The 44,194-nt window shown below is 59.3% G+C and carries 40 protein-coding genes and 1 riboswitch; of the genes, 19 read left to right on the forward strand and 21 right to left on the reverse strand.

All coding sequences use genetic code 11. The features are described 5' to 3' along the window. The coding region (locus KP703_RS12015) for a transposase (RefSeq protein ID WP_215755135.1) at nucleotides 1–181 on the reverse strand (181 nt) is incomplete at its 3' end. A gap of 266 nt (nucleotides 182–447) precedes the next feature. On the opposite strand from KP703_RS12015, the gene KP703_RS12020 reads away from it, so the two are divergent. Further along, on the forward strand, nucleotides 448–1,173 hold the full coding sequence (locus KP703_RS12020; RefSeq protein WP_215755115.1) for a hypothetical protein: 726 nt from the start codon (nucleotides 448–450) through the stop codon (nucleotides 1,171–1,173). Nucleotides 1,174–1,510: 337 nt separating this feature from the next. On the opposite strand, the gene KP703_RS12025 is transcribed toward KP703_RS12020, so the two are convergent. Then, nucleotides 1,511–2,983, reverse strand: a complete 1,473-nt coding sequence (locus KP703_RS12025) for an FAD-dependent monooxygenase (protein ID WP_215755116.1) — start codon at nucleotides 2,981–2,983, stop codon at nucleotides 1,511–1,513. 118 nt (nucleotides 2,984–3,101) lie between these two features. Continuing rightward, a complete protein-coding gene (locus KP703_RS12030) occupies nucleotides 3,102–3,599 on the reverse strand; it encodes a DUF523 domain-containing protein (protein ID WP_215755117.1) in 498 nt (165 codons plus the stop codon). 205 nt (nucleotides 3,600–3,804) lie between these two features. On the opposite strand from KP703_RS12030, the gene KP703_RS12035 reads away from it, so the two are divergent. Beyond that, nucleotides 3,805–4,629 (forward strand): mechanosensitive ion channel family protein, encoded by an 825-nt coding sequence (locus KP703_RS12035; RefSeq protein WP_197461360.1) that lies wholly within the window; start codon nucleotides 3,805–3,807, stop codon nucleotides 4,627–4,629. 120 nt (nucleotides 4,630–4,749) lie between these two features. Here KP703_RS12035 and KP703_RS12040 read toward each other — a convergent pair whose 3' ends face one another. The 11 genes from KP703_RS12040 to KP703_RS12090 all read right to left on the reverse strand — a co-directional run bounded on the left by KP703_RS12040 (nucleotide 4,750) and on the right by KP703_RS12090 (nucleotide 20,163). Beyond that, nucleotides 4,750–6,315 (reverse strand): cobyric acid synthase, encoded by a 1,566-nt coding sequence (locus KP703_RS12040; protein WP_215755136.1) that lies wholly within the window; start codon nucleotides 6,313–6,315, stop codon nucleotides 4,750–4,752. Between the two features lie 14 nt (nucleotides 6,316–6,329). Continuing rightward, nucleotides 6,330–6,956, reverse strand: a complete 627-nt coding sequence (gene cobO / locus KP703_RS12045) for a cob(I)yrinic acid a,c-diamide adenosyltransferase (protein WP_215755118.1) — start codon at nucleotides 6,954–6,956, stop codon at nucleotides 6,330–6,332. Next, nucleotides 6,953–7,642, reverse strand: coding sequence for a histidine phosphatase family protein (locus KP703_RS12050; RefSeq protein WP_215755119.1), 690 nt, complete (start codon nucleotides 7,640–7,642; stop codon nucleotides 6,953–6,955). Before KP703_RS12050 ends, cobO begins: the two co-directional genes overlap by 4 nt. Nucleotides 7,643–7,753: 111 nt before the next feature. Beyond that, nucleotides 7,754–9,205 (reverse strand): cobyrinate a,c-diamide synthase, encoded by a 1,452-nt coding sequence (locus KP703_RS12055; RefSeq protein WP_252354043.1) that lies wholly within the window; start codon nucleotides 9,203–9,205, stop codon nucleotides 7,754–7,756. Continuing rightward, complete coding sequence (gene cobN / locus KP703_RS12060; RefSeq protein WP_215755120.1) at nucleotides 9,202–12,738, reverse strand: cobaltochelatase subunit CobN; 3,537 nt, start codon at nucleotides 12,736–12,738, stop codon at nucleotides 9,202–9,204. Before cobN ends, KP703_RS12055 begins: the two co-directional genes overlap by 4 nt. 17 nt (nucleotides 12,739–12,755) lie before the next feature. Beyond that, a complete protein-coding gene (gene cobW / locus KP703_RS12065; RefSeq protein ID WP_215755121.1) occupies nucleotides 12,756–13,820 on the reverse strand; it encodes a cobalamin biosynthesis protein CobW in 1,065 nt (354 codons plus the stop codon). Then, nucleotides 13,817–14,239, reverse strand: a complete 423-nt coding sequence (locus KP703_RS12070) for a DUF1636 domain-containing protein (protein WP_062250201.1) — start codon at nucleotides 14,237–14,239, stop codon at nucleotides 13,817–13,819. The genes cobW and KP703_RS12070 overlap by 4 nt, the downstream gene beginning before the upstream one ends. Nucleotides 14,240–14,395: 156 nt before the next feature. Continuing rightward, nucleotides 14,396–14,657: riboswitch (cobalamin riboswitch) on the reverse strand. Between the two features lie 18 nt (nucleotides 14,658–14,675). Beyond that, the gene (locus KP703_RS12075; protein WP_062250103.1) at nucleotides 14,676–15,908 is read right to left on the reverse strand and encodes an MFS transporter; all 1,233 of its coding nucleotides are present in this window, start codon (nucleotides 15,906–15,908) and stop codon (nucleotides 14,676–14,678) included. A 371-nt stretch (nucleotides 15,909–16,279) separates the two neighbouring features. Continuing rightward, the gene (locus tag KP703_RS12080) at nucleotides 16,280–17,569 is read right to left on the reverse strand and encodes a cytochrome c (protein WP_062271488.1); all 1,290 of its coding nucleotides are present in this window, start codon (nucleotides 17,567–17,569) and stop codon (nucleotides 16,280–16,282) included. A gap of 301 nt (nucleotides 17,570–17,870) precedes the next feature. Further along, complete coding sequence (locus KP703_RS12085; protein ID WP_062250105.1) at nucleotides 17,871–19,508, reverse strand: GMC family oxidoreductase; 1,638 nt, start codon at nucleotides 19,506–19,508, stop codon at nucleotides 17,871–17,873. A 19-nt stretch (nucleotides 19,509–19,527) separates the two neighbouring features. Beyond that, nucleotides 19,528–20,163 carry a sorbitol dehydrogenase family protein gene (locus KP703_RS12090; protein WP_215755122.1) on the reverse strand — a complete coding sequence of 212 codons (636 nt, stop codon included), beginning with the start codon at nucleotides 20,161–20,163 and terminating at the stop codon, nucleotides 19,528–19,530. A gap of 489 nt (nucleotides 20,164–20,652) precedes the next feature. Between KP703_RS12090 and KP703_RS12095 the strand changes: the two genes are divergently transcribed. Together KP703_RS12095 and KP703_RS12100 are read left to right on the forward strand one after the other, a co-directional pair. Further along, entirely contained in the window at nucleotides 20,653–21,075 is a 423-nt protein-coding gene (locus KP703_RS12095) for a MarR family winged helix-turn-helix transcriptional regulator (RefSeq protein WP_215755138.1), read from the forward strand. Nucleotides 21,076–21,097: 22 nt separating this feature from the next. Next, nucleotides 21,098–23,326, forward strand: a complete 2,229-nt coding sequence (locus KP703_RS12100) for an FUSC family protein (protein ID WP_062142343.1) — start codon at nucleotides 21,098–21,100, stop codon at nucleotides 23,324–23,326. 99 nt (nucleotides 23,327–23,425) lie between these two features. Here KP703_RS12100 and KP703_RS12105 read toward each other — a convergent pair whose 3' ends face one another. Continuing rightward, nucleotides 23,426–24,511 (reverse strand): phosphatidylinositol-specific phospholipase C1-like protein, encoded by a 1,086-nt coding sequence (locus KP703_RS12105; protein WP_252354044.1) that lies wholly within the window; start codon nucleotides 24,509–24,511, stop codon nucleotides 23,426–23,428. A gap of 455 nt (nucleotides 24,512–24,966) precedes the next feature. Between KP703_RS12105 and KP703_RS12110 the strand changes: the two genes are divergently transcribed. Continuing rightward, complete coding sequence (locus KP703_RS12110) at nucleotides 24,967–27,309, forward strand: TonB-dependent receptor (protein WP_252354045.1); 2,343 nt, start codon at nucleotides 24,967–24,969, stop codon at nucleotides 27,307–27,309. Between the two features lie 58 nt (nucleotides 27,310–27,367). On the opposite strand, the gene KP703_RS12115 is transcribed toward KP703_RS12110, so the two are convergent. Next, on the reverse strand, nucleotides 27,368–28,411 hold the full coding sequence (locus tag KP703_RS12115; RefSeq protein WP_215755124.1) for a glycosyltransferase family 61 protein: 1,044 nt from the start codon (nucleotides 28,409–28,411) through the stop codon (nucleotides 27,368–27,370). A 211-nt stretch (nucleotides 28,412–28,622) separates the two neighbouring features. Between KP703_RS12115 and KP703_RS12120 the strand changes: the two genes are divergently transcribed. Next, nucleotides 28,623–29,072 carry a hypothetical protein gene (locus KP703_RS12120; RefSeq protein WP_062142350.1) on the forward strand — a complete coding sequence of 150 codons (450 nt, stop codon included), beginning with the start codon at nucleotides 28,623–28,625 and terminating at the stop codon, nucleotides 29,070–29,072. Between the two features lie 54 nt (nucleotides 29,073–29,126). Beyond that, nucleotides 29,127–30,290 carry an arabinose transporter gene (locus KP703_RS12125; protein ID WP_062142352.1) on the forward strand — a complete coding sequence of 388 codons (1,164 nt, stop codon included), beginning with the start codon at nucleotides 29,127–29,129 and terminating at the stop codon, nucleotides 30,288–30,290. Here the strand turns inward: KP703_RS12125 and KP703_RS12130 are convergent. Further along, nucleotides 30,278–31,300, reverse strand: coding sequence for an enoyl-CoA hydratase/isomerase family protein (locus tag KP703_RS12130; protein WP_215755125.1), 1,023 nt, complete (start codon nucleotides 31,298–31,300; stop codon nucleotides 30,278–30,280). The two genes, KP703_RS12125 and KP703_RS12130, sit on opposite strands and share 13 nt — an antisense overlap. A gap of 60 nt (nucleotides 31,301–31,360) precedes the next feature. Here KP703_RS12130 and KP703_RS12135 point away from each other — a divergent pair, with 60 nt between their 5' ends. Both KP703_RS12135 and KP703_RS15810 read left to right on the forward strand, forming a co-directional pair. Further along, nucleotides 31,361–31,855, forward strand: a complete 495-nt coding sequence (locus KP703_RS12135; RefSeq protein ID WP_062142388.1) for a flavin reductase — start codon at nucleotides 31,361–31,363, stop codon at nucleotides 31,853–31,855. Between the two features lie 19 nt (nucleotides 31,856–31,874). Continuing rightward, nucleotides 31,875–32,009 (forward strand): hypothetical protein, encoded by a 135-nt coding sequence (locus KP703_RS15810; protein ID WP_256441415.1) that lies wholly within the window; start codon nucleotides 31,875–31,877, stop codon nucleotides 32,007–32,009. A gap of 19 nt (nucleotides 32,010–32,028) precedes the next feature. Here the strand turns inward: KP703_RS15810 and KP703_RS12140 are convergent, their stop codons facing one another. From KP703_RS12140 to KP703_RS12150, 3 genes are read right to left on the reverse strand one after another with little or no spacing between them, the layout of a single operon-like run. After that, nucleotides 32,029–32,820 carry a metal ABC transporter permease gene (locus KP703_RS12140; protein ID WP_215755139.1) on the reverse strand — a complete coding sequence of 264 codons (792 nt, stop codon included), beginning with the start codon at nucleotides 32,818–32,820 and terminating at the stop codon, nucleotides 32,029–32,031. After that, nucleotides 32,813–33,739, reverse strand: a complete 927-nt coding sequence (locus tag KP703_RS12145; RefSeq protein WP_215755126.1) for a metal ABC transporter ATP-binding protein — start codon at nucleotides 33,737–33,739, stop codon at nucleotides 32,813–32,815. The genes KP703_RS12140 and KP703_RS12145 overlap by 8 nt, the downstream gene beginning before the upstream one ends. After that, nucleotides 33,736–34,614 (reverse strand): metal ABC transporter solute-binding protein, Zn/Mn family, encoded by an 879-nt coding sequence (locus tag KP703_RS12150; RefSeq protein WP_215755127.1) that lies wholly within the window; start codon nucleotides 34,612–34,614, stop codon nucleotides 33,736–33,738. Before KP703_RS12150 ends, KP703_RS12145 begins: the two co-directional genes overlap by 4 nt. Before the next feature lie 227 nt (nucleotides 34,615–34,841). Between KP703_RS12150 and KP703_RS12155 the strand changes: the two genes are divergently transcribed. From KP703_RS12155 to KP703_RS12165, 3 genes are read left to right on the forward strand one after another with little or no spacing between them, the layout of a single operon-like run. Then, complete coding sequence (locus tag KP703_RS12155) at nucleotides 34,842–35,405, forward strand: Fur family transcriptional regulator (RefSeq protein WP_062142358.1); 564 nt, start codon at nucleotides 34,842–34,844, stop codon at nucleotides 35,403–35,405. Further along, nucleotides 35,402–35,977, forward strand: coding sequence for a hypothetical protein (locus tag KP703_RS12160; protein WP_215755128.1), 576 nt, complete (start codon nucleotides 35,402–35,404; stop codon nucleotides 35,975–35,977). The genes KP703_RS12155 and KP703_RS12160 overlap by 4 nt, the downstream gene beginning before the upstream one ends. A gap of 21 nt (nucleotides 35,978–35,998) precedes the next feature. Then, complete coding sequence (locus tag KP703_RS12165) at nucleotides 35,999–37,036, forward strand: asparaginase (RefSeq protein ID WP_215755129.1); 1,038 nt, start codon at nucleotides 35,999–36,001, stop codon at nucleotides 37,034–37,036. Between the two features lie 422 nt (nucleotides 37,037–37,458). Here KP703_RS12165 and KP703_RS12170 read toward each other — a convergent pair whose 3' ends face one another. Next, a complete protein-coding gene (locus KP703_RS12170; protein ID WP_215755130.1) occupies nucleotides 37,459–38,187 on the reverse strand; it encodes a histone in 729 nt (242 codons plus the stop codon). Between the two features lie 323 nt (nucleotides 38,188–38,510). Between KP703_RS12170 and mtnA the strand changes: the two genes are divergently transcribed. The 7 genes from mtnA to KP703_RS12205 all read left to right on the forward strand — a co-directional run. Beyond that, the gene (gene mtnA / locus KP703_RS12175; RefSeq protein WP_215755131.1) at nucleotides 38,511–39,605 is read left to right on the forward strand and encodes an S-methyl-5-thioribose-1-phosphate isomerase; all 1,095 of its coding nucleotides are present in this window, start codon (nucleotides 38,511–38,513) and stop codon (nucleotides 39,603–39,605) included. Nucleotides 39,606–39,785: 180 nt separating this feature from the next. Continuing rightward, entirely contained in the window at nucleotides 39,786–40,280 is a 495-nt protein-coding gene (gene ybaK / locus KP703_RS12180) for a Cys-tRNA(Pro) deacylase (protein WP_086653359.1), read from the forward strand. A 149-nt stretch (nucleotides 40,281–40,429) separates the two neighbouring features. Next, nucleotides 40,430–41,350, forward strand: a complete 921-nt coding sequence (locus KP703_RS12185) for a DUF2272 domain-containing protein (protein ID WP_215755140.1) — start codon at nucleotides 40,430–40,432, stop codon at nucleotides 41,348–41,350. Nucleotides 41,351–41,455: 105 nt separating this feature from the next. Continuing rightward, a complete protein-coding gene (locus KP703_RS12190) occupies nucleotides 41,456–42,493 on the forward strand; it encodes a cysteine synthase A (protein WP_215755132.1) in 1,038 nt (345 codons plus the stop codon). 27 nt (nucleotides 42,494–42,520) lie between these two features. Further along, entirely contained in the window at nucleotides 42,521–43,105 is a 585-nt protein-coding gene (locus KP703_RS12195) for a DUF3574 domain-containing protein (protein ID WP_215755133.1), read from the forward strand. Between the two features lie 40 nt (nucleotides 43,106–43,145). Then, complete coding sequence (locus tag KP703_RS12200) at nucleotides 43,146–43,967, forward strand: hypothetical protein (protein WP_215755134.1); 822 nt, start codon at nucleotides 43,146–43,148, stop codon at nucleotides 43,965–43,967. A gap of 54 nt (nucleotides 43,968–44,021) precedes the next feature. Further along, the coding region (locus KP703_RS12205) for a transposase (RefSeq protein ID WP_045543078.1) at nucleotides 44,022–44,194 on the forward strand (173 nt) is incomplete at its 3' end.

Genomic DNA, 44,194 nt, shown 5'->3' on the forward strand with positions numbered 1-44,194 from the left:
AAAGCAAAGCCTTCATCTGACTGATCATCGAAGCATCCATGCCGCCATATTTCGCGCGCCACCGGTAAAACGTGGCGTTGCTAATCCCATGCTCCCGGCACAGGTCAGGAACCGGGACACCGCCCTCAGCCTGGCGGATCACACCCATGATCTGGGCGTCAGTAAAGCGATCACTCTTCATCAGAATCTCCTCAATTCTTACGCTGAGAAAATTCTCATTCAAAAGTCACTCTTTTTATGGGGGGATTACCATTGCACCTTAACACGCATGGATCAATCAGTAATTTTCACGATGTTTTTAGTAATGTCCCCGTCTTGCCTCCTGCGCGATAACTACTTTGACATCCGATCATCCAGCCAAGATATTTCAGAGACAGGACAAGGCAAAAGTGGCAGAATAAGACTGCCGCTAAATCGTTACCACTCCACAATCACGATGAGATGATAATGAGCCATACTGATTTTATTATATGTCAATATGATCAAAAATTTTTAACCCGCGGAGACGGTAAGGATTTTGATTGGCTTCAAACAGCTCAAAATAATTATAATGATGCATTTAAAATAACAACTGAATTCATCAAAGATATTGAAGACAACGCGTTTAGCATCTCAATGGAGTACTCAAAAATTCCACCTTTTACGGGAAACAGCCTATTGTGGATGATTATTATACCTGTTCTTACTTTTGTCTTAAGCGTTCAAATTTATGATTGGGGAAACTTAAAATCGGATGTTGGTAATTATACTGTATGGATATTACTCACTACGCTGGTATGTGTTTCTTTAGAATATTTCTTCTACCAATTTTCAACCCCACCAGCGGGTAACGTAAATGTAATTAACAGACTCCAAAATCAATGGAAATACATTATTGAAAATGAATTAACACAAGAAGAAGCGAAAAAACAAATAGATTTATTTATTTTATACGAAAGAAGCATACACTGCAGAAAACTGATGAAAACTCCATTTAAAATTGTATTTCAAAAATATACCCCTATTGGTATTATGCTTCTATTAACCCTTTCAATAGTTGTAATGTCCTCTCATATTCTTCATGATAAAAATATTGTTGATATGAATGAAGAAAAAAAAGCATTAGTTTGCACGGCAAAAAATTGGAAGTCTGAAATACCTCAACTGATATGTCAGAAGACAATTCCAAAATAACGTGGGAATATCCAAAAAACTGTTGATTGAAATTTTGATAATACGATTTTTTCGAGAAACTGACGATGATCAATAGTTCTACTTTATGACTTTTATTTTGCGTTGAACGTAAAGGGGGAGTTGCACTACCTTGGATTGCTATGCGGGGGCACGAATCCTCTCGAACCAAAGGATGCGACGCAAGTTGTAAACAACTTGCTTCTTTTATTACATTTACAAAATGCTTTTACGAACCTAACGGATATGTCACCAGCTTCCTTTCGAAGCTTGCAAACGTAAGGTTGAATGACCGACATGAGGGCAGATGCCTCGCGTCCGGTTTCATGGCCGGATATCCTCATTTGCGTTGATGTTGCGCTGCTATTTTGTTCAGGGTCTGATTGATTACCGTCCAGTTCCCACGTTTTGCGACGGCAACGACATAGCCATCCGGGCGTACCAGCCAGATACCGTTTTCATCTGGTGGCTTGCATATTTCATGCATTAGTAAGGATGTATGACGCGCGATCATGGCCCTCGCTTCGGCACTGCCTCTGGCAACAAGTATAAAGTGGGGAAGATCGCCCTGCCCGGAACTCCGGCGAGCAATAAGTCTCTGCCCCGGTTGGGGGCCGCGCAGCCCTCGGGCTGAACCTACGTTGAGAGGGCTGTCAGGATAGTCGATCAAAATCCCGGAAAGCCGATTAGCAGCGGCACGACGCATCACCGGAAGGCGGAAGGCCTGCTTTACAAGAAAGTTACGCACTCTTTGCGCCAGATGATGTTTGAGCAGAACAATCCGGGTCATACGGCTCGAATCTGACAATATCTGCCGCGCCACAGCACTGCGTTCGACACTGTAGCTGTCAAGCAGGGACGGACCGGCTTCCTCCCGTTCGACAAGGACGAGCTTCCAGGCGAGATTGAAGGCATCCTGCATGCCCATGTTCATGCCCTGACCGCCCGCAGGACTATGGATATGGGCAGCATCGCCAGCCAGAAACACACGGCCCGTGCGATAATCCCTCACCTTGCGCTCATTAACGCCGAAGTCCGACAGCCACACCGGATCGGACAGAATAAGGCCGCCCGGCCCCCGCAAATCGACAAGTCTCTGCATTTCTCCAAGATCCGGCATATGCAATGGAACCGAGCCCAGATCGGCGATAATGCGGTAACGGCCCCCCGATATCGGAAAGAACATGACTGCACCGTCCGGGTGCCAGAAAATCGCCGGTTCGTCAGGGGGGATCGCAAGCCCCGCCACATGCACATCCGCAATGACAAACCCCGTTGAGAGTGTGTCTCCCTCAAATGCCAGACCCAGTTTTCTGCGAACAAAAGAATGTGCACCATCGCATCCGATGAACCACGCAGCGTCCAGCGTCTCGATCCTGCCGCCCGCATGCAGGAGTGTGCATGAAACACCGTTATCCCCGTTAACAAAGTCCGTCAGTTCGGTCTCGCGTTCCACAAGGTGACCAAAAGTCCGGAGGTGGTCTTCCAGCAGCCGCTCGGTTTCCGATTGCGGAATCATCAGCAGGTAATTGAAGGAAGAGACAATCGTCCCAAACGGGATACGAGCAAGCGTCCTGTGACCCGCGTGAATGCTGACAGCGTTTGCACGGAGCCCGGCGGCTATAAAGGCGTCTGCACAGCCTGCGGCTTCAAGGAGTTCCAGTGTTCGGGGCCACACGGCCAGAGCGCGGGACTGGGTGGTGCGGGTCGGCAACCTGTCGATAACTCTGACAGGTATCCCATACCGGGCCAATTCGGCAGCCATAGTCAGGCCGACAGGCCCCGCTCCGACAACAAGAACAGGCTTCGACATGGTTTTTGTCCGAAAGAAAAGACCTGTCCGGCCATACGGACGGGTGCCAGCACGTTAACGCCAGATGCATCCTGAGTGTTCCTGCCTGCTCCGATAGAATGACGGGATACAGGCGCAATCAGGCAGCCGGAACCATTAATGTCTGAAGTGTATCAATCTCCGTCTCCGCAAACACCTGCACGCCGTGGGCGCGGAGGAAGGCTGTGGTGATGCCGGTGCCGGGGTGTTTTTGGCCCTGAAAGGTGCCGTCGTAGATGTGGGTGCTGCCGCAGGAGGGGCTGGCGTCGGTCAGGATGGCAAATTTGCAGTCGTGTTCCTGTGCCAGGGCCAGTGCGATTTTGGCACCGGTGATGAACTGGTCTGTCACATCCGCGCCGGTTGCATCCTGCACGCGGGCGGTGTTGGCCAGCACGTCGGGGCCGGACTGGCCGTGGGTGATTTCAGCCGGGGGGCGTGGGGTGCTGAAGCCTGCGGCGACTTCCGGGCAGATGATAACAAGTTGCCCCGCCTTCTGCCATGCGCTCAAAGCGGGATGTAAAACGGGCTTTGCGGAGCCGTTATAACGGACGGGGCGGCCAAGCAGGCAGGCGCTGATCAGAATTTTAGGGAGTGTCACGGGCCGTCCTTCCTGCGTGCTGCGGATGCCCTTTGTTTTAGGGCAGAAACGGATGTGGTGTTACCCTGTTTCATGCGCTTTTTGTCCCCTTTATTGCAGGCCGCGCGGTCACAATTCCCCCCATGGTCTTGAAATTGCCCAGAATACCCTGGACTAAAGGGGTAAGTGCGCGGATGCGTACGCGTGACAAACAGACACTTCAGGGATGGTTATGGAACATCAGGTTAATTCATTATGGAGCCAGCTTAATGCCTGGCTGCCGACAGTATTAAGCTACACCGGGCAGGTTATTCTGGCTCTTATTGTGCTTCTGGTTGGCTGGAAGATTATCAACATGGTCATCCGCGCCATGGGCCGGATGATGGCGGCAAGCCATATTGAACCGACGTTGCAGGGCTTTCTGCTGAGCGTTGCGGGCCTGCTGATGAAGGCTCTGCTGCTGATCAGCGTGGCCTCCATGGTGGGGATTGCCACAACATCGTTCGTCGCCGTTCTGGGTGCGGCTGGTCTGGCCGTGGGCATGGCGTTGCAGGGAAGCCTTGCGAACTTTGCCGGTGGCGTGCTGATCCTGCTGTTCCGCCCCTTCAAGGTGGGGGATTCCATTGTGGCCGGTGGCAGCGCAGGCACCGTGGAATCTATCGAAATGTTCCGCACTGTTCTGCGGGATGCCAAAAACGATCTGATTTACGTGCCCAATGGCACGCTTTCCAACAACATTGTGGTCAACAGCTCTCAGTCTGACATGTTGCAGGCCTCTGTTACGCTGCTGATTGACTATAACGACGATATCGACAAAGCCCGCGCCCTGCTGCTTGGTGCTGTGCAAAATGATGAGCTGGTTCTGAAAAACCCCGGTCCGTCCGTCGGTTTCCTGCCGCAGCCTGCCAATATTGCTGTGACACTCAGCTTCTGGTGTGCGCCGGGTAACGTCACCCCGCTGACGGGTAAATATTCTGAAACGGCCATTCAGGTTCTCAAACAGAATGGCTACCGTCTGGGCACCACCACCCGCGCGGCTCCGGCTAACTGAACGCGGGATACAGGCAGGTCTGAGCGCCAGACATCGGCAAACGGGCCTGTTATCCCTTAGCGTTTTGAGCGCGGTCTTCTTTTTTACAGAAAAGGCCGCATTTTTTTATGTCGTCAAACCTTAGGAAAAACAGCTCTCTTTGGGCGTAAGCGTTTTGTAGTCTGGCACTGTGGCCAGGGCCAGAAGGGCATCCAGATCAACATGAGCTTCCAGATGGTCTGCCAGCCTGTCGAGCGCCTGCTCCACGATCGTGTCGTGATGCTCTGGCAAGTTAGCCTCATACCAGACGCCACCGGGGCGGAACGCAGCCCCGCCTGCACGGGCCAGCAGGGCCATGCGGGCCGCGCGGTGGCCGAACACGCCGTGCAGATACGTGCCATAAACCTGTCCGCTGGCGGCGATGGCCCCCTCCCCTGCGCCGTTCAAAACCAGTAACGGGCGGGCGCGGTCCGGGCCGGTGGTGCGGCCAATGTGCATTTCATAACCGGACACCGGGGCTTTTGTACCTGCAACGGTGCCGGATGTGTCTTCCAGATGCTTGTCGTCACTCAGTACTGTTTCCACGGCCAGCAGGCCGAGGCCGGGGGCTGCGCCGGATGGACCTTCCGTGCCGTGTGGGTCTGCCACAGTCTGGCCCAGCATCTGATAGCCTCCGCACAGGCCCATGACATGGCCGCCTCGGGCCAGATGGGCTGTGAGATCCTCCGCCCAGCCTTCTGCCCGGAAAATTGCGAGGTCCGCCAAGGTGCCTTTGGAACCGGGAAGCAAAACAAGATCACACTCCGGCAGGCGTTGCCCGCGCTGCACGGGGAGAATTTGCACGCCCGGTTCTGCACAGAGCGGGTCCAGATCATCAAAATTTGCAATGAGTGGCAGAAGGGGAATGGCGATGCGCAAAGGGCGCTGCGCGTTATCATCCCCGTTATGCACAGAGATGTACACAGGGGGCGTGGTGCGGCGTGCTGTCAGATTGGTCAGCAAATCGGCGGCGTCTTCTGCGGGCAGAGTGCGGACAGCGGGCAGGTCCGGCACAAGGCCGAGGGCTGTCCAGCCGGTGCGCTGGGCGATGAAGTCCATCCCATCATAAAACAGTGAGATATCACCGCGCATTCTGTTGACGATGAAGCCTTTGATGCGCGCTGCGTCCTGCGGTGGCAGCACAACCTGTGTGCCAACCAGACTGGCAATGACGCCGCCGCGATCAATATCACCCACCAGAACAACCGGCGCATTGACGGCTTCTGCAAAGCCCATATTGGCAATATCGCGGGCGCGTAAGTTGATTTCCGATGCGGAGCCAGCGCCTTCCACCAGAACGAGGTCCGCCTGTTCAGCAAGGCGCTGAAAACTTTCGACCACAACAGGAAGAAGGGTGTCTTTACGCTTCTGATAATCCCGCGCCCCCAAGCTGTTCCGCACCTGACCGCGCACGACCAGTTGTGCTCCGGTCTCGCCTTGCGGTTTGAGAAGGACCGGGTTCATGTCCACCGTGGGCCGCACACCACAGGCCCGCGCCTGCAACGCCTGTGCGCGGCCTATTTCCCCGCCCTCTGCGGTAACAGCGGCATTATTGGACATGTTTTGCGGTTTGAAGGGCCGCACCCGCAGGCCGCGCCGGGTAAACGCCCGCGCCAGACCTGCCACCAGAGTTGATTTCCCGACACTTGAGCCTGTTCCCTGCACCATGAGAACGCGTGCGCTCAAAACTCCACTCCCTGCTGGGCGCGGACGCCGTTTTTGAAATGGTGTTTAACCAACGTCATTTCCGTCACCAGATCCGCCGCCTCAATCAGCTCCGGTTTGGCGTTGCGGCCTGTGACCACCACATGCTGGCCCTCCGGCCGGGCTGCAAACGCCGCCAGCACTTCGGAGAGCGACAGGTAATCATACCGCAGGGCGATATTGAGTTCATCCAGCACCACAAGGGCGACATCCGGGCGGGAGAGGGCCTCCTTCGCCACGGCCCATGCCTGCTGGCAGGCGGCAATATCCCGCGCGCGGTCCTGTGTTTCCCACGTAAAACCCTCGCCCAGAGCATGGAATTCCACAAGCCCCCCAAACCGGTCCAGCGCCCGGCGCTCACCCGTATCCCACGCCCCTTTAATAAACTGCACCACCACCACGCGGCGGCCATACCCCACTGTGCGCAGGGCCAGCCCGAAGGCGGCGGTCGATTTGCCTTTACCCGGCCCGGTATGGACCATGAGCAAACCTTTTTCGATCTGCTTGCCCGCGACTTCCTGATCCTGCACGGCCTTGCGCTTTTGCATTTTTTCGCGGTGGCGGGCGGCTTCACTTTCCGGAGAGGACGGCGCGGCAGAGGTCATGTGAGGGTTTGTCCTGTATCAGTTTTAGGAAAAGTGAGGCTGACATCAGCCGGTGTGCGGCGGGCATCACGCGGCCAGAGGGGCACGACGGGAGCCAGAGCCGGTTCATCAGTTCCAACCTCTGGCGTAAGCCCGGCCGGTCCATTGACCATAAAAAGGCGCGCAAAGCCCTGCGGCATGGAGGGGGCCAGCAAGGCGGGGGGCGTGCCAGCCGCCAGTGCGCTCAGCACCCGCAGGGGGCCGCCGTGGGACAGCACACAGGCAGGGGTTCCGGCCTGCTGCACATCCTGCCAGAACGCCAGAACGCGGCGGCATAACGCACGACCGCTCTCCCCGCCCGGTGGCACAAAGCCTTCGGGGTCCGCAGCCCATGCGTCCAGCAGGCCGCGATCAATATCCTGCCAGGGCTGGCCTTCCCATTCCCCAAAATCCATTTCCGCCAGCCGGGGGTCGATTCGTAAGTCCATCCCTGTGGAAGCGGCCAGTTTACGGGCCATCTGCTGGCAGCGTTCTGCGGGGGAGCTGTAGAGCACCCGGCAGACTGCGCCCTGTGCCAGCACAGCCAGCCCGGATGTGACCCGTTCCCACCCCGGGCGCAGGGCGACATCCTGCCGCCCGTAACACACGCCCTCCGGCACCATAACGGGTGCGTGGCGCACTAATAAAACAGGGAAAGACTGCGCCATTTTTCTCTCCTCAGCCAGAAGCGGCCGGTCTTTATAACCCCTGCCCTGACACCTCTGCTGTTGTAAACCACGCTTTTCAACGCAGCACCGTCCCGCCCGGCTCCGTGCATTTCACGAAGACCCGGTATGAGACCAGCCAGAATGTGGGGGCGAGGCCGGATGACCACAAGCCAGCACATGGAAAAATGAACCCGACACAGCGCCTCTGCGCCCACCGCATGGGCCGAGGTCCGTGCCGTCTCCTGCCCGCAGGTGCGCAAGTGGGGCATCTGCCCCCGTTTCCACCACTGTTGCATAATGGAATTCATGCCCGCGCAATGTGGTGCCCGCCTGCCCCAGCACGGAGGGAGCCAGCAGCGTGGCCTCCCGGTAGCCCAGATTGAGCTTGCGCCGCGCAAAGGAGGTGACGTGGCCCAGCAGGCCCGTCATACGGTGGCGGGTGCCCTGCGCATCTTCCAGCGCCTCGCCCAGCACCATGAAGCCCCCGCACTCCCCATGCACCGGGCGCGTTTGCGCAAAGCTGGCCAACCCGTGCCGGAAATGCTCTGCGGCAGCTAGTTGGCCAGCATGCAGTTCCGGGTAGCCACCGGGCAGCCAGCACACATCGCAGGACGGATCTGGCGCTTCATTCGCCAGGGGTGAGAACGGCACCAGCTCCGCCCCGGCCTGCCGCCAGAACAGCGCCAGATGCCCGTAGAGGAAGGAGAATGCGGCATCATCCGCCAGCGCAATCCGCTGGCCGGGAGGTGGGAGAGCGCCGGGGGGGAGTGCCTGCATAGGAGCAGGACTGGAGCCTTGTAAGATGGCTGAGTTTAGGGGGGTAAACTGACTATTCGGAGCCTGTAAGAGCGTATCTGGCAGGAGGTTTTCTGGCAGGGGTCTGGCCGTGGCAAGAATGGCGTCGAGGTTGAGTTCGCGTTCGGCCTTGTCGGCCAGATCTTCCAGCCAGTCGGTCAGGCCGTCATGTTCGCGGGCCTGCACAAGCCCCAGATGGCGCTCTGGCAGGGGGGTGCCGGGCTGGCGGAGCAATGTGCCACAGACGGGCAGACCAGCCGCCTGAATGGCCCCTTCCGTTAGTCTGGCATGGCGCGGGGACGCCACGCGGTTGAGCACCACGCCGGCCACCTGCACGTCCGGTTGCCATGTTGCAAAGCCATGCGCCACGGCCCCCACCGTCTGGCCCTGACCGGACACATCCAGCACCAGCAGCACGGGAATGTTGAAGCGGGCCGCAATGTCAGACGGTGACCCGCGTGCGCCATTGGGGGCGACTAATCCGTCAAACAGGCCCATGGCGGATTCCACCACCACGAGGTCCACATCCTGCCGGGCGGCTTCCAGTGTTGCCGCCAGCAGGGCCGGGTTCATGCACCAGCTATCCAGATTGAGGCCGGGGCGACCCGTGAGGGCGGCATGGAAGGCAGGGTCGATATAGTCCGGGCCGGTCTTGGCCGCGCCCACCCGGATACCGCGCCGCCGGAAGGCCGCCAGCAGGGCCAGCGTGACCGTGGTTTTCCCGCCGCCGGACCGGGGCGCTGCAACCATGATAGCACGTGTGCTCATGCCCGTTCTCCGCTTTCCAGAACCTGCGCGACGCTGTTGCCGCGCGGGTGCCACAGGCCACGCTGCCAGACATCGGCAAAGCGGGCGCGCATGGCCTCTCGTGCTGCCGGGTTTTCCCGCTGGAGGAAGGCATCACACGCCTCATCCCCCAATGTGGCTGCAAAAACCATGTCAAACTGCTGGTCAAACCGCTGGGGCAGCGTGGCGGCAAACCCATGCAGGGCGTCCAGCCCGCGGGCCAGTTCCGCAGCACCTGCGTAGCCATGCTGTTGCATGCCCTCAATCCAGCGCGGGTTGGCCAGCCGCCCACGCACAATGCGCGCCACTTCCTGCGCGGTGGCGCGCAGGCGGGGCCTGTCCGGGCGCGAGGTATCCCCATGCCACAGGGCTGGACTGGCCCCGAGGGTTGCTGCCGCGGCGGCCAGACCGCCTTCATGAGCGGCGTTTTCCGGGCTTTCCAGCATGTCCGTTTCCGCGTGGTCCTGCACATGCAACACGGCGTCCGCCTGCCCCAGAAGGGCGGCGAGTGCGTCGGCGTCCTGCCCGCCGTCTCGCCCGCCGCCATAGGTCCATGCGGAGCCTTCCAGCCAGGCTTTGCCCAGAGCGGCCTGATCCGCCCATGTGCCGGTTTGCAAAGCCTCTTCTACGCCAGTGCCGTAAGTACCTGACGCTGCGCCAAAAATGCGGGCTGTGGCGCGAGTGCGGGCCTCACCGTCCAGACCTTTGGCGCTGGCGGCCAGAGGGTTCCATTCCGGCGGCTCTCGCCGGTTGGCGACGGCGCTGACAACCTGATCAAACAGCGCAATCTGATCCGGAAAGGCATCACGAAACAGGCCGGAGATGCGCAACGTCACATCCACGCGGGGGCGATTGAGCACGGGCAGCGGGATAACTTCAAAGCCTGTGACGTGCCCCGTGCCTTCGGCCCGTTTGATCTCCACGCCCATCAGACGGAGGGCGAGGGCCATGTCCTCGCCGCCCGTGCGCAGGCTGGCTGAACCCCACAGGTCCATGACCAGACGGGTCAGCGGTTCACCCTGTTCCTGCAAATGCCGTGTGAGCAAAAGCTTTTCCATTTTTTCGGCCAGAACCATAGCGGAGGGCGTGGGGAGTGCGCGCGGGTCCAGCGTGAACAGGTTGCGCCCGGTGGGCAGCACATCCAGCCGCCCGCGTGTGGGGGCTCCGGCGGGACCGGGGGTGACAAACCGGCCAGCGAGAGCGGCCAGAAGCGCCTGTGCTTCCGCCGGGCCACTTTGGTTGATACGATCTGTAATTTCTTCTTTCAAAGCCCTTTGCTTTTCAGAGGGCTGCGCGTCGTTCTGGACGTTCTTGCTCTGCGGCCTGCATGCCTGAAAAATAGCCTGTGCGAGCGTGTCGGCCTTCGGCGCGTTCTGGCCGAACACGTGCAGGCCATCCCGGATTTGCAGATCTTTTACGTCACACAGGTAAGCGTCCAGACGGGCCAGCGCTTCGGCCTCATCGTCCTCACCCGGTCGGACACCACTTTCTGAAAGGACGCCTGTGCGGGATGCTTTTTCCAGAATATCCTTACGGAGCAGCGCACCCCGGCGCGGGTCCAGACCGTCGGCCTCGGCATATTCATCAATCAGCCGCTCCAGCGCCTGCATATCTGGTGAAAGATCTGCCTGCATGACCGGGGGCGTCATGTGCCCGATGGTGACAGCGCCCAGACGGCGTCTGGCTGTGGCGGCCTCGCCCGGATTGTTGACGATAAACGGGTAGATAACCGGCAGATCCCCCGTCAGCACGGCAGGCGCGCAGGAGGCGGACAGCGCGGCGGCCTTACCGGGCAGCCATTCCAGCGTGCCGTGCGTGCCCAGATGCACCAGCGCATCCAGCCGCTGCACGCTGCGTAACCAGAGATAGAACGCAACATAGGCGTGGCAGGGTGGGCTGTCCGGGTCATGATACAGGGCTTTGCGGTCGGCCTGCCGCCCGCGGTCCGGTTGTACGGCCAGAGTCAGATGACCCAGTTCTATTGCCCGCAGGCGAAATGTGCCGTCCTGCACACACGGGTCCTGCTCCGGCTCTCCCCATGCCTGAATAACGGAGGCTAGGAAATCCGCATCCAATCCGGCTGCGAGAGCGCGATAAGTGGCGACGCAGAACAGAGGCCGGGGGGCACTTTGCGCCAGCATGGCCGCGAGCTGTTCCGGTTGGGGCAGAGGTGCTGCACCCGTCTGATACCCCTCCGCCCGCAGCAGGGTCAGGATGGAAGCCAGACTGGCGAACCCATCCAGCCCGACAGCGTGAGCCACGTGCCCGGTTTCCAGCGTGAGCCCTGCCCCCGGATAATCGGACAGGATGATACCCACCCGCTTTTGCTCGGGTGCCAGATACCGCAGGCGCGCCCATGCCAGTGCGCGGTCTGCCGTCTGGCGGATGCCGGGCAGATACGGCACACGGGCGGCGGGCAGACCGGGGGGTGCTTCTGCGCGGAAGGAAATAGGAAGGGTGGCGATACTCCCATCCAGTTCCGGCAGCACAGCCTGCATGGCGAGATCCGACCGGGAGAGACCGCGCGGGCTGCGTTCCCACACGGCCTGCGTGGCCCCCGGTTGCAGCAGTTGCAGAATGGGCACATCCGCCCCGGTGAGGGGAGAGTCCCCTTGCGGGTTTCTGGAGGAAAACAGCGTGGCGTTGAGCAGGATATCCGGTTTTGACCGCCTCAGCGCCTCAGCAACGCCTTTGGCGACGACTGGATCTTTGAGCGAGGTGACAAACAGCATCTCCACCGTGCAGCCCTGCGCCGCGAGGGTTTCGGCCAGCAGATCCAGTGCGGCAATATCCCCTACCATCAGATGCGCGCGGTAAAATACCAGCGTGGCCCGCATGACACGGCCTGACGGCAGGCGGGTGGCCTCCCGATCAATCCCGTCTGCGGCTGTGGCTTTTACAACCGGAACGCCTGTCACGGTGCGATAGAGGCCCCATTGCGGCAAAGGCTCTGGCTGCGCGCCCTCATCCGGGCCTTGTCCGGCAATACTGGCCATCAGGCGCAGGGCGTTCACCATATTGCGGGTTCCACCATGCTGAAAAAATCCGTTTAACCGATTACGGATTTCTTCAGGAACGGTGGAGAGGTCCGCCAGACGGGTATCATCCTGCATGGGGACTGAGGCACTCGTTCCCTGCCGCATGGCCTCACCGGGCAGGAGGGCCAGCGGTACCTTATGCTCCCGGCACCATGCGGCCAGTTCCTCCGCGCCATAGCGCCAGTAATCCAGACCGCCCAGCAGACGCACCACCACACAGCGGGCCTGCGCCAGTGTGGTTTCCAGATACAAATCCACCGACATGGGGTGGCGCAACCGGGCCAGACTGGTGACCTGAAGAGACGGCGGTGCCCCCTCTGCCCCGTGTTCGGCCTTTAGCCGCTCCTGCGCGTGGAGCAGGCCGAGCAGATCGCTCTCCGTAAAGGAGAGGACCACCAGATCCGCAGGCGGCAGGCCGAGGTCTTCGGCCTCATCCTGCTCATCAAGCGTCCTGTTTTCCCGAACAAGGAGGTGCATAGGGCGGTCCTGCCTGTTTAACCGGCGGTGGTTGCGGCGGCATCTGCCGCGAGGGCTGCCGTAATGGCGGCCTCATCCAGCCCCTTCTGACCGATGACCACAATGCGGCCCGTGCGGGCGTCCTGCGGGGTCAGCAGGCGGTCAAACTCATGCCGGAAGCGCGTGCCCACGCCCTGCACGGCCAGACGCATGGGTTTGCCCTGCACAGTGGCAAAGCCTTTCATGCGCAGCACGTCATACCGGGCGGCCACATCCTGCAGGAGTGTCAGGAAGCGTTCGACAGAAAGCTGCTCCGGCACGGTGACGACGAAGCTTTCAAAATCATCATGCTCATGCTCGCCATCTTCCGCATCATGGTGTGACGGGCGGGACTGAAGATCGGCCTCGGCCTCCGCACCAAGGCCCAGCAGCACGGCGGGGTCCACCTTGCCATCCTGCGCGCGGATAATACGCACCGGGCGCGGGCAGAGCTTTTTGATCTCGGCTTCCACGGCATCAAGCTGAGCGGCGTCCAGCAGGTCGGTCTTGTTCAGAACAATCAGGTCCGCTGCGTTGAGCTGGTCTTCAAACACTTCGGCCAGAGGATTGTCATGATCCAGTGAGGGATCAGCCTCGCGCTGTTTGGCGACGGCTTCCGGGTCATCCGCAAAGCGACCAGAGGCCACGGCGGGAGCGTCCAGAACCGTAATCACCCCATCCACCGTCATACGGCTGCGCACGGTGGGCCAGCCGAAGGCTTTGAGCAGCGGCTTGGGCAGCGCGAGGCCGGAGGTTTCAATCACCACATGTTCCGGCGGGTCGGCGCGGTCCAGCAGGGCTTCCATAGTGGGCAGGAAATCATCCGCCACGGTGCAGCACAGGCAGCCATTGGTGAGTTCGACAATATCGTCCTCCCGGCAGCCTTCCACGCCGCAGCCACGCAGGATTTCTCCATCAATGCCCAGAGAGCCGAATTCATTCACCACCACGGCAATGCGATGGCCCTGCGCTTTTTGCAGAATGTGCCGCAGGAGCGTGGTTTTTCCGGCCCCGAGGAAGCCGGTGATGATGGTTACGGGAACGCGGGCGGGTAAACCGGTCATGACGGCTCCTGTTCGGCTGCGGGCACACGGCCCAGAATCATATCAGAGAGTGAGGCCGGGCGGCGGGACGGCATGACCGTGCCCTTTGCCGAGGCGGCGTAAAGTTTTGCGTAAGCCAGCAGGTCTTCCGCTTTTTCCGGGCCGAGATGGCCGAGCAGCCATGTCCAGCGGCCCGGCATGGCAATGGCCGCCGTGCAGCCCCGGTCACACGCTGCCAGACAGGCAACGGGACGCAGAGTGATGGGTTGCGGGCTGGCGTCCAGCACCGTTTGCAGGCGGTCCAGCAATTGTGCGCCCGGAGGGGTCTCCATGGCGGGGCCACCGCGGCGGCACGTGGTGCAGACATGCAGCACCGGGCCTTCTGCCGCAGCAGCAGGGGATGTGGGGGGAGAGGCGGAGTGCGTAACAGACGCAGGCATAAAATTTTCCCGATCAGGCACCATTCCCTGCGGAACGGCACTTAAACGGAGTGCACAACCGGTGCTTCTGCCAAGGCAGAAGTGATGCGCGGCGCGGCGCACCCTCGCCTTCCGGGCACCCCGCCGGACACGACACCTCAGACAACCGCACGCCCCGATGGGCTTGCGGATGATGGCAGGTCTCCTGGCTTGTGTCGTGCAGGGTCTGCACGGGGGTTAACCATGCAGTCTGCGGGTCTGCCTGCCTTCCCGGCCCGGTGGGGGCCGGTGGCATGGACCTGCCCGGTTGAGGGGGCAGGCCCACAGCGGACCATGCAATCACTTACAGTTGCGGGGGCAGCGACGGCCTTGCAGCCGAAGCTGCGCACCGTTCTTCCCTTTTCATCCCTTGCGGGACACCATCATGCGGCTGAGCATCGCATAACCGGGGTATTTTTCAAGTCATGAGCGGACCGCGTTCCGCACACACCTGTTCCGCCGCCTCTTCATCCTCATGCTCGCCCAGATGCGCGGGGAAGGCATTACCGCTAAGCAGAATGACCAGCATGGAGAGCGCACAGACGCCAAGCGCCACCGGCACCAGAACGCTGACCCCATACACCGCCAGCAATTGCCCGCCGAGTGCGGAACCAAGCAGAATGCCGAGGTTACTGGTGCTGTTGATGGCCGCCCCGGCCGTATCCGCCGTGGTGGCACGGGCACGAATGGCACCGGACATCATGAACGGAATGATGGACGCATAGCCCGCGCACCACAGAGCCGCGACACCCACGCCACCCCATGCCGGCATAAACTGGCCGCCCAGCAGCCCAATCCCCAGCGAAATAGCAGCCCCCGATGCCAGCACCCCCACACGTGGCCAGCGGTCCACCATAAGGCCAGACGCCCACAGGCCGGACAGGCTGAACACCCCGATAAACAGCAGCGCCACACTGACAGAGGTTTCCGGCAGGCCATGCGCCATCAGCAGCGGGGCGATGTAGGTGTACACCACGTTATGCCCGACAAAAAACAGCGCATTGGCCGAGATTACCCACGCAAAAGCCCGGACAGACTCACGCGGCACTTTATAAGGCCCGGACGGACGCCCGGCGGGTTTGATGACGGGCGGCAGACACACCGCAATCAGCACCGTCAGGACCGCAGCCAGACCCGCCACGACCATAAGAGCGACGCGCCAGCCCGCCAGCTGGCTGATGGCCGCCGTTCCCGGCACGCCCAGCACGCCGCCCATGGAAGAGCCACCAAACACAAAAGAGATGGCCCGGCCTGTCAGTTTTTTAGGAACCAGATGGGCCGCATAGGCGGACACCATGGACATGAGCAGCGCATGCGCGCCGCCGCCAATCGCGCGGCCAAAACACACGATGCCAAAGGTGGGCGCAAAGGCTGAAATCAGGTTGGAAACCACATACCCCGAAAGGGCGATAAGCAGCAGACGTTTGCGCTCGACGCGCGCGGTCAGCACCGTCAGCGGGACAGCGGCCACCGTGACAATAAGCGCATAGGCGCTGACAGCAAGCCCGGCGCGGCCTGTGCTGATGTTAAAAGCGCGCGCCATATCCAGCAGAAGCCCAACGGGAGCAAGCTCACTGGTGATAGCCGTAAAGGTTGCCGCGCACAGCGCGACAAGGCCGATCCGTGTTGAAACAGAAAGCGTGCTGAACACTGTTTTCACCCTTGCTCAAAGCGTTCGTCAAAGGGCGGTGTCCATATCGTATTTTTTCTAAAAATCTTCCCCTAAAAAACCGCTGCAACAATTCGTGAACAGGAGAGTGAGGTTGGCGGGTTTTACGAAACCCGCTCCTGCTCAGATCGGCCACGCCAGCAGCCGCGGAAAAGCTGGGGAAATGCCCCACAGGCCGCATGCCGGAGGGCGCACCTGCCCCATGCCAGCCACCGGGTGGGAAGGAAGACAATTTTGTGACGGGAGGGGGTGAGGCGGGAGGAAGAGAGCAACCGGGCAGTCCCCTGCCCTCCTCCCAACCCGAATCAGGGGCCGGACCCTTGAAGAATGGTCCGGCCTGTCTTGAGGTTACCTTATTTGCCTTTGGCCAGTGGATTGACCACCGGGGTATCTTTCCGCAGACTTTTGACCAGTTCCGGCGTCACCTGATGGTCGCCGGTGCCGAATGTGGCCGTGATGTAGTTTGTCAGGGCCGCAATTTCCGCATCGCTCAGACGCTGGACGTTGGACTGACCATCAAAGCCCGGCATGAAGGCATGTTCCGTGCCTGCCGTGCGATCCACCCCTTTGAGGATGGTCATAATCAGGTTATCCGGACGCCCGGCCCCCACTGTGGAGTTGTTAAACAGCGATGGCACGTAATGGTCCTTCGTGCCAGCGCCATCATGCCCGTGGCAGGCGGAACAGTTGGCATCATAGATGTGCGGGCCATCCATTTCCGCCAGATCATCAATCCGCTGCGGGCCTTTGGTGCGGATGTCGGGCATTTCTGCTGCCTTACCGGCAGCGTCACGCGCGGTATGGTCGGCATCATCATCCATCGGCGCGACCTTCAGGATAAAGGCGGCCAGCGCGTGCAGGTCCGCATCCGTCAGGTGGCTGGTGCTGTGCTCCACGGCCTCGGCCATGGGGCCAGCAGCCTGAGCGCGACCGGCCACATGCCCGCTGCGCAGGTAGGCCACCAGATCATCCTCGCTCCAGTCACCAATACCACCGGTTTTGCTGGAGGTGACGTTGGGGGCATACCATGTGCCGAGTGACCCACCCGCCAGATAATGGTCCTGCTTTTCACTCAGCATGAAGTTACGCGGAGTATGGCAGGTGCCACAATGTTCCAGCGCATTGGCCAGATAGCGGCCACGACGCAGCGTGTCATACGTGCTGGAATCACCCGTTTCCGGCGTTTCCTTACTGGCGACAAAGTTCCACGCCATCATGGCTGAACGGAGGCTGGCCGGGAAAGAGAGATTTGTCTCCTCCGGGGATTCCGCCACAGGTTTGACCACGTGCATGAACCACGCATACAGGGCCTTTACGTCCTGATCCGTCATGCCGGCGTAAGACACATACGGCATGACAGGATACAGGTAAGACCCATCCTTGCGCACCCCATGACGGAGCGCGTTTTCAAAGTCGGCTTCCGTATAGGAGCCAATGCCGTGCTGCGGGTCCGGCGTGATGTTGGTGGCAACCACATCACCCATCGGGGTGGCGATTTTCAGACCGCCCGCAAAGGGTTTTCCGCCCGGTTTGGTATGACAGGCCACGCAGTCTGCCGCTGTGGCGAGATACGCGCCACGCGCCAGTTCTGCATCCGCACTTTCCGGCTGGGCCGCGGCATTTGTGCCGGAAGCCGGGGCCATGGCGGCCCCGGTTGCTGCGGACTGGCTGTTTGCAGGCGTTGCAGCCTCCCCGGCGGGAGCCGGGGTCTGAGAGGTTGGGCTGTGGTCAGATGTTTTGGCATCGGACCCGGCGGCAGGCTTGCCCTCTTCCGCCACAGGTGCGGGTACCGTGGGCTGAGCGGGTGCAGGCTGTGCGGCAGGCTTGTCGGCAGGTTTATCCGCAGACTGAGCCAGCCCGACCGGAGACAGAGCAACCGGAGCAAGGGCCACGCCACCGAGTGCTGTTCCGGCAACGAGGGCGGAACAGAGGAGAGTTCTGAAATCAGCCATGAAGCAGTTCTTTTTTCAGCGTATCTGCAACACGCAGCGCCAGCGCTGCGACCGTAAGAGTGATGTTGCCCGTGCCCACGGTTGAGAAAACTGAGGAACTGGCAATGAAGAGGTTCTCATGGTCATGCGTCCGGCAATGGCCGTCCACCACGGAATCCTTGGGGTCCGTACCCATGATGGTGCTGCCGGAGGGATGGTCCTGCGGGAAGTAACCCGGGGTCCATTCCTCATCCGTGCCGTGCATCAGGCCGATCAGCTCCTTGAACACCTTGCGGGTGTGTTCACAGCTTTTCACGGTATATTCCGGCAGTTTGTAATACACGTCCGGGTGCGGAATGCCGAGAATGTCCTTGTTGGTCTTGCTCAGCGTCAGGCGGTTATCCGGGTCGGGCAGCGCCTCGTTATGGCTGAACAGACGCACGGTGTGGGAGGACAGATACCGGATCTGCTCTTCCAGCTCCCGCCCGACATAGCCTTTGGAAATGGCCATCTGGGTGGCGAAATCGACCTGATTGTCATCCACCATATGCACCAGATACGCGCCGCGCTCATTCCGCCAGTCACCATCACGGAAATTGTCGATCACGTTCGTCTCCAGCGGGCCACGGCCCGGCCAGAGGGCTTTATCGCCACTAATGAACGTCACCTGCACGCCGGTATGGTCCATCATGTTCCGCCCGACATGGCCGGAACTGTTGGCCACACCGTCCGGGCTCTGCTCATCAGCGGAGACCAGCAGCAGTTTGGCGGTTTCAATACAATGCGCGGCAATCACAAAGTATTTGCCGGTTACGCGGTGTGAGTTTTTGTCCGGGTCATAATACTGCACGCCGGTCACGCGCTTGTTCGCGCTGTCACGCTCGATTTTATAGACCACAGCGTTGGGGATGAACTTCGCCCCGGCGGCCTCGGCATGGTACACGGAATAGCTGCCGTTATACATCGCCCCGATGGGGCAGATGGGCATGCAGTTATTGTGGCCTTCACACGTCGGGCGGCTGTCATACGGGCGGGTGTTACGGGCCTGCGGCTCATGCACCACGCGCCAGGGCGTCTTCTCGTCAATCAGCTTGCGGAACTGCTGCGCGGCGTAGGAAATGGGCAGCGCTTCCATCGGGTACGGCTGTTTGCGCGGAGAGCCGAGGTCTTCCTTGGCCGGGTCCGGGCCGCAGACGCCCATCATCACTTCCGCCTGATAATAGAACGGTTCCAGGTCTTCATATTTCAAAGCCCAGTCACGCCCCTGCCCGTAGCGGGTTTTCAGCTCAAAGTCGGACGGCAGGTAACGCCATGCGCACCCGGCCCAGTGCCATGTGGTGCCGCCCATCATACGCAGGTACACCTGCTGATAGGCTTCCGCATTCGGGCCGGAGGTGTGCAGGTAATCGTTCGGGGTGATCTGGTTGGGCGGATGTCTGGCCCACGGCACAGCCGGGAACGGTCCCTGATAAGAGGGCTTGTTTTCCAGATTACGGAAGTTTTCTACAAAATGCTGGCGGTCCACACGGGGGCCTGCTTCCAGCACAATGACGGAAATTCCGGCACGCGCGAGTTCATTGGCAATGGAAGACCCGGCAACGCCGGACCCGACAATGACAACATCGGCGGAAAGAGTCTGTTCAGAAGGCATACGGCTGATATTCCCGCTCTCAGGTCGGTTCTACGACGAATTTAGAGGGTGAAAGGGCTGGATGCCCTGTGGGACGGTCGACTTCCGGCGGCTGGGTGGTCCAGTAGAACGGGCCGCCTGTCGCGTAGGTTTTGGGGTAGATGGCGTCCTTCGTGATGTCGAACATCAGGGCGGAGCGATAGACCACCACCTTGCCGTCCGCCACACCGCGGTACCAGCCGGTGAGAATGTCATGGATGACATCCTTCAGAGCCGGGTCCGCCTTCTCCGCCGCGGCGGCAAAAGCAGTAGCGCTGGTGAACTGCCCGGAGCCCATCAGATTATGCAATTTGCTGATCTGCGCCTGCCGGTCGGCATTACTCTGCACAATTCCTGCATAGATGGCATTCCCAATACGCAGATCCAGCGTGGGCCGATCTGTCAGCAAACGGGAGACCGCCATGAACTGCGTGGCCACAGGGTCCGCGCCAGCTGCGGGGCTGGGTTGCGTTTCCTCCGCACCGGCAATGCCGCTGGCAACACCATACGTAACGGCAGCGCCCATGCCCGTCATCAGCATATCGCGCCGGGACATCCGCATCAGTCTTGCCATTCTCATAGCATTGGGCGAGACATTTTGCAGATTGACAGGCACGCAGGGCCAGTCTTTCTTCATGGTCAGTCCTTTTCCACAGGTTTGTACATAACCGGGCAGACCATCGGCCCAGATGAGCCATGGTCCTTTTTGTTATTTCATCAGGGGTAAAGTCTATAATGACGTACCCGGCAGGCATCCAGCCTGAAATTCCCGCCTTTCCGGATTTCCTCAAAATGATATTTATTCTCAAATAGAATACATATTATTGCCATTTTTGCAGGCGCATTGTTTTCTGTTCAGAATGTTTTGACCGCCTGCACAGGGTTATTCTGGCCATGACGCCCTCCGAGCCCCCGACTGCGGCCCTGATTGCCTTCCCCGGCCGGACTGATGAGCCTCACACTTTTCTGAATATTACAAAGACGTAGCCCGTATTGACCGGCCTGCGGCGTCTGTTATATTGCTACCAATATATTTTACATATCAAATATTCCCACCCTAACAAAATAGAGGTTTCTGGTGACCCAGCACGGCCTGCCCGCTCTGGATGATTCCGCGTTCAGTTCCATGGCGCTCACCTTTCGCGTCATGCGGCTGGCGGCGGTGTGGCGCACGCGGCTGGAACGTGCCCTGCGCCCACACGGCATGACCGTGGCGGTCATGCGGCCTCTGGCATATCTGATGATGATGCCCGAAGGCACCACCCAGCGGGATCTGGCTCTGGTGATGGACACGGACTGCTCCGCCCTGGTGCGGGTGCTGGACCTTCTGGAAAAGGAAGGCCTGCTCTCCCGCACGCCGGATGCGCAGGACCGCCGCGCCAAATGTCTGAGCCTGACCGCAGCGGGGCGGGAAAAATGCGCTCTGTTCCACAAGGTTGCAGGAGAAGTGGAACACAGCATGAAACAGGGCATGACCGCGCAGGATACGCAGGGCCTTCTGGCCCGCATGGATGCCCTTCTGACCACCGCCCACTCTCTGCCCTCTTAAGGCCTTCGGAATAGCCTGCGCCATGTCCAACAGTTTTTCAGACACACTCCGCCGCCTGATGCCCGCCATGTTTGCAGAGGATGAGCGCTGGCAGGCCACATTGGGCACCGCCGCCTATACGGCGCGGGTGTTCCTGTGCATTGGCATTGCACTGTTTCTGGCCTTCATGTTCCAGTTGCAGTCCCCCATGAGTGCGGCGACCACGGTGCTGATTGTGGCAAACCCCACAGTAGGGGCCATGGTTTCCAAAAGCGTGTGGCGTGTGATTGGCACGGTCATTGGCGCGTCCATCAGCGTGGGCGTGATGGCGGCGTTTGTGCAGTCTCCGGTGCTGTATTTTGCAGCGCTTTCCGTCTTTGTGGGGCTGGCCTGTATGGTCGCCACCTTCCTGCGGCTGTTCCGCGCCTATGCCGCCGTGCTGGTGGGCTATACGATTGTGATTGTGTCCGCACCGGCTTTTGCCAACCCGGAGCATATCTTTCTGGCGGCTATGGGACGGCTTTCTGCTGTGACAACCGGCGTTGTGACCACTGCTTTTGTGTTCATGCTGACTTCCCCGCGCAAGCCTAGCCGGGTGTTAAGTGCGCTGGGGGATGCGTTCCGGGAAACAGTCCGCCATGCCTTGTCCTTTCACGCAGCGGAAAGCCAGCACCCCACAACGGCAGCCGCCACGGAGCACGCAGCGGAACAGATTGAGCGTCTGGAAACCGCAGCGCCTGCCCCGTCTTTCCGCGCGTTGCCGCAACCGCTCTATGACAGCCGCAGCCGCCTGCTGGCCCGCATGGCCGGCCTTGGGCCTGCTATTGAATATGCCGCGGCTGATGACCGGGACATGCAGGCCCGCGTCAACCGCCTGCGCATTGGCCTGAGCCGCCTGACCGGGCTGATTGTGACATACCACCCCTACTGGCTGAACCTCTCTCTGGCCAACGGGGCCTCCTGCGCGGTGCATCAGGAAGTGGCCGCCACGCTAACGCGCATTCTGGAACTGACGGAAAAGCCGGGCTGGCAGGAAGACCCCAAACCTATTTCCGCCTGCATCCGCACCACGCTGCATGCGCTGGAGCGGCTGGAACAGCAGACGACATCCCCCACCGTTCTGGCCTCACTGGACAATACGCGGGATGTGCTGGTGCAGCTGGATCAGGCCTTGCATGACCTGACAATCCGCCGCCCGACCCGCGCGCGCATGCCCCTTCGCCCCTATCTGGAATGGCCCATGGCGCTGCGTAACGGCGCACGCGGCATGTTTATTGCGTTGCTGGCCGGGATGATGTGGTACGTGCTGCACTGGAGCACCGGGCCGATGCTGATGCTGTTTGTGGTGGCGGCTTCCAGCCTGCTGTCCACAACGCCCTCTGCCGCAAAAACCAGTCCGTTGATGGCCTGCGGCACGGCCCTCGCTATTCCTGCCAGCTTTTTGTGCCACACGCTCGGCCTGCCGCAGATTGATGGTTACCCGCTGCTGTGGCTGACCATTTGTCTGTTTCTGCTGCCCGGTGTCTGGTTGCAGTTCCACCCACGCTACAGCATTGGTGCATTTGGCTATGCGGTGTTTTTCACCATGATGCTGGCCGTGAATAACCCGATTACCTATGACGACCTGACACTGACCAACAACTGGATGACCATGGCGGTCGCGTGCGTTCTGCTGGTGCTGGTCTTCCGGGTAATCTTGCCTGCAAACCATCGGCTGGATGCGGCGCGGCTGGTCTCCTCCCTCACTCGCAGTGTGCAGCGTCTGGCCCTTGCTCCGCAGAACCGGAAGGTGATGTGGGTGGCATGGGAAGGGTTCCAGATTCAGAAAATCTCCCGGATGATGATGCGGTTTTCCTTTCTGACAGACAACGTGGACCGCCGGGGCTATACAGATGCCGCCTTTGCCGCTCTCTCCCTCGGGCGGCTGATTGTCCGGCTGCGCTGGAACGCAGGCCACACCCTGCCCGATGGCCAGACCCATGACATTCTGGAAGAGGCTCTGGGCGCCTTCCGCCACCTGCATCGCGCCCCGCTGGAAACAGCAGCCAGCCTGAGCCTTGCCGCGCAGAAAATCAGCGCTATCCCTGACCACCCCGGCACCGCACTGGCGCGAGACCGTGTTGTGTCCTGCCTTGAACAGGCGGCCTATATCATCCGCTCCGTGCCGGGCTTTTTTGACCGCCACGGCCCGCTGCAACTTACGGCAGATATGCCGGGTGCGGATGCCCCTGTTTCTGCCATGGTGCCGCAGCGGCATGTGGTGTTTGGGTAAACAGAGCAGCAGGAGGCATCCTGCGGCACTGTGTGTAACAGTTCCACACAGTGCCGCAGGATTACCTTTTCTTGTTATCGGCTTAAGCGGTGGCGTGCCTTACTCGGTCACATCAGCCGCAGAACATGCGGCAGGCGCGTTGACAGGATTGCAGCGCGCCACAGCACCGCCGGGGAAGGCAACAGTGTAGTTGTTCCACGGCGCTGTTTCAAAAGCAGGGTAATCCGTGCTGATGATCTGCGCACCGGACTGAAACGCAATCTCCCGCCGGGTCACATCCCCCTGGCGGGCTTCTACCGTATTAGCGTCTGAACGGGTTCTGACCAGATAACCCTTTTTAACAAGAGACTGAATATTCTGGAGAGCGGCAGTATTATCAACCGCAGCGCTGCCGTTACCGGAGCGCCCGACAAAGCCTTCATTCGCTTCCGTAAACGCAGCATCCGGGTCTCCGGGGCGACCATTGGTAAAGACAACGCGGCCGCGCAACGCCGGGTGCCCGTCCACATAACGCGCCGTATCATGCGGGCGGTCAAACGTGAACACAACCTTGCCACGGCCAAAGGCCAGAGCAGGCCAGCCACGTTTTAAAATAGCCTCCTCCAGCGTGGCGTAGGAACCGCGCACATCATCCGGGGTCAGAATATTCTCCCGACCGAAGACGGACAGCAATTCCGCATCCAGCTTGTCATACGTCGCTTTGGTAAACTGCTCGGGCTGGGTGAAGGGCAGCTTGCCGCCGGGCAGCGGCACATCCTGCTTGGTTTCCAGATCAATATAGAGCGGAAGATGATTGGGATGTGCGTCTGACCATTCTTTGATCATCGTCAAACACTGGCGCAAAGGCTCACAGCTGGACCGCTGATCAATATCCACAATATGCATGACCTTGAAGTCTGTGCCCTGCTTATCGGTCGCATCACTCTGGTCCGCATCCGGGGTGAAGCCTGCCTTTTTCTCCCACGCCACGCCGCGCGGGTGCGCGTAACGTTTGCCCGAACTATCGGCATAAATATCAATCTCAAGCTGGCGCACACCGCCGTCGAGCTGAGATTTCAATGAACCATGCTGATAATCCAGTGCGTTTGCCATCTCTGTCGACTGGCTTTTCAGCCAGGCGAGCGTTGTGGGAGAGAGGCTGCGCCGATAGCTGTTGTGCGTGCCGATCACCTGAATCTGGTTCATTTTGAGGGTGTCGTCCGCAAAACTTGCGGGGGCTGACAAAACAGAAAAAGCACAGAGGAGCGCAGGAAACGCACAAAAAACCGGTTTCATGGAAATGTCCCATTTCAGCAGGATGAGAACGGACTCTGTCTATGGGAGGCCGATGGCCCGCATGGAATAAGAATGAGGGCGCAGGAAGTAAAGAAACTGCTCCTCTTTTTCATATTTATTTCACAAACCATTATCTACAGGTTCTATGAAATAAATTTCATTTTTTAACCAGGATAAGACAAATACAAATCGAGAAGCATTTGTGAAACTTATATTACGAACAAGGAATCATTCTTTTGCCGGGGCATGAATCTTTGTAAGGGGTGAATCATTCGAAATTCCTATGACTGAAGGATGCCCACAACCATGTCCGTATGCCGCAGTCAGCTGGTGCTGTTCCACGAATGTCCCGGAAAAATTTCCTTATGAAGAAAACACTTTTTAAGTTTGTTTTGTGTTGCGGCATCGTCCTTCCATGCGAGGCATGGGCGGAAACAGAGAACGCCAAACCTGCGGAGCATAAACCCAGACAGGCCCCCCATAAGGCCGAGCCGCCCCGCACTCTCAAGGTCACAAAAAAGTCTGGGGACCATGCAGAGTCTGGTCTGGAATCCGTGATGGTGACAGCCCAGCGCCGGGCAGAAAACAACCAGAATGTGCCGATTTCCATCCAGCACATTGATGGCAAAACGCTTGCAAACGCTGGTTATACCGCCCTGACCGACCTGCAATATCTGGCACCTGGCGTGCAGTATGACCCAACACAGGGTGCTGCTTTTCAGATCCGTGGTGTTGGCAGCGAGTCTTTTGACTTTTCCAATGCAAAATCCGTCAGCGTGGTGGTGGATGATGTTGTGATGGATGCCCAGCGCGCCAACGGGATGATTGGCATGGTGGATATCAACAATGTTGATATCATGATGGGCCCGCAGGGTACGCTGTTTGGCATGAACTCCACATCGGGTGTGATTGCCGTGACAACCGGAAAACCGGTGCTGAACAAACTGACAGCTCGCACCAGCGCCAGCTATGGTGAACATAACGAACGCATTCTCAATGCAACCGTTAATATTCCACTTGGCAGTAAGGCCGCTTTCCGTATTTCCGGCTTTGACAATGCGCAGGACGGCTTTGGCCGCAATGTGGTGCTGAACAAGCTGGTCGGCTCAACCAATGAATATGGTGGCCGTGCCAAATTCTATGTCGAACCCACAGATAATCTGGATATTACCCTACAGGGCGATTACGCCCACCATTGGGATAGCAGCGTGCGGACCCCTGTGGGTGGGCAGAGTGCCGCAGTGACATCTGAACTCAATTCTCTGGGTATCTATCCCAATGCAAAGAACGCGGACACGGCTGACCCCATCTATGGTAATATTGTTTCAGAAGAATATGGTGCGGCTCTGAAGATCCACACCAAAATTGGCGAAAATGACCTCAACTTTATTAGTGCATGGCGTCAGTCACTCTATAACAACAACACGCCGGTCGATCTGGTTCCGCTCGATGTCTCTGCTTATTATCCCTATAACTTTGGGAGCCTGACGACACGCAAGTTCAGCGATGAAATTCGGTTCTCATCCCCCAAAGGGCATTTTCTGGAATGGCTGGCCGGTGGGTTCTTCAACCGCCTTGATGCCCGCCAGACACAGTATCAGTGGGGCACGGCAGGGGACCCGCTCTATGTTGACGGCGTTCCGGCACAGAACCTGTATAACAACTCCGGTGCGGTCGGGCAGAGTGGGAATACCTCTCTTTTCCAGTCCCGCAATGAGTCTCTGGCGGCCTTTGGTCAGCTGAAGTTCAATATTTCCCGCCACTTTGATATTGCGATCAGTGGGCGTTACACCCACGATAAGAACTCTCAGGGGCTGAGCTTTATCAATACGGATGCTCAGGCTGTCACGGGATATAATCCAACCTTTACCCCGACCCATAACGCGCCCGTTTACCCGTGGGGCCAGATGACAGGGCAGAACTTCTCAGGCCGGATTTCGCCTGAATACCACTTCAACCCCAATGTCATGGCCTATTTTACCTTCTCCACGGGCTACAAACCGGCAGGCATCGCTTTTGTGGGGAACAATTACGACCCCTACCACAAGGAAACCGTCAAATCCTACGAAGTCGGCATGAAGTCTGAATGGATGCACCATAAGCTGCGTCTGAACATGGACGTGTTCCGTGAAGACTTTACCGATTTTCAGGCGACTGTGCTGACCCCTGTTCCGGCAGGAAATGGCACCACTATTCTGACAAGTGCTATCGGGAATGCCGGCGGACTGGTCAGTCAGGGTGTGGAAGGTAATGTTGCCTACAGACCGATTCCGGATCTGACGCTCTCGGGTTCTGTCTCTTTTACGGACGCCCATTTTACGGACTACGTCGCCAGCACAAAAGCCAATTATACCAATACACGCCTGACCAATGCGCCGGTCTGGTCCGCCAATGCCTTTATTGACTACCACCATGACCTGACACCGCACCTTGGCGTGCAGGCGCATCTTGATTACGCCTATCGTGGCACGACATGGACCGTCACCGGGCAGCCTGATTATTCAAAAGTTCCGGCTTATAGCCTCGTCAACCTGCGTGTCAGCCTGCTGCCGCTTAACAAGCGCCTTCAGGTTGGGCTGTATGTGCGCAACATGTTCAACCAGTATTTCTCCACCGGCTACCAGCTTTACGGGACGGCAGGGTATCTGCACTACACCTCCCCCGATGCCCGTCGCACCATCGGCGGCTTTATCAACTTCAGCTACTAAGCCGCGCTATCGGCAGGCGTTCATCCTTTTAAGAAGGAGGCCGCCTGCTGGTTCTGCTTTACCCTAAGACAGCGTTTCCCTGTGGGCCGAGACTCAAAACATGCGCCAGATGGTCCCGTTCAATCTCGAACGGGCTATCCCAGCTTTCGGTTTCCGTGCAGATTTTTCCACGGATTTCGTAATAGTCCAGCCCGCGCAGCCCGGCGATGAAATAGAAAAACGTATCCGGCATGTTCCCCGGTGCCAGATTGATAATTCTGGTGCCTTTGCGGCAGAACATGATGTTGGTCATCGCGGCCCCCATCACGCCCACAACGCAGTCTGCATTTTTAAAGAGTTTGATCTGTTCCAGAAGGGTCAGTTCTGCGGGGTCCAGACACAAAAAGCCCTGTTCCTGCAAAAAGGCGATCAGGCCCTCTTCATTCCTGATGGTTCTGCCGCGATTTTTGCGCGTGAGATACAGCCTGCGGGCCTGTGCGCCGGGCACGCGGGCCACCATGTCATCCGTGCGGGAGAAAGCCAGCGGCGACATGTAAACCCCGTGATTGGTCAGGCCATCCACCACCACCAGTTCCTTGAAAAAGGCGACATCCTGCACGCCCATTTCATGGTAGAGCGCCACAAAGGACGTGCTGAGCGCCACACTATCCCGCAGCACGCGGGAAAAATTGCCACTCAGACGCGGCACGACAAGGGAGCAAAGCGGCAAATGCTCTTCTGCCAGCCAGAGTTTTGGTAGCAACTCGACCATCCAGTGCCCGTAATTCTGTTCCCCGCGTTTGCGCAGCAGCAGGGAGGACGGAGTAACCACCTGCACGGTCTGCGCCTGCTCGGCCTGTAGGATCTGGGCCAGCCCCTGCGCACATTCTTCCGACGTGTGCTGGGCGATGCTTTGCTGCACCAGCTTTTTGTCCTGCGTAAACACCAGACCTTCCAGCGTGACATACACATCAAACAGTTTGGTCAGGCGCACAGAGCCTGCGGGAAACGCGCCGGTAAACCAGCCGGGGCGCATGGCGTCCAGAATATGCGGCGGGATGGTGGAGGGGTTGAGCACACGCGGGGGAGCAAGTTCAAACGCCGGAGAGGGAACGTCTGCCACGGGCACTCTGTGCAGGCTCTGGATATCCACCACGTCCACTTTTGTGCGCTCCCCTCTTTCCCGGCTGAGAGACTGTGATGCGGGTTTAACGGTCTTTCTGCAACAGTCTGGCCCAACGTGTCAGCCATTCCTGTGGGCTAAGGTGTGGCTTGCCCGGCTTAATCCGCTGTCATACTTTAAGGAAATATTAATATCTGACAGAGGAGAGCGCATGATCCCGTATTCCTTTCTCTCCAGAACTCTTGGCTTGTCAGCCGAGCAGGCTGATGAACACTCTGTGACGGTCCCTCACTCTCTGCTGCTTTTGCTAATTGAAAACTATCTGCGGCATCAGCCGTTTGATGAAGATGCCTACCTGCGCACCAATCCAGATGTGGCGGACGCCATCCGGGCCGGACACATATCCTCCGCGCAGGAGCACTATGCCACGCGTGGCTATTGGGAAGAGCGGGACGGAGCCGCCCCTCCCTTTTGTGAAGACTGGTATCTGCGCCAGAACCCGGACGTGGCCATTGCCGTCCAGCTTGGGGAATGCCCCTCCGGTGCCGCGCATTATAACCATTACGGACGGAAGGAAGGACGCTGCCCCAGCCCGGAGCAGGCGGACCTCTACACCACATGGCGTACCTTTACTGCGCCACCGCCACGTCAGGCCGCCTGAGGGAACAGACCCTCTAGCCATAAACCAGCGACCACGATACGGTCTGCCGCATCCATGAAAACTGATCGTTCCTTCCTGCCCAGACTGAGTCTGGCGCTTTTCCTTTCCTACCTCAGCGTGGCGTTGTCTCTGACAGCCGTGCCGGTGTACGTCATGTCCTGGCCGGGGTTCAGCAACGTGCTGGCCGGTCTGGCGGTGGGTATTCCGTTCCTCTCCACCATTTTCACCCGTAATTATGCCGGGCAGATTGCCGATGCCTCGGGCGGCCACCGCTGCATGCGGCGCGGGCTGGTGCTGTATGCGTTGGCCTGCGGGCTTTGCCTGCTCTCCACCCTACCCGCCCTTCCCCCCTTCGGGCGCTATGGCGTGCTGATTGCCGGGCGACTTTTGCTGGGACTGGGTGAGAGCCTGTGCATTGTCGGCATGATGGGCTGGGGTATTGGTCTGGCCGGGCAACCGCAGGCAGGCCGGGTGATGGCCTGGACCGGGGCCGCCATGTATGGCGCGTTTGCTGTGGGGGGACCGGTGGGGCTGATTGTCTATCAGCACTTCAGTTTTGCCATCCTGATGGCCGTGAGCGCCGCTCTGCCGTTAGTGGGGCTGGCGCTGATCAGCACATTGCCAGCCGCCCCTCTGCATACGGGGCATCGGGAACCGTTCTGGGCCATTCTGAACAAGATCCGCTGGCCGGGGCTGGCTGTTGCCTTGCAGGGAATTGGGTTTGCAGCCCTCGGGGCCTTCCTCTCTCTGCGGTTTCTGCAGGCCGGATGGTCTTACGCCGGGTGGGGGCTGACCTGCTTTGGCGTGGCCTTTGTGGCTATGCGTTTGCTGTGCGGACATCTGCCGGACCGGATCGGCGGGCTGAAAGTGGCCCTCCCGTCCCTGTTGGTGGAAGCCGTCGGGCTGGCATTGATCTGGGGAGCACATTCGCCGGAAGTCGCATTAATTGGCGCGTTTCTCACGGGAGCAGGTTGTTCCATGGTCTACCCCTCGCTGGGGGTGGAAGTCGTGCATCTGGTGCCCGCCCCCATGCGCAGCACAGCGCTGGGCGGGTTTTCCGCGTTTCAGGATCTGGCCTACGCCGCCACCGGGCCGCTGGCCGGGTTTCTGGCAGACCGCAGCGGTTATGCCGAAGTCTTCCTGCTGGGCAGCCTGTGCGCCATGTTGGGAGCAGGCCTTGTGTGCCTGCTGTTAGCACTGAAGCCTCAGAGCCGCTGAAAGCAGCGCGCGACCTCGTCCGGGTTGACCTCATCCAGCGTCGCAGGTTGCCAGCGCGGCGCGTTGTCCTTGTCGATCAGCTTGGCGCGCACCCCTTCCAGAAAATCCGGGCGATGCATCAGGTGGCTGACCAGCGTGGTTTCCTGCACAAAGGCGTCATCCAGTGACTCCAGCGTGCGCGCCCGGTGCCATGCGGCCCATGTGATCTGAAGAGAAAACGGGCACAGGCGGGAAAGCGCCTCATGATCCTGCCGGGCGGCTTCACTGCCGTCGGCCTCCAGATTGTGCAGGACCTGCGCCAGATCGGGCGCATTATAGCATGCCTCCACCGCATGTTCCGGAGCGGCGGGGACGGGCTGGGCGAGCGTTGCCAGCATATCCGGCACCGGCTGAGTGGCGAGTTGCGTGACGAGATCCGGCAGGCTGGCGGAAGGCAGCAGATAATCCGCAAACCCGTTTTGGACTGCCTGAGCCCCGGTCATCCGCTCCCCAAGCAATGCCAGCCGCAAGCCGGAAAGTCCGGGCATCTGGGCGAGAATCCACGAGCCCCCGGCGTCCGGCGTAATACCAATGCCGGTTTCCGGCATGGCCAGCACAGACCGCTCCGTAACCACCCGATACGGCACATGCCCGCCCAGCCCGATGCCGCCCCCCATGGCGATCCCATCCAGCAGCGAAACAATCGGTTTCGTGTAAGCCGCAATCTGCCGCATGACGTCATACACCCGGGTAATTTTCCGCACCCCGGCCTCCGGTCCTTCCACGCGGATCAGATCGCTCAAAGCGCGCAGATCTCCACCGGAGCAGAAGGCTCGCGGGCTTGTGCTGTCCAGCAGCAGCAGCGTGACGTCCGGGTCCTCTTCCCAGGCCTCCAGCACACGGGCGATGCCCTCCGCCATCTCCAGATCCACCGCATTAAGCTTGGCTGGCCGGTCCAGCCGGATGCGGCCCACCGGCCCTATCCGTTCTGTTTTGACGGTCGGCGTGCCGGAAAGGAGGGCTTCAGTCATTGCTTTCCTCTTATATTCATGCACAAAACACTGCGTCTGGAGTGGGATGAAGGAGAGCAGATGTTGGCGCTGGAAACCAGTACCTTCCGCAACGCAATGGCCAGACTTGGTGCTGCTGTTAATATTGTGACCACTGGAACGCGGGAAGACCCCGTGGGGTTTACCGCCTCCGCCGTCTGCTCCGTGACGGATACCCCGCCGACCCTGCTGGTCTGCCTGAACCGGGCGAGCCGTGCGCGCGAGGCGTTTGTGATGGGCGGGCCGCTGTGCGTGAACGTGCTTTCCGCCACGCAGCAGGCGCTGTCCAACCATTTTGCCAGCCCCAACAGCATGGCGGAACGCTTTGCCACCGGGCACTGGACCACACTGGCCACCGGCGCGCCGGTGCTGGAAGAGGCCGTGGCCACGTTTGACTGCCGCATTAGCCAGATTGTGGAAGTGGGCACGCATAGTGTGCTATTTGGGGTCGTTGAAGCCCTGCGCATTCATGAAACGGCGGGTGGGCTTGTCTATTTCAACCGCGCCTATCACGCTCTGCCCCATACGGCGCCTTAATCTGACAGGACCCTGACCCATGGCCCCTCGCCCCAAAATGGAACATGAAGATGACGTGCCGGTTATTACCGTTCGCACACTGATTATCATTCATGTCTGTCTGGCAGTGTTCATTCTGCTGTGGGGCTGGCTGGACTGGTCTTTGCCGCAGTAAAAAGCGGGCTTAAGGGCTGTTACGCCCTAAAACGCTGCACCAGCCCGACCAGCAGAAAGCCCGCGCCGCCCAGAAGGGCGATCCAGAAGGACGTCGGGCAATCTGTATACCATGACAAAATCAGGCCGCCCCATGCTTCGGCCAGAGCGAGACCGGCCGCTGCGCCCAGCCCAGCGAGCGGGGACAGGCCCAGCCGCAGCACGGTTGCCGCCGGGGCGACCATGAGCGTGAAAACCAGCAGAACACCGGTTATCTGCGCACATTCTGCCGTAGCAATTGCTACGAGAGCCAGAAACAGCACATCCAGCAGTTGAAGCGGAACGCCTTTGGCTTCCGCCATTTCCGGTTGCAGGGTGGCAAACAGCAGCGGGCGGGCCATGATGCCAAGCCCCATCAGGCACCCGGCGGAAAGCAGCGCCAGCCAGCCCAGCATACCGGGGCTGATGCCCAGAATATCCCCAAACAGCAGCGCCGTGGCCGCACTGGCCGAGCGGGTGAGCAGGTGCAGGAACAGCGCTCCCACGCCCATGGCGACAGACAGCACAAGGCCGATCATCACATCACGCCCGGCTACGCGGTCTCCGGCCAGACCCATCAGAATACCGGCAGCCAGTGCACCTCCGGCCAGTCCGGTCAGGGGGGAAAGACCGAGCATGAGCGCGCCGGTTGCTCCGGCAAACCCCACGTGAGAAAGCGCATGGCTGGCGAAGGTCTGCCCGCGCAACACCAGAAACCAGCCGACCGGGCCGCACACCAGCGCCACCAGCAGCGCGGCCAGAAACGCCGTGCGCATGAAGTCATAATCAAGCATGCGCGCCGCACCCTCCGCAGTCATGTTCCTGCAAGGCCGAGCCGCCGCCTTCCGCCACCACAAACACGCGCCCTCCGGCCCGCACCACATCAACAGGGGCGCCATACAGGGCCGTGAGAGCTTTGGTGGTAATCACCTCATCCACCGTGCCGAGCAGCGCCTTGCCCCGGGCCAGATACAGCACATGGTCCATCAGGCCGAGCAGCGGATTGATATCATGGGCGGACATCAGCACCGTCATGTTCCGGGCGCGCGCAAGGGTGTGAATGCGCTCCACCGTCTCCCGCATGCGGGCGGGGTCCAGACTGGCCAGAGGTTCATCCAGCAGGAGCACGGATGGGTCATCCAGCAGCGTTTGCGCCAGCAGCAGGCGCTGGCGCTCCCCGCCTGACAAAGCAGCCACCGGCCTTTGCGCCAGATTTTGCGCATCGACCGCCGCAAGAGCGGCATCTACTGCCGCCCGCCCGGCGCGACCATACCAGGGTAGCCCCCAGCGTTGCCCGTGCAGGGCCGAGGCCACCATGCTCCAGCCGGTAAACTGCCCGCCAATCAGCTTGCGCATCTGCGGCATATAACCCACAGCGCGATGCCCACGGCGCACCGGCTGACCGTTGATCTGCATGCTTCCCTGCACTGCCGGCTCCAACCCCAGAAGCGCGTGAAACAACGTTGTTTTCCCGGCTCCATTGGCCCCCAGAACCCCGACAAAACTGCCTTGCGGGATTGCCAGACTGATCTGGCTCAGCACAACGCGGCCACCCCGTGCCAGCGTGACATCCTGCAGGCTGATACTCTCTGGTGCAACGTGCGGTTTTGACAGGCTCGCCTGTGCAGGCTCTGCCGCACTCTGCGCGCCTGATCCGGCATGAGAGTGGCCGCAAGCCTCAGGATCGTGCGGAGGTGATAGGGGGAATGTCATGGGGTAGGCTGGCCAAGTACCTGCGCCACCTGCGTCAGAATACCGTGCATCCAGTCCTGCCAGTGGGTGTCAGGCGGCATGATCTCACGCACCGGCAGCACCGGCACTCCGGCGGTGTGCGCCTGCGCAATCAGCCGTTGCACGGAGGGGCGGTCGGCCTGTGCGTTATAGGCCACAAACCGCACGGCATGCTGGCGGATATCGGCATCAAACTGCGCCACGGAGGACGCCGGCGGCTCGACATCATTCATAACGGCCACCTGAAAAGCCTGCTCCTTCATCACCAGACCAAGGCTATCGGCCAGCGGCGTAAAAACCGGCTCCGTCGCGGCTACGGGCTGGCCCTGCACCTGTGTGCGCAGGGTGGTCATGGCGTCCAGAACAGTCTGAATAGCGGCCATGACGGTTTTGCCCCGTGCTTCATACGCCCCGGCATGCTGCGGGTCCGTCGCCTGACAGGCGGCAATAAACCGGCTCACAAAGGCCGCAACGGCAGGCAGATTATACGCCAGATGAGCGTTATCGCCCTCATGCCAGCCGGTCCAGCCATCTGCTTTCACCACCGGCACCGGCGGCCCGCGCCGGGCCTGCACCAGACGGTCCAGCCAGGCATCATACCCCGCGCCGTTCGCCACAACGAGGCTGGCCTGCGCCACCAGTCGGGCATCTGCCGGGGTTGGTTCATACAGATGCGGGTCGATGGTCGGTGCGTTCAGAATAGAGGTGACGTGCATATCCGGCTCCGCCACCTGCGCGGCCAGATCGCCCCACGTATTTTCCGCAGCAACCACCACTGGCGTTTCCGCCGCCGTAGCAGAACCGGACCATATGCCGGCAAGCATCAGGCAAGACAAAACAGAAGCAGGAAAACGCATCAGGCTGATCCTTGTCGATCGGCTGTTCACAGAGGCAGTGCAGACCGGCAAACGAGTCCTGTGACCGCCAGCCGGGTGAACGTGATATTATAACATGATGACTTTGACCAGAACCCGAAGGGCTGGTCTGTTTTGCGTTCACTCTCTGGCATGCGTAAGATAGAGCCGCTCCCAAGGCCGGACTGGAGACAAACCGTGATTTCTGCCGCGCAGACTGTAGTGACCGCATGACCCCCACAGAGTTTTCCCCCGCGACCACAAGCCAGCTCGACCGGGCGGATGCCCTGTGCACCCGGCAGGGTGGGCGCATGACGCAGCAGCGCCGCGAAATTCTTGGTCTGATTCTGGACGCAAAAACGCCGGTTGGCGCGTATGACCTGCTGGAAAAGATCAAAACCCCGGACCGCCGCCCGGCCCCGCCGACAGTCTATCGCGCGCTGGACTTTCTGCTGGAACACGGGCTGATCCATCGGATTGAGCGCCTGTCCGCCTTTGTGCCCTGCACCCATCTTTTGCATGACGCACCCGGCCACGACCCCGACCATTGCCATGACCACGATCATGACACCTGCCTGCACACGGCGCAGTTCCTTATCTGCAAATCCTGCAAGAGTGTGACGGAAATTGCGGACTCCAGCCTGCTGACAACACTGCGCGGCATTTGCCGGGAGCAGGATTTTGTCATGCAGGGGGCATCCATTGAAGTCGTTGGCCTGTGCGCCGACTGTGCTGCCAAAGCCCGCCCGGCAGGCAAAGCCGCCCGCAAACAGGCTGCCCCCTCCCCTTCATGACCTCAAAACCGGGCCGCCCACCTGTGCAGTTTGACCTGCTGGGTGCGCAGCCCGGTAAAAGACCCCGCAAGGCTGGCACGCAGACCACACCGGCCCACAAGACAGACACTGACCGACCCCAGCGGATAACGTCCGCCAGACGCGCATCCCGCGCAAAAGCGGAAAACCCGTTACAGACCGATCTGTTTACGCACCCTCTGCCGCCGCGCCCCCGGCCACCCCGCACGCATCTGGATACCGAAGAACTTCGGCTTTCTACTGTGCCTGCCACTGGCTTTTCCCCGCACGCCACAGCTGACAGCTGGCTTTATCTGGTCACGGAGCCAGACACCGCCAGCCAGTTTCTGGCCGAGGGTCTGCCCTTGCGCAAAACTCACCCGCTTTTGCTGACAGAGCGCGGCGGCGTGGCGCACTGGCTGACGAAAATGACTGATGATCCACCGGGACTTTTCGCCATAACACCTGTGGTGCTACGTCTGCGACGCACCATGGTCTCCGAGTGGCTGGAACCGGACCCGGACCACAGCGCAGAATTTTCCGCTCCGTGTTATCTGCTGAGCGGAAGCAGATAGAAACAGGATCGATAAGCAACCATGACAGGAAACACGCAAAGCGACACGCTTCTGGCTGAAGTCACACGCGGAGGCCGGGTGGAATCCCGCCATTATGGCGCGGCTGTTGTGATGGATGCCTCGGGAAAAACCGTGTTTGCCACGGGTGATGTCACCACCCCCATCTATCCGCGCTCCACCGTGAAGGCCCTGCAGGCGTTACCGCTGCTAACGGAAGGCGCTGCGGACAAATACTCTCTGCCGCAGGAAGCCCTGGCGCTGGCCTGTGCCTCGCATCAGGGGGAGCCTGAGCATATTGCCGTTGCAGCAGACATGCTGGGCCGCACCGGGTGGGATTATGGTGTGCTGGAATGCGGCACCCACTGGCCGCTGGATGCCCATGCGGCCCGCGCACTGGCGGCCACGGGTGAGCAGGCCTGCGCTCTGCATAACTGCTGCTCTGGCAAGCATGCCGGCTTTATCTGCCTCTCCTGCGCGACGGGGCAGGACCCGGCCCATTACATTCGCCCGGAACACCCCATTATGCAGACCATGGCCCGTACGCTGGCCGACGTGACGGGTGTGCCGCATACCGATGCCAACCGGGGCACGGATGGCTGCGCTATTCCCACATGGGCCATTCCGCTCTCTGCCCTGGCACTGGCCTATGCGCGCTTTGCCACCGGCACGGGGCTGAGTGCGGACCGTGCGCAGGCTGCACAACGTCTGCGGGCTGCCATTTCCTCTGCCCCGTTCATGATTGCGGGCACGGACCAGTTTGATACGCTGGTCATGCAGGATCTGGCCCCGCGTGTGCTGACCAAAATGGGCGCGGAAGGCGTGATGATTGCCATTCTGCCGGAAAAAGGTCTGGGCATTGCCATTAAATGTCGGGATGGCGGCGTGCGGGCTGCGGAAACGGCTGCGGCGGCACTGATCGCCCGCTTTGGGGGTGAAGATGCCCCGATCCTGAACCACTTTATGCGCCGTCCGCTGAAGAACTGGAACGGTCTGGTGGTAGGTGAACTCCGCGCCTCTCGTGAACTGGCTGGAGACAGACTGCCCGACGCAGCGGCCTGAGCATCACGGTTTATAAAACGCCTGCGTCGACCTTATGGCAGCGTGGAGATTGGCCTCAGGCTATATCTGCGTTGCCGTGAGCCGCTACCTTCTTATAGGTGCTACGGCTGCCCCCTGCGCACCTGCAAACCCGCCTCTTGCAGCTGTGCCTGTCGGAAAAAACAAGAACAAAACAAAAACACTTTGTAGAAAATTCGTTTATTTTGAAGAAAGCATTAAAATATTTTTAGGGTGTATGGTCTGACATGATGCGTCTGCCTGACCCACAAAACGTCTTCATCCAGAGAAAAAGACCATCGGCAGCAGAGATTTTCTGTGTTGCCGGAAACCACACCAGCCGGGAGAAACCTGCATAAAACAGGGTCCCGGCTGGCGCAGCAGATCGGTCTGACTTCTGCGCACAGAGGCCAGACCGGAAAAACTTATTTCTTGCTGCGGGTTGTTTTGGAAGCTTTGCGGCCGCGCGTGGTAGCGGGCTTGGCTGCGGCTTCAGCCGCTTCTGCTGCCAGACGGTCATAGCGCTTCTGGCGGCGTGTTTCCTGCACAATACGCAGTTTTTCAACAGCGGAGAGACGCACTTTCTTTTCTGCCGGAGCAGCTTTAGCGCGCGGTGTGCGGGTTTTGACCGGGGCCGGAGCCTTACGGGCCGTGGTGGTTTTAGCAGCAGCCTGCTTGGGAGCAGCGGCTTTGCGCGTTGCTTTAACCGGCTTTGCGACTTCAACAACAGCGGCAGCAGCCGGACGACGGCCACGACGTGCCGGAGCCGGTGCTTCCACAACGGTTTCTACAACCTTGCGGCGTGTAGCGCGGGTTGCCGGTTTGGCTTCAGCAGCAGCGGCGGCGGCTTTGCGCGGGGTGCGGGTGGCGGGCTTGGCAGCGGCTTTGGCCGGAGCTTTTGCAGCGGTTGCTCTTTTCTTCGGGGCGGCCTCAGCTTTTGCAGCTTTGGGAGCGCGGGCCGGTTTAACAGCGTCCGTCACTTTTGCAGCGGCAACCTTGCGCGGCTTACGAGCCGGAGCCTTGGGTGCAATTTCTTCTTCCACTACCGCGTTTTTTGCGGGGGTCTTGCGCGTGCGGCGCGTGGCAACCGGGGCTGTACGGGCGGCGGATACGGAAGTCCGGGCCGTGGCGCGGCGCTTTTTGGTTTCGCTCATTCAAAACTCCATTTTGATCCCCGCTTGCAAAACTTTAAGAAATACAAACGAGATTATAGAATTAATTCTTTTTACTCTTTCAGGAAAGGCTCCTGAAAGGCGCCCCGATGACCTGAAACTCGTGTCATTCATAACAAAAACAACAGAAAATGCAAAAAATACTTTAGAACCAGAAAGAATAACCGGCGTTTTACGGAGACCCACCTTGTGCCAGGGGTTCCATTCCGGCCGCTGACACCCCATGTCCGCAGACCGGGAGTGGTGATCCGATGAACTCTCCGGTATTATCAGCGCATATCCCCAATCCTGACAGGAACAGGTTCATGAAGATCAACGGCACGCCGTATCGCAGCGTCTGGGTGAATGAAAAAGATGGCTGGTCCATTCACATTTTTGACCAGACCCGCCTCCCCTTCTCCCTCGATATACTGCGCCTGACCACTCAGCAGGAGGTGGCTCATGCCATCCGCACCATGCAGGTGCGCGGCGCGCCGCTGATTGGGGCTGTGGCAGCCTACGGCCTTGCGCTGGCCCTGCGGCAGGACGCCAGTGATGCCGCGATGGAGCAGAACGCCGCCATGCTGGCTGCCACACGACCCACAGCCGTAAATCTGCACTGGGCGATTGACCGTATGCTGAACAGCCTGCGCCCCGTTGCCCCGGAGAACCGCGTTGCAGCGGCCTATGCGGAAGCAGGCCGCATTTGTGATGAAGACGCCGCCCAGAACGAGGCCATTGGTCGCCACGGGCTGGAACTGATCCGTGAGATTGCCAAAAATCGCCCTGCTGGCACACAGATTAACCTGCTCACGCATTGCAACGCGGGCTGGATTGCCACCGTGGACTGGGGTACGGCGCTGGCGCCCATCTATATGGCGCATGATGAAGGGCTGAATGTGCATGTGTGGGTTGATGAAACCCGCCCGAGAAATCAGGGTGCTGCCCTAACCGCGTGGGAACTGGGCAGCCACGGTGTGCCGCATACGGTCATTGCGGATAATGCTGGCGGCCACCTGATGCAGCATGGTCAGGTTGATCTGGTCATTGTGGGCACAGACCGCGTGACCCGCACAGGGGATGTCGCCAACAAGATCGGCACGTATCTGAAGGCACTGGCCGCGCAGGACAACAAGGTTCCGTTCTGGGTGGCCCTGCCCTCCACCACCATTGACTGGAGCGTGGCCAATGGCGTGACGGAAATCCCTATTGAAGAACGGGCAGCGTCCGAGATCACGCATGTCGCGGGCCGGGACGAGAATGGCAGGCAGACCCGTGTGCAGATTACCCCGGACGGCAGCCCCGCCGCCAACCCGGCGTTTGATGTCACCCCGGCGCGGCTTGTGACGGGCCTGATTACTGAGCGCGGCATCTGCCCGGCGACAGAAGAAGGCCTGCGCTCTTTGTTTCCTGAACAGTAAATAAAGAGCCTTTCATCCGAGCCTGATCCTGCGGCGCCGGCCTCCTTTGTCCGGTGCCGCATTTTTTTGTGCATACGCCTATGCGCACGGCTTTTCTTGACGGCCCCCGGCCTGCGCCTGATAAGCGCTATACGACGCAATACAGTCCGCGCCATGATGCCATTTTGAAAGGGCAAGACCATGTCTGAGACGATAGAAACCCCCACAACCCAATTTCTGGCGGCCCATGGCGTTGCCTACACCATGCATGACTATGAGTATGTGTCTGACCCCGGCAAAATTGGCCTGCACGCCGCAGCAGGTATCGGGATTGATAACGAAAAGGTCTTCAAGACCCTGATGGTCGAAATTGATAAAAAGCAGGTGGTGTGTGCGGTTATTCCCGTGCATCAGAAAATGAACCTGAAAAAAGTTGCCGCCCTGTTTGGTGGCAAGAACGCCCGGATGCTGGGTGCGGAAAAGGCAGAAGCGCTGACGGGCTTTCAGGTTGGCGGCATCAGCCCGTTTGGCTCCCGCACACAGGTGCCCGTTGTGTTTGAAAAAAGCGCACTCAAGCAGGACATCATGTACATCAACGGCGGCGGGCGTGGTCTGGTGGTCGGTCTGGCTCCGGCAGATGCAGTCAAATGCGTTAACGGCCAGACGGCTGACCTGACGGTTGAACCGGCTGCCTGAAGACACAGACGCGACAAAAAGGAAACAGGGGTGCTGTGAAAAAGGCACTCCCCTCTTTTCCCACGTCGCGGGGCGGCTTATGCAGAACAGGAGAGCTCTTGACGGCAAGGGCTCCTGACGCTCCGGGCACCCCGGAGGGATTTGTCTGGATGGAGACGAGATTGTCACGCAAGCTCTCTGTTGCCCTGCTGGCCCCCTTATGTCTGGCAGCCTGTGCGGCGCAACCTTCGCACGTTCCGGGGGCTCGCCCCACCGCAACCACCGCTGCAGGCAGCAGCGCAGGGAGCTACGGCTACAGCTATTCCGGCCATGTGCCGGATTTTGCCACCCGCAATTATGAGCCGTTCAACCGGCAGGACGTGGTGGCCATTGCCATGCGGGAATGGCGGATGTTCGGCAGCCCGGTGAATGATGATGACCCGGAACTGCGCCCCGAACCCCAGATTGCCTCCGTCAAACCCGAACGCGCCCCCGGCCTGTGGGAACGTGTTGGGGAATACTGGTGGATCGGGATGGACCCGGACGTGACGGAATCCACCTTTACCGGCAAGCATGACGCCAGTGGCCGCCTGACCAACTTTGTGCATGACGGCGACTATGCGTGGTCCGCTGCCTTTATCTCTTATGTGATGCGTGTGGCCGGGGCGAATAACCGCTTCCCGTATTCTCCCAACCACTCCACCTATATCAATGCAGCGGCTGCGGGGCAGTCCTCCGTCCTTCGCGCGCAGGACCCGGCGGCCTATGTGCCCAAACAGGGTGACCTGATTTGCGTGGGCCGTGGCCGCGCCAAGACATCCGTGCGCTTTTCCAGCCTGCCGACCTCCTACGGCTTTCCGGCGCATTGCGGCTATGTGGTCGCGACCAACCAGACCGGGCAGCCTTTTGGCCATCAGCTAAGCATTATTGGCGGCAATATTGATGATGCCGTGGCGCTGACGCATGTGCCAACGGACGCAAGCGGCCACATCTCCGCCCCCAGCGGCGAGAGTTATGACTCGCGTTATCCGTGGTGCACCATTCTGGAAGTGCTCTATGATGCAGAGGCGGAACCGGACGCAGGGCTGTAAACACCCCGGCACCATCTTGTTATCCTGTTCTGAATACGACAGACTTCATGATCTGATGCGCGCAGATGCGAGCCTGTTGAACGAAGCGAGAAGGTGCAACCAGATATGACTGACAGTGCAACGTCCTCCGCCCGCCCCGGCTGGCACACCCTTTCTGCCGATATGCCGGGCGCTGTGGGCGGCACACCGCTTATTCGCCTGCGCAAGGCGTCTGAAGCCACTGGCTGCGAGATTTACGGCAAAGCCGAATTCATGAACCCCGGCGGCTCCGTTAAGGACCGTGCAGCCCTTGCCATTATTGAAGACGCCGAACGCCGGGGCGTGCTGAAGCCCGGCGGCACACTGGTAGAAGGCACGGCTGGCAATACCGGTATCGGGCTGACGCTGGTGGCCAATGCGCGCGGCTATAAATGCATTATTGTGATGCCGGAGACGCAGAGTCAGGAAAAAATCGGCTTTCTGCGGATGATTGGCGCGGACCTGCGGCTGGTGCCAGCCAAGCCGTATCGGGATGAAGGCAATTACGTGCATGTCTCCCGCCGGCTGGCGGAAGAAGGTGGGTATGTGTGGGCCAACCAGTTTGACAACCTTGCCAACCGTGAAGGCCACCGTGCCACCACGGCAGCGGAAATCTGGCAGCAGATGGACGGTAAGGTTGATGCCTTTACCTGCGCCTGCGGCACCGGCGGCACGCTGGCTGGCACGGCCATGGGCCTGCATGACGCCGCCAGCAAGGCGGGCGCAAAAGCCCCGCGCATTGTGCTGGCTGACCCGGAAGGCTCTGGCCTGTATGGCTGGGTGAAGGACAATGATCTGTCCGTTTCCGGCTCCTCCATTACCGAGGGCATTGGCCAGTCCCGCGTGACGGCCAACCTTGAAGGCGCGCCGATTGATGATGCCGAGCGCATTCCCGACCCGGAAGCGCTGGACATTATCTACAGTCTGCTGATTGATGAAGGTCTGTCGGTCGGTGGCTCCTCCGGCATTAACGTGGCGTCTGCCATCCGCACGGCCCGCAAGCTTGGGCCGGGGCACCGGATTGTGACCATCCTGTGCGATGGCGGGGCGCGTTATGAGTCCAAGCTGTTCAACCCCACCTTCCTGCGGGGCAAAAACCTGCCGGTTGCCCCCTGGCTGGATTAACAACCGGATAAACAAGAGGTCATCACCATGCCGGTCCGCACACCCTTGCTTCCTTCGCGCAGCATCCATCGGTGGGGTGCGCTGGCCGGAATGGCCGTTGTTCTGAGCGGGTGCGGCAGCGCGCTTGTCGCCCCCGGTGCTGAGAGCATTGTTGGCACGTCCGCGGCCCACGCCCCGGCCACCACGACTGGCGCGCCGCCCGCCACGGCCAATCTGGAAGCGGGCTCAAAGATTGCAGAGCCAACGTCCGCAAATGGGACCGGCACGCTGTGTCAGGCTTTTCAGACACATCCGATGCTGAACATTACGCTGCTGTTTGGGCAAACGCGCCCGCGCGGGCAGGCTATTTCTGCCTCTGAATGGCGGGATTTTCTGAAAACCACCCTCACCCCCGCCTTCCCTGCCGGGCTTTCCGTGCTGTCCGCACAGGGGCAGTGGCAGGACCCACAGACCGGGCGTGTCTCACAGGAACCGGCCCGACTGGTGACGATCATTGCCGCACCCACACAGGACCTCCCCATCCGGCTGGACACCATCCGTAACCGCTACAAAGAGCGCTTTGAGCAGCAGTCTGTGGGGCTGGCCGTGGCTCCGGTTTGTGCGGGGTTTTGAGATTTCCTTTTAGTTAGTAAAAGGAAACGGAAAGAAGATTATGGGATTATTTAACTGGCTGAAGCCAAAAAAACCTCTCACGCCAGACAAAAAAGAGGAATCAAAGAAAAATATCGAATTCCATATAAAGATAGATTTGGGAAATTCAGATACTGATGCTGGAGTATATTCACCAAATAAAAATTATAAAGCGTATATTTCTTACATAGAACAAGATTTCAAGAAAAAATTATTTACACAAAATATAGAAATAATTGGCAATGATAAAAGATTCATTTATGAAATAAATAGCCATTCCCCCATTATAAATCCAACATTAACAGATAATGGAATATTTATTTTTATTGAAAATAATATCAATCAAAGTTGTAATTTCACTATACATATTCTCAGAGCAGGAAATGTAATTGATATTTTGAAAGAAGGATACTGCTTATCGTTTGCAATATCTGAGGACGGTGAAATTTGTGGCCTTGTGGATTCTGGAATAAGAACTCCCAGGAGGGTTCTAATATATGGAACCAAATCCGGTGACTTAATGTATTCTTGGGATCTTCAAGATAAGCATCTTAATAAAATTGAAATCATAAAAAAAGATACATGTTATTGCGTTGCTCTTTCAGACGTTGAATTGGGAACATTTGAATTTTCTTTATCTGGAAATTTTAACAATGAAAAAGCTTACATTGATGCTGAACTCGAGAAAGGGAATATTTATACAGTCATTTCTCGAGTAGAAAAAATACTCAAGATGCACAGAAAATCTGATGGTGATACTGTCCTCAGAGAGTTACTCCCTTACATTGAACATGCGCATTATCCCCAGTTTTCCAATGAAGCTCATTGGGTAATCCCCCCATAAAAAGAGTGACTTTTGAATGAGAATTTTCTCAGCGTAAGAATTGAGGAGATTCTGATGAAGAGTGATCGCTTTACTGACGCCCAGATCATGGGTGTGATCCGCCAGGCTGAGGGCGGTGTCCCGGTTCCTGACCTGTGCCGGGAGCATGGGATTAGCAACGCCACGTTTTACCGGTGGCGCGCGAAATATGGCGGCATGGATGCTTCGATGATCAGTCAGATGAAGGC

Origin of the sequence: Acetobacter sp. P5B1 (genome assembly GCF_018811985.1) — a bacterium.
GTDB classification, from domain to species: Bacteria; Pseudomonadota; Alphaproteobacteria; order Acetobacterales; family Acetobacteraceae; genus Acetobacter; species Acetobacter cerevisiae.

What these genes read in the sequence shown, in the direction of transcription:
- KP703_RS12145 (WP_215755126.1), bottom strand. Translation starts at nt 33,739, where the DNA reads ATGACATTCCCCCTATCACCTCCGCACGATCCTGAGGCTTGCGGCCAC.
- ybaK (WP_086653359.1), top strand. Translation starts at nt 39,786, where the DNA reads ATGTCTGAGACGATAGAAACCCCCACAACCCAATTTCTGGCGGCCCAT.
- KP703_RS12190 (WP_215755132.1), top strand. Translation starts at nt 41,456, where the DNA reads ATGACTGACAGTGCAACGTCCTCCGCCCGCCCCGGCTGGCACACCCTT.
- KP703_RS12130 (WP_215755125.1), bottom strand. Translation starts at nt 31,300, where the DNA reads ATGACTGAAGCCCTCCTTTCCGGCACGCCGACCGTCAAAACAGAACGG.
- mtnA (WP_215755131.1), top strand. Translation starts at nt 38,511, where the DNA reads ATGAAGATCAACGGCACGCCGTATCGCAGCGTCTGGGTGAATGAAAAA.
- KP703_RS12125 (WP_062142352.1), top strand. Translation starts at nt 29,127, where the DNA reads ATGAAAACTGATCGTTCCTTCCTGCCCAGACTGAGTCTGGCGCTTTTC.
- KP703_RS12200 (WP_215755134.1), top strand. Translation starts at nt 43,146, where the DNA reads ATGGGATTATTTAACTGGCTGAAGCCAAAAAAACCTCTCACGCCAGAC.
- KP703_RS12140 (WP_215755139.1), bottom strand. Translation starts at nt 32,820, where the DNA reads ATGCTTGATTATGACTTCATGCGCACGGCGTTTCTGGCCGCGCTGCTG.
- KP703_RS12080 (WP_062271488.1), bottom strand. Translation starts at nt 17,569, where the DNA reads ATGGCCCCGGCTTCCGGCACAAATGCCGCGGCCCAGCCGGAAAGTGCG.
- KP703_RS12195 (WP_215755133.1), top strand. Translation starts at nt 42,521, where the DNA reads ATGCCGGTCCGCACACCCTTGCTTCCTTCGCGCAGCATCCATCGGTGG.
- KP703_RS12070 (WP_062250201.1), bottom strand. Translation starts at nt 14,239, where the DNA reads ATGCCTGCGTCTGTTACGCACTCCGCCTCTCCCCCCACATCCCCTGCT.
- KP703_RS12110 (WP_252354045.1), top strand. Translation starts at nt 24,967, where the DNA reads ATGAAGAAAACACTTTTTAAGTTTGTTTTGTGTTGCGGCATCGTCCTT.
- KP703_RS15810 (WP_256441415.1), top strand. Translation starts at nt 31,875, where the DNA reads ATGGCCCCTCGCCCCAAAATGGAACATGAAGATGACGTGCCGGTTATT.
- KP703_RS12020 (WP_215755115.1), top strand. Translation starts at nt 448, where the DNA reads ATGAGCCATACTGATTTTATTATATGTCAATATGATCAAAAATTTTTA.
- KP703_RS12050 (WP_215755119.1), bottom strand. Translation starts at nt 7,642, where the DNA reads ATGGCGCAGTCTTTCCCTGTTTTATTAGTGCGCCACGCACCCGTTATG.
- KP703_RS12040 (WP_215755136.1), bottom strand. Translation starts at nt 6,315, where the DNA reads ATGGTGCAGGGAACAGGCTCAAGTGTCGGGAAATCAACTCTGGTGGCA.
- KP703_RS12170 (WP_215755130.1), bottom strand. Translation starts at nt 38,187, where the DNA reads ATGAGCGAAACCAAAAAGCGCCGCGCCACGGCCCGGACTTCCGTATCC.
- KP703_RS12055 (WP_252354043.1), bottom strand. Translation starts at nt 9,205, where the DNA reads ATGAGCACACGTGCTATCATGGTTGCAGCGCCCCGGTCCGGCGGCGGG.
- KP703_RS12095 (WP_215755138.1), top strand. Translation starts at nt 20,653, where the DNA reads ATGGCGCTCACCTTTCGCGTCATGCGGCTGGCGGCGGTGTGGCGCACG.
- KP703_RS12090 (WP_215755122.1), bottom strand. Translation starts at nt 20,163, where the DNA reads ATGAAGAAAGACTGGCCCTGCGTGCCTGTCAATCTGCAAAATGTCTCG.
- KP703_RS12155 (WP_062142358.1), top strand. Translation starts at nt 34,842, where the DNA reads ATGACCCCCACAGAGTTTTCCCCCGCGACCACAAGCCAGCTCGACCGG.
- KP703_RS12135 (WP_062142388.1), top strand. Translation starts at nt 31,361, where the DNA reads ATGTTGGCGCTGGAAACCAGTACCTTCCGCAACGCAATGGCCAGACTT.
- KP703_RS12035 (WP_197461360.1), top strand. Translation starts at nt 3,805, where the DNA reads ATGGTTATGGAACATCAGGTTAATTCATTATGGAGCCAGCTTAATGCC.
- KP703_RS12120 (WP_062142350.1), top strand. Translation starts at nt 28,623, where the DNA reads ATGATCCCGTATTCCTTTCTCTCCAGAACTCTTGGCTTGTCAGCCGAG.
- cobO (WP_215755118.1), bottom strand. Translation starts at nt 6,956, where the DNA reads ATGACCTCTGCCGCGCCGTCCTCTCCGGAAAGTGAAGCCGCCCGCCAC.
- cobN (WP_215755120.1), bottom strand. Translation starts at nt 12,738, where the DNA reads ATGCACCTCCTTGTTCGGGAAAACAGGACGCTTGATGAGCAGGATGAG.
- KP703_RS12160 (WP_215755128.1), top strand. Translation starts at nt 35,402, where the DNA reads ATGACCTCAAAACCGGGCCGCCCACCTGTGCAGTTTGACCTGCTGGGT.
- KP703_RS12165 (WP_215755129.1), top strand. Translation starts at nt 35,999, where the DNA reads ATGACAGGAAACACGCAAAGCGACACGCTTCTGGCTGAAGTCACACGC.
- KP703_RS12025 (WP_215755116.1), bottom strand. Translation starts at nt 2,983, where the DNA reads ATGTCGAAGCCTGTTCTTGTTGTCGGAGCGGGGCCTGTCGGCCTGACT.
- KP703_RS12100 (WP_062142343.1), top strand. Translation starts at nt 21,098, where the DNA reads ATGTCCAACAGTTTTTCAGACACACTCCGCCGCCTGATGCCCGCCATG.
- KP703_RS12150 (WP_215755127.1), bottom strand. Translation starts at nt 34,614, where the DNA reads ATGCGTTTTCCTGCTTCTGTTTTGTCTTGCCTGATGCTTGCCGGCATA.
- KP703_RS12185 (WP_215755140.1), top strand. Translation starts at nt 40,430, where the DNA reads ATGGAGACGAGATTGTCACGCAAGCTCTCTGTTGCCCTGCTGGCCCCC.
- cobW (WP_215755121.1), bottom strand. Translation starts at nt 13,820, where the DNA reads ATGACCGGTTTACCCGCCCGCGTTCCCGTAACCATCATCACCGGCTTC.
- KP703_RS12085 (WP_062250105.1), bottom strand. Translation starts at nt 19,508, where the DNA reads ATGCCTTCTGAACAGACTCTTTCCGCCGATGTTGTCATTGTCGGGTCC.
- KP703_RS12105 (WP_252354044.1), bottom strand. Translation starts at nt 24,511, where the DNA reads ATGAACCAGATTCAGGTGATCGGCACGCACAACAGCTATCGGCGCAGC.